A 55,501-nucleotide genomic window follows, 5' to 3' on the forward strand; every position below is an offset into this window, starting at 1 on the left:
ACCGTTTCCACCACCCCCCCCGGGGGGAAACCCCTGCAACACAACTGCGGGTCGTGGGTTCCCCCACCGCCTGGGGGGGCGCCGGGGCCTCGTGGCCCCGGGCCGCCCCCGTCGTCGTAGAACAGGCCGGGTCTCTACTCCCCCAGAAGCCTGCGCACCCTCTCCTGGCCCACCGCGAGCAGCAGGGTGGGCAGGCGCGGGCCGGTGTCGCGGCCTACCAGCAGGTGGTAGAGGAGCGCGAAGAAGGTGCGCTGGGAGGCCTTGATCTCGGGCGGGAGTTCCTTGGGGGTCGCGTCGGCGGGGAAGCCGGCCTGGACCTTGGGGACGCCGTAGACGAGGTGGGTGAGGCCGTCCAGGGACCAGTGGTCGGCGAGGCCTTCGCTCAGGAGTCGCAGGGACTGCTGGGCGGCCTCGTCGAGGGACTTGAGGAGTTCGGCGTCGGGTTCGGCGCGCACGATGGTCCGCTGGTCGGCGGGGACGTGCGTGTTGATCCAGGCCTCGGCCTTGTCGAGCCGGGGGCGGACCTCGTCGAGGGTGGACAGGGGGTTGGCCGGGTCGAGTTCGCTGAGGATGCGCAGCGTCTGGTCCTCGGCTCCGGCGGTGACGTCGGCGACGGACGCGAGGGTCCGGTACGGCATCGGGCGGGGCGTGCGCGGCAGTTCACCGCCGGCGGTGCGCACCGCGCGGGAGTGCGCGGCGATGTCGGCGGGCAGGGCGGAACCGTCCTCGACCTTCCCGTCCAGCTTGTCCCACTCGTCGTAGAGGCGCTGGATCTCCTGGTCGAAGGCGATCTTGAAGGACTGGTTGGGGCGGCGGCGGGCGTAGAGCCAGCGCAGCAGCTGCGGTTCCATGATCTGGAGCGCGTCGGCCGGGGTGGGGACCCCGCCCTTGCTGCTGGACATCTTGGCCATGCCGCTGATGCCGACGAAGGCGTACATGGGCCCGATGGGCCGCTCGCCCCCGAAGATCCCGACGATCTGCCCGCCCACCTGGAAGGACGACCCGGGAGACGAGTGGTCCACACCGCTCGGCTCGAAGACGACCCCCTCGTAGGCCCAGCGCATCGGCCAGTCGACCTTCCAGACCAGCTTGCCGCGGTTGAACTCGCTCAGCAGGACGGTCTCGGTGAAGCCGTCCTCGGTGCAGACGTACGTCAGCTCGGTGGTGTCGTCGTCGTACGCCGTGACGGTGGTGAGGTCCTTGCCGCAGGCACCGCAGAAGGGCTTGTACGGGAAGTAGCCGGCGGAACCGGAGCTGCCGTCGTCCTCCTCGGCCGCGCCCGACCCTTCCTCGGCCTCCAGCTCGGCCGCGTCGACGGCCTTCTGCTGCTGCTTCTTGGCCGGGGCCTTCTTGGTGCGGTACTGCTCCAGGATCGCGTCGATGTCCCCGCGGTGCTTCATGGCGTGCAGGATCTGCTCGCGGTACACCCCGGAGGTGTACTGCGCGGTCTGGCTGATCCCGTCGAACTCCACGCCCAGCTCGGCCAGCGACTCGATCATCGCGGCCTTGAAGTGCTCGGCCCAGTTCGGGTACGCGGAGCCCTTCGGGGCCGGCACGGAGGTCAGCGGCTTGCCGATGTGCTCGGCCCAGCCGGCGTCGGTCCCCTCCACGCCGTTGGGCACCTTGCGGTAGCGGTCGTAGTCGTCCCAGGAGATGAGGTGCCGGACCTCGTGGCCCCGGCGCCGGATCTCGTCGGCGACGAGGTGCGGGGTCATGACCTCGCGGAGGTTGCCGAGGTGGATGGGGCCCGACGGCGACAGCCCGGACGCGACGACGACAGGTTTGCCGGGGGCCCGACGCTCCGACTCCTCGATGACCTCATCCGCGAAACGGGAGACCCAGTCGGTGGTCTCGGTGCTCTGAGCCACGATCGGCACGTCCTTCTTTCTGGCACGGGGCAGCCGGTACGGTCGCACGACTGACCGCACCATTGTCCCAGGCGACCCGACATCCACGAAAACGGCTTTTCCAAGGCCGTGACTCTGAAGCGGGCCCTGGGGGTGGCGGGCTTTCTTACTGCGGGCCCGGTGGGGGCCGGTCGCGCAGTTCCCCGCGCCCCTTGAAGGCGGCTGCGCCGCCATCCAAGGGCCGTGGGGGCTTGAGGCCTGGACGGCGGCGCAGCCGCCTCTCAGGGGCGCGGGGAACTGCGCGACCGGCCCCCACCGGGCCCGCACCCGAAAACTCGCTTTACCCGCCATGGGATAGTGGACAGGTCTACGCATCCCCACGAGGAGAACGGCTCCCACCCCATGGCTCCGGTCACGTCGCTCACCGACCTAGTCCACCAGCGCCTCGCGAACGCCCTCTCGGCCACCCTGCCGGAGGCGGACGCGGACCCGTTGCTGCGACGTAGCGACCGGGCGGACTTCCAGGCGAACGGCATCCTCGCCCTCGCCAAGAAGGCCAAGGCCAACCCCCGCGAACTGGCGACCCAGGTCGTGGCGAACGTGGTCGCCGGTGACGTGATCAAGGACATCGAGGTCTCCGGCCCCGGCTTCCTGAACATCACGATCAGCGACAGGGCGATCACCGAGAACCTGGCCGCGCGCTACGCCGACGACCCGGCCCGCCTGGGCGTGCCCCTCGCCGCGCACCCCGGCACGACGGTCATCGACTACGCCCAGCCGAACGTGGCGAAGGAGATGCACGTAGGCCACCTGCGCTCCGCGGTGATCGGCGACGCGCTGGTCCAACTCCTGGAGTTCACCGGCGAGTCGGTGGTCCGGCGGCACCACATCGGCGACTGGGGAACGCAGTTCGGCATGCTGATCCAGTATCTGGACGAGCACCCGGGCGAGTTGGACCACGGCGGCGCGGAGGTCACCGGCGAGGAGGCGATGTCGAACCTCGACCGGCTCTACAAGGCCGCGCGCAAACTCTTCGACTCCGACGAGGAGTTCAAGACGCGGGCCCGGCGCCGGGTGGTGGATCTCCAGGCGGGCGAGCCGAAGACGCTGGCCGCGTGGCAGAAGTTCGTGGACGAGTCGAAGATCTACTTCTTCTCCGTCTTCGAGAAGCTGGACATGGAGATCCGGGACCCGGACATCGTCGGCGAGTCGGGTTACAACGACATGCTGGACGAGACGTGCCGCCTGCTGGAGGAGTCCGGCGTCGCGGAGATCTCGGACGGCGCGCTGTGCGTGTTCTTCGACGACATCAAGGGCCCGGACGGCAACCGCGTCCCGCTGATCGTCCGCAAGTCGGACGGCGGCTACGGCTACGCGGCGACGGACCTGTCCGCGATCCGGGACCGGGTCTTCCACCTCAAGGCGACCTCGCTCCTCTACGTCGTCGACGTCCGCCAGTCCCTGCACTTCAAGATGGTCTTCGAGACCGCGCGGCGGGCCGGCTGGCTGAACGACGACGTGACGGCGTACCAGCTGGCGTTCGGCACGATCCTCGGCAAGGACGGCAAGCCGTTCAAGACGCGTGAGGGTGTGTCGGTGAAGCTGGAGGACCTCCTCGACGAGGCGGTGCAGCGCGCCACCGCGGTCGTACGGGAGAAGGCCGAGAAGGTGGGCCTGACCGAGCGGGAGATCGTCGAGAACGGCCGGTATGTGGGCATCGGCGCGGTGAAGTACGCCGACCTGTCGACGTCCGCCGTGCGGGACTACAAGTTCGACCTGGACCAGATGGTGTCGCTGAGCGGCGACACGTCGGTGTACCTCCAGTACGCGTACGCCCGTATCCAGTCGATCCTCCGCAAGGCGGGCGAGACCCGGCCGCTGGCCCACCCGGAGCTCGGACTGGCCCCGGCGGAGCGGGCGTTGGGCCTGCACCTGGACCAGTTCAGCGAGGTGGTGGCGGAGGCGGCGAAGGAGTACGCCCCGCACAAGCTGACGGCGTACCTGTACCAACTGGCGTCCGTGCTCACGACGTTCTACGACCAGTGCCACGTGCTGTCGCCGGACAACGCGCCGGAGGTCGTGGAGAACCGCCTGTTCCTGGTGGACCTGACGGCCCGCACCCTGCACCGGGGGATGGCGCTGCTGGGCATCAGGACGCCCGAGCGGCTCTGAGGTCGCCCGGGCGTCCGCTCCGCCGTACGGCTCATGGACCACGGCGGTGCTACGGCCCCGGCGGCACCGCTCGCCGCGCCGTCCACGGCGTCGTCGGCGCCGCCGCCGGCGTCGTACACCTGCCGTGTGGAGCGGGTCGGCGGTCTCTGGTACGCGGGCAACAGCCGTACCCGGCAACAGAATCTTGCCGTCGGGAACGCCGGGCCGGAGGTCGCCGAGGCGCAGTGTCTGTTGCGCAGGGCGGGTGTCTCGCCGGGAGGGATAGACGGGATCTTCGGCCCGCTGACGGAGCACGCGGTCAAGGAGTTGCAGCGGCGGTCGGGTCTCGTCGTGGACGGCATGGTCGGGCCGCACACCTGGAAGGTCCTCCGGGGATGAGCCGACTGGCCGCCGCGATGCGCGAGTTGAGAACCGCCACCGGCCTGAGCCTGGCGGGCCTGGCCGCGAAGACGCCGTACAGCAAGTCGTCCTGGGAGCGCTATCTCAACGGAAAGACGCTGCCGCCGAGGGAGGCGGTGGAGGAGCTGTGCCGCCTGGCCGGGGAACCGGAGGGCCGGTGCGTGGCCCTGTGGGAGATAGCGGAGGCGGAGACGAGCGGCCGTGCGACGCAGGCACCTCCTGTCCCCCCTGTCCCCGCGGTCACTCCGCAGCCCCCGCCGCCCCCGCCGCCTCCGGCACCGGAGCACCGGGGCGTGGCCGCCCTGGCGGTGCTCGCCTCCGTGTGCGCGGTGGCGGTGAGTGCCGTGGTCGTCGCCGTGCTGCTGCTCCCCGAACCCCACACGTCCGCCGCCCTGTCCCCGACCGCCGCGACCTCCCCCGGACCGGGCTGCCGGGGTGCGGCCTGCGAGGGCAGGAACCCTATGGCCATGTACTGCGCTCCCCGGCCGGAGACCCTCGCCACCCACCGCACGGCGACGGGGGCGTGGATGGAGCTGCGGTACAGCAAGGAGTGCGGGGCGAGTTGGGCGCGGACGTGGGACGGGCGGGTCGGGGACCGGATCGAGATGACGGCGGCGGGCCAGGTCCGCGGCGCGGCGGTCGGTAACGCCGTGGCCGCGCGGTCGTACGTCTACACGCCCATGACGGCGACCGGCCCCGGAACCGTCGTCCGGGCCTGCCTCCGGCCGGCGGCGGGGGCCGGGAAGAAGGAGTGCTTTGACGCCCGCGTGCCGTAGCTGTGTAGGGTCCTTGAATGCCGAGAGTCAAGGTCAGCGTGATCGTTCCCGTCTACAACACCGGGAAGTACGTCGACGAGTGCGCGCCGTCGCTGCTGGGGCAGAGCCTGCCGGCGGACGAGTACGAGGTCATCTACGTCGACGACGGCTCGACCGACGACACGCTCAGCCGGCTGCGGAAGATCGCCGCCGGGGCTCCGAACGTCCAGGTGCACACCCAGCCGAACTCGGGCTGGCCGGGCGCCCCGCGCAATCTCGGCATGCGGCACGCGAAGGGCGAGTACATCCAGTTCGTCGACCACGACGACACGCTCGGGCCCCAGGCCCTGGAGCGGCTGTACGAGCACGCGAAGCGCAACGACGCCGACGTCGTCCTCGGCAAGATGTCCAGCACGATGGTGCGGCCCCGGCGGCTGTTCCGGTACACGGTGGACGCCTGCACGATCGAGAACGACGAGCTGATGCAGAGCATGTCCCCGCACAAGATGTTCCGGCGGGCGTTCGTCGAGGACCACGGACTGCGTTTCCCCGAGGGCCCGTGGATCCTGGAGGACCTGGCCTTCGTCAGCGCGGCCTATCTGGCGGCGGAGCGGATCGCGATCCTCGCCGACTATCCCGTCTACTACTGGATGAAGCGGGACGACGGCGGCAACAACACCCAGCACCGTTTCAACCCCCGGCACGGCTTCTGGGCCAACACCCGCACGATCGTCCGCCAACTCAAGGACGGCACACCCCCGTCCGACGACATCGACGCCCTCCAGAACCGCCTCCTCCACCGCCTCTACCACGTGGAGATCCTCTCCCGCACCCGTGAGCCGGAGATCCTGCGCGAGGACCCGGCCGAGCAGCGGCAGCGTTTCGAGGCGGCACGGGAAGTGGCGCTTGAGGAGTTCCCGCCGGCGGTACGGGAGGGCCTGCCCGCGGTGTCCCGCCTGCGCGCCGAGCTGCTGGAGTCCGGCGACTTCGACGGCGCGGTGACCCTCGCGGAACGCGTCCGCGAGGTCAAGGCCCGCAGCGAGGTCGGCGACCTGCGCTGGGAGGACGGCCGCCTGGTCGCCGACGTCACGCTGGACCTGGTGCGCGGCGACGGCGAGCCGCTGGTCCTGGTCGAGCGGGACGGAAAGCAGTGGCTGGACCCGGAGTTGCTGGATGGCGTGCCCGGCACGGAGAACGGCTGGGAGGTCCCCGACCCCTTCCGGCTGGCGTACGCGGAGCTGGTACTGAAGGACCGGGACCGGGAGGACTGGTGGTACCCGGAAGGCGACCTGGAGCTGCGCCTACGCCCCCTCGGCGACGGCCGTTCACAGGTGATCGCCTCCGGCCGACTGCGCCTCGATCCGGAGCGGTTGGCGGGCGGCGGCCCGCTGGAGCGCGGGGTGCACGACGTGTGGGCGTACGTCCAACTGCTGGGCGTGGACCGGATGGTGAGGGTGACGGGGGCCGGTACGCCGGGCGCTCCGGCGGCGGGCCCGGCCCTCACCGGCGGCAGGCTCTCGCTCCCGTACTGGACGGGCAGCGGTCAGCTCGCGCTCGATGTGGACCAGCGGCAGCGGAAGTTCGGCCCGGACACGGCGACGGCCGCCGCGACGAACGCCGAACGGGGTGAACAGAGCCTGCCCCTCCCGTACTTGGCCGCGACGGCGGACGGCGCCCCGGCCCGGGTAAAGGTCACCGTCGGGACGCTGGCGGTGGAAGCCGAGTTGCTCCCCGGCACCCCCACGGCCCAACTCCGCGTCCCCGCCCGGCTGAAGCTCCCGTCGGGCCGCCACCCGGTGACCCTCCCGAAGACGGCGGGCCCGCTCGCGTACGTGGTCGTCCGCGACGGGGCTGTGCTGCGGTTGGAGGGCCCGGCGTACGAGGCGGGCGGCGGGCGGCGGTTCCTGGACGCGGTCGCGGACAACCGTCAAGTGCGGCGGGTGCGGGGGCGGTTAGGGCGTTAGGCAATGTCCGGCACGTCGAGGTCTGTTTCCTGCTGTGCCTCCGGTGTCGCGGCGAGCTGTTCCAGGAAATGGTCGGGGTTCTGCGGGCGGGAATCGGGGGAGCGGGACAGCATCCGGCCGAGCAGCGAGCGGAGCCCGTCGGAGACGGGCAGGGTGTCCACGGAGACGTCCGTGCGCATGATCTCGTAGAGCACCTCGGGCAGCGAGGACGAGTTCCAGGGCTGCACTCCCGACAGGCACTGGTACATCAGGATCCCCAGCGTGTAGATGTCCGTCCTGATGTCCGCGGGGTCGCCGCGCGCCTGTTCGGGTGCCATGTAGCCGGGTGTCCCGATCACCATCCCGGCGAGCGTCACATCCCAGCTGTCGTCGAGCCGCGGCCGGGCGATGCCCAGGTCGATGATCACGGCCCCTCTTTCGGGATGGAGCAGAACATTGCCCGGCTTGAGGTCGATCCGTGAGATGCCCATGCTGTCGATGAAGGCGAGCGCCTCGCCCAGCTGACGGGCGATCCTCGCGACCACTGCCACCGGCAGCGCGCCTCGCTCGCTCAACACTTCTCGCAGCGAAGGCCCTTCCACGAGCTCCATGATCAGAGCGGGCTCCGCGTCGCCGGATCCCAAGGCGTCGAGCGTGCGAACGATCTGCGGATGGTTCAGCTGGCGGCACACCTCGGCCTCCCGCTGGAACCGCGCCAGCATGCGCTCGTCGTTGCGCGCGGCGCGGTGCAGGACCTTGATGGCGACGGACCGGCCGGTGAGCAGGTCCCGTCCCCGGTAGACCGCGCCCATTCCCCCTTGGCCCAGAAGGCTGGTCATCTCGTAGCGCTCGGCCAGCACACCGACGGCGGGCGTACCGGCCCCGGCGGTGCCGAGCGGGGCGGGGGCGGGGGCAGCGGGATCGGCCGGTGACGGGTCCGTGCCGGGCCAGGTGGAATCCGGGGTGCCGGCCCACCCGGGAGGATGTGGGGCCGGGGAGCCGGGAGGAGGCGGGGCCGGGGAGCCGATCGCCGTCGGGTCGTACAGGCCGGGCCCCGGCGACGGGGAGACGATCCCCAGATCCGAGCGTTCGCTCTCGCTGCTGTGGACGAAGCCCGCCAATTGGCGCTTGTACGTGTCCGACAGTTTGTAGTACGCCAGTGCGGACTCGGCTCCGCCGTACCTCGTGGCGTTGGGCCGGCCCGGCTCGCTCACCACGTCGAGCATGCCCGCCCTCACCAGGTGGCGCAGCAGTCGCTCCACCGCGGGTGACGTCATGTGCAGCAGCGGATCGATCCCCTGCGGACCTGTCACATCGGTCGAGGTGAACGGCCTGCCTTCGCTGCGCAGCGCCCAGTCCACCACGTGATAGCCGCCAAGCCGTCTCCGGTCGCCGTCGATGGCCACGGGCATCGCTGATCCACCGGCACCGGCATCGGCACCGGCCGCCGTCTCCGACACGACCGCTTTCAGGTGTGCGTAGAAGTCGATCCGCGCCCACTCCTCCTCCCCCACGTGCAGCACAGGGCAGCCGTCCTCCCACGCCACCACGGAGTTGAACTCCTGAAGCAGACGCCGCGGAACGCCACGCGCCTTGAAACAGAGGTAACTGATGAACCGGGTGAGCCGTGCCTCGTCCAGGGGCGTCCGCGAAAGGGGGTACGTGATGTCGTCCCCGTACAGGGTGGACGGGGAGTACGGGATGGGTGGGGCGTACGGGGTGAACGGGGTGGGCGGGGCGTACGTCCCGTACGGAGCCGGAACCGGAACCGGAACCGGATCGGGGGCTGGTGGACCCCAGACTCCTTGGTCCGGCCAGGGCGCCTGTCCGTCCGGGCCGTCCCGGCCCGCCTCCACCAGTCCCCGTACGAGCCGGTCGGGCGCGTCCCAGAGGCACGGGACGTACATCCGCCAGCCGAAGACACTCTCGTAGACGCCGTTGCCGCGGTCGGAGTCCTGGATGGCACGGTCGTGCAGATCGGCGCCGGCCACCACGATGAAGTGTGCACCGCGTGCGGTGAGCACGTTCTTGATACGGCCCAGTAGCGCCTCGAAGAGGGCGATCGGTTCCTGCCTGTTGTCGGTGAGTTTGTCGACCTCGTCGAGAACGACGACCGGATGCACCCGCAGCCTGGCCGCTTCCCGGCGCCGTCGTCGCAACAGCCGCCGCGAGCCCGGGTGTTGGCCGTACGCACGCCCCTCACTGCCGTTGAGCAGATGGACGATCCGGACGAGGTCGTGCTCGACGTCCGTCTCGGAGTAGGCGAGGAACGCCGCCTCGGTGGCCTGCGACCGGGTTCTGCGTCCGCTGAAGCTCATCGTGGGCGCCAGCCGGTGCTGCGGGGAGAGGCCGAGCGACGTGGCCCGCTCCGAACTCTCCGACTGCGTCTGGGTGAACGACAGCGAGGTGCGCGAGTAGGCCAGCAGCAGCGAACGCTGCACCTCACGCGGCAGTCGCGCCAGCAGATCCCGGTCGTCCAAGGACTCGAAGATGCGCCGGACGACGGCGAACAGCAACTGATCGGTCGTCATGGAACGGCCCACGTTGAGGTGGACCACCAGCAGTTCGTCACGACCGGCCCACGCGGTCATGGTTTCGGCCAGCGCGCGCAGCACCAAGGTGGATTTCCCGACACCACGGAAACCGCTCACCAGGAAGGCGCCGCCGTGCGAGTAGGTCAGCCGCTCCTTCAACGCGTCGACCAGCGTTTCGTGCCCGAGCGCCGGGATCGCGCTGTCACCGGCCGGCAACGGCTCGTGGATGTACCGGAATTGCCGGTGCAGCGGCATGTGCAGCACGACATCGCCCCCGAACGCGCTTCTTGCCCGTGCGTTCAGCTTAGGACGCGATCGCCCACCTCGCCCTCTCCTCAGGGTTCACGGGACAGGAGTTGCGCAGCGTCACTACTGTTGACAGGGCGTGAGCCCCGCTCCCCATTTTGTACGGGTGGAGTACGGGTACGTGCGGGATCCGGAACGGGTGGATGTGGGGAGCACCACAACATGAACTCCAAGAAGAACCGCTCGACGATGCGGATGCTGGGCTCGCAGTTGAAGGCGGCCCGCATGAGGGCCGGTTTCACCCAACGCGTGCTCGCCGAGACGGCGTTGGTCGACGAGGAGACCATCGCGTCGATCGAACAGGGCAGGCGGCGACTGATGCTGCCCCTCTCAAGGTCCCTGGACGTCATCCTCGACACGAAGGGCACGCTGGAAGCGGGCGTCGACAACCTGCCCGAGATCGACCAATTCCCGCTCTACGCCGAGGAGTACATGCTGCACGAGCGCGAGGCCATCGCCCTGTCCTGGTACGACAACGCCGTCATCCCCGGTCTGCTGCAGACCGAGGCGTACGCCCGCGCGCTGCTGAGCAGTCGTATTCCGGCGTACGACGAGGAGGAGTTGGAGACGAAGTTGGCGGGTCGACTCAGCCGCCAGGAGATCATGCAGCGCAAGGTGCCGCCGACAATGAGCTTCGTGGTCTGGGAGCCCGCACTGCTCTGGCCCAACGGCGGCCGTGAGACACACCTCGACCAACTGCGCGCGCTGCGCGAATACTCCGAACTCCCGGGCCTGTCCTTCCAGATCCTGCCGCTGAATCGAACCTCGCATGCTGGCGACGCAGGCCCCTTCATCCTGCTGGAGACACCCGATCACCAGCACCTCGCCTACACCGACTCCCAGCGCGGCAGTCAGTGGGTTTCCGACCCTGATGAGGTGTCCATCCTCACCCGCAGGTATGCGATGCTGCGGACGCAGGCCCTCACGATTGAGGACTCCAGAAGCCTGTTGGACCGTCTGCTGGGAGAGTAATGAGCACTGCACTTCAGTGGTTCAAGTCGAGCTACAGCAACAGCGACGGCGGCGCGTGCCTCGAAGTCGCCTACACCTGGCGGAAGTCGACCTACAGCAGCAGTGAGGGCGGCCAGTGCGTCGAGGTCGCCGCCTGCCCCCACACCATCCACATCCGCGACTCCAAGAACCCGGAAGCCGACGGCCCCACGCTCCAACTCACCCCTACCGCCTGGGCGGCGTTCACCGCCAGCCGTTAGTCAGCAGGTCCAGGCTGTTCCCAGTTCACGACAGCTCGGCCCACGTCCCCATGGTCGCCTCCAGCGTCCAGATACGCACCTCGGCCTGCGCGCGGGACGCGTACAGGTCCCGTTCGGCGACGATGCTCATGTCGCCGGTGCCGAGTTGCTGGCGTACGGCGTGCTCGGAGAGATCCATTCCCGTACTGCCGCCGTCGCACAGGGCTGTGAGAAAGGCGCTGTCCCAGGTGCGCTCGTGCATGACCCATGGGGCTTCCCCGCGTGCGGTCTTGCGCAGCATGCTCATGAAGTTCGCGGCGCATCGGCGGCGGGCCGTGCCGTCCTTGATCTGGAAGACGTGATTGCCGGTCTCCACCACCGTCGCGGTCGGCAGAATGAAGCGCACCTTGGCCTTCAGCCGAGCGTCCATCTCCGCCAGGACCTCCGGTCGATGACCGTTCATGTGAGGCACGTCGAGGATCTCGACGAAGACCGAGGTGTCGAGGAAATCAACGACAGGGAGCTGGAGCCCGGGACGACGCTGGTTGCTCACGAACTCACAGGCTCCTCAGGAAGTCCTCGACACTGGACACTTCCGTTTCACGCGGGCGCACGGCATCGGGGAGCCGCCCCTTGGTCACCGCGTCACCCAGGTCGCCGGCCGCGAGAAGGTCGACGTAGCCGGGCAGATCCGTGAGACGGGTCAGCCGGCTCTCCCCCGACTGCGGATCCCTGCTGCACACGACGACGCCCGAATGATCCTGCGCGGTAAGGGAGTTGAGCAACGCGGGACTGTGGGTGGTGAACAGCACGTCGATGCTGCGGCGCTGCGATTCTTCCTTCATCAGGCTCAGCACGCGGGCGGCCTGCGTGGGGTACAAGCCGTTCTCGATCTCCTCGATCACCAGGTGTCGTCGGGCCGAAAGCAGCTCGTCGTCACCATCGGACACGGGAGCACTGAGCAATGCCGTACCGAAGGCCAGGAAGCGCAGCATGCCGTCGCTCAGAAGCCTTGCCGGGACGTCGTGGTCGGCGCCGTGAAATCCCGATTCCCGTAGGACGAGTTGGACGTCACCGAGCTCGGTACCGACGCTGTCGACACGACGCACCGGGTATTCGGGCATGCCGGCCACAAGTTCCGTGAGCCGTTCGAAGGCGACGGGGTCGGTCCGCCGTAGTCCCGCGACCGCCGCGCTCAGATTGTCGGCGCTGCGTCTGAGCTCCGTGTCGCGCGCGTTGACGTACTGCCGCATGAGGTGCGGGACCGGGTCGAGCAGGAAGGTCTCGCGCAGTACCGCGAGGACTGCCTGGGCCGCCCGGTGAACCAGCCCCGTCGCCCCCGAAGTCACCGGCAGCCGTACCGGTACCTGGCTGATCAGCAAACGGTCGGCAGCGAAGGAAGTGCTCTGGTCAAGGTCGCGCTTCCCATTGAAGTAGCCCACTTCGGCGAGACTGCTGCGGCGGTTGGAGGGAGCATCGCCGACCAGGAGGGGTCGGCCTGCGGCCAGCCGACGGCCTGCGTACCGTACGCCCTCGGCCGCCGTCAGTTCTTCCCGCACGATCCGTAGCCCCGGGGAGACCTCGATCTCGACGTCCAGGCCGAAGACTTCCTCTCCGGACCGCACCCGGCACCCGAGCCGGAACCCGCTCTCCCCCAGCGGAGCGCAGCCCTCGGCCCCGCCCCGGATCGGCTCCTCGCCGCCGCTCCGCGGTCCGTCCAATGCCTCCCGCAGAGGCTCGCCCAGCGCCAACCGGGACAGCACCATCAACGCGTCAAGGGCGTTGGACTTGCCGCTGCCGTTGCGCCCGATCAGCACCGTGAGATCTCGCAGGGGCAGGCGCTGGTTGGTGAAGCTCTTGAAAGAGGTGAGGTGCACCTCCTCCAGACGGGGAGTCTCCACCGGGCACCTCTCTCATTCGCTCGGACCGGACGCTGTCGTTCTCCCAGCTAATCAGCAGCTCTCTCGAAACGTCCAACGGCACCCGGCCGCTACTGCGGAAAGTCCGCGCGAACGGGCAGCTCCCGGACGCCGGACGCACTCACGCCCGCCGGACCGGCCGGCAGCAGCACGCTGGTGTCGTAGTCCGTGTACTGGTCGGAGACCAGGAGGTCGGCGTATCCGTCGCGGTCGACGTCGCGCAGGCGGACGTGGACGCCGAAGGCGGCGTCGGAGACTGCCTTGCCCGGTACGTCCCCGCTCTCCCGTGTGAACCACTCCGAGCCGGTGCCGGTCAGCCCGTGGGGGCCTCCGTGGAGGACGTGGACGCCTCCTGCCTCCTTGGCGGAGCCCACCTTCTCGAAGGGCACGCCGACCGCCAGGTCCGGGTAACCGTCATGGTCGGTGTCGCCCGCCGAGACGGAGAAACCGAACTGCTCGTCCTTGGCGGCGGCGGTGGCGACACCGGCGGTGGACTGACTCAGCCGGTACGAACTCGCGGCCCCCTTGGCCCCGCCGCGTAGCACGACGACCGATCCGGCGTGCTTGTTGTACGGGGTGTCGCTGACGGCGAGGTCGCCGTAGCCGTTCTTGTCGAAGTCGGCGATGACGCCGGTCGGGCTCCAGTCCGGTGCGGTCGTGTCGTAGGTCGTGAACGTGCCCGCCTTGACGGTGGAACCACCCCGCAGGAACCACGCGGCCTGTGTCATACGGTCGTTCTTCTCGCCCTGACCGAGCACGTACAGGTCGGTGGCCTTGTCCTTGGTCACCTTGCCGGCGACCAGGCCGGTCGGCTCGAACACATGGGTGACGCTCGGCTTCGGACGGTGTGTGGTGACCTTGCCGGTGGTGCCGGACTTCGAGAAGCCGCCCCGGTAGACGTACACCTTCTCGATGTCGCTGACCGCAAGGTCCGGCTTGCCGTCGCCGTTGAAGTCGCCGGCCGCGATGGACCAGCCGAACTCGTAGTCGGCGTGGGGTGCCCTGAGGGGGAGCCGGGTCGCACTGGACGACAGGCCGGACCTCGATCCCCACACGATGGTGACGGTGCCCTGCGCGGCCCGCGAGCCGACCTTCTCGGTCTTGTCGGCGACGGCGAGGTCGGCGTACCCGTCCCGGTTGAAGTCGGCGGTCGCCAGCGACTCGCCGAACGTGTCGACGTAACCCCCCGCGTCTCCGGACTTCCCTGGTATCCCCGGGCTGTTCTGCGTGATCGTCCTGCTCGTACTCCCGGGCCCGCTCGCCGTCCCGTACGTCACGGTGAACGATCCGCTGTCACCGACCACGTAGTCGCGGTAGCCGTCGCCGTTGAAGTCGTCGGCGTGCTTGGCGGGGGGTGCGGCGCTCGCGGCGCTCCCCGAGAGGACGACCATCCCGCCAGTCAGCGCGGCGGTCACGGCCGTCGCGAGGGCGATGCGGGAGGTTCTGCGTCTGAACATGCGTTTCTTCCTGTGTTGTTGCTCGGCGGGCCGTCGGCGGAACCCGGCCCTCGTGTGCTCCGGCGCCGACAAGCACCACATCATGTGGCTCTGGGTCCGTCGAGCGAACCTTGTCGTCAGGCCTCAGGTCCTTGATGGCCTTGGACCTACCGTTGATCAGAAGCACCCATGTGTTCGGCGTGAAGCTGCTTCAGTTGCCCGCCTTGTCGGCGTCCCTCTCAGCGGTCTGGGCGGCTTCTCCGACTGGGCCTCGCAGCGGCTCGGCGCTTCACACCTGCTCTTTGAATCGGCCGAGTCGAGCCTGTTGGTCGGCGATCCATCCTTCTTCAAGGGCGACTGGGATGCGGACGGTCACCATGGACAGGGACTCGTCCTCCACGACGACCTCTGGGCAGTCCCGCTCGCCGTCAAGCTGAATGCTGATGGTGGGACCACGGTCCGTCTCCATCCAGACGATGTCCCGCCCCCGCCGCAGCTCACCCAGTGCCTTCGCCCAGGAATCGAGCTTCGCGGGGGACAGGACCAGCAGTGTGGTCCCCTTGACGAACGTGCTGGTCACCACGATCTGCGCCTCCCAGAAGGGAGAGTCCATGGGTGAGAGGACTGTGATGACGACCTCGTTCTCGAGGTCGCTCAGCCGCACAAGATCATACGGAAACATCTTCTCTCCCTTCCCCTCGGCCTCATCCCACCAGAAACTGAGCCGCCGTTGACCAGCCATTGTCGCCAAAGGCACTGATGTCCACCCGGAACGGCACGTTCGACCCTGGCAGATAGCGTGGTATCGCCTGGAAGAACACCTCACTTTGCGTCGCGTCTATATGCGCGGCGATCGAGTCACCGAACGCGGACATGGCGCCGTTGTCCACCTTCGACTTGGTCGCGACGATGTTCGCCGCAACCTTGCCGTCCCCACCCAACACCTGCGGAAGGAGGTGCCCCCGCGTGAGGCCGGTCGAGTTCTTCACGAAGCCCGGCGGGATGATCCGGCGGCCGGCCTTGGTCCCCGTGCTGATGTCCGCGGGACCAACGATGGCTGCTACCCCCGTCCGCCGCCCGTCGGACAGCACTTCGCCATAGTCTGCGTCACCACAGTTGTGGACCAGCACCGCCGTGGCCCCCGCCAACGCATAGTACGTATGCGTCCCCGACACCGTCAGGTTGTTGACCGTCGCCGTCTGTGTCCAGGCGCGTACCCCCGTCACCTGGATATACGTCCCGGCCGACGTCTGCAGCCAGTCACCGGACCGGAGTTCGCTCGCCTTCGCCCAGCGGTGGTCCTTCGGCAGCCAGATCGGATGGCCGTCCGTCGCGGTGATCGACTTGCCGTTGGCCAGGGTCAGACGGACCAGGTGCTTGGTGCCGTGGCCCTGGATGGTGGCGGTGACCGTCCGGGCGACCAGACCACCGAGCACCGGGTCCGTCGACTTCACCCTGTCGCCGGGACGGAGGTCCTTGATGGCCTTGGTCTTGCCGTTCGCCAGCAGCACCCGCGTGTTCGGCGTGAAGCTGTTGCACTTGCCGCCCGACTCGACCGCGTCCTCGCCCGCGTCCGACGCCTTGCCCGCGTCCTTCTCCGCGGTCTTCGCCGCCGACTTCTCCGACGCCTTCGCCGCGGATTTCTCCGTGGCCTTGGCCGCCTTCTCCTCGGCCGTCTTCACGACCTTCTTCTCGACGGCCTTGGCCGCGGTCTTCACGGCCGTCTTTTCCGCCGTCTTCACCGCCGCCTGTTCAGCGCCGCGCGCCAGCACCCCGCCGCCGAAGCGCATTCCGCCGCGTGCGGCGGCCAGGGCCACGCCCCCTTCCCCGAAGGTCGCGACCGTGATGATGATCGTCGCCGCCGCCATCAGGCAGGAGCCTAGTGCCGGGTGGGTGGCGCAGCTGACGATGTCGGCCAGGCCCGAGTACTCGTACGCCACGTGCGCGACCGTCTTGGTGGCGGACCAGGCCGCGTGCTTGATCTGGGACCAGCCCCAGAACTGGCCGTTCGGGTCCTCCTTCGTCACCGGGCTGTTGTCCGCGTACGCGTAGCCGCCCAGTTGGAGGAGATCCGAGAAGTCCATCACTGGGTCCAGCGACGTGAAGCGGCCCGTCACCGGGTCGTAGTCCCGCGCGCCCAGGTGGATCAGGCCCGTGCTCGACTCGTCCGTGCCGCCGATGTACGCGCGGGAGCCCGCCCAGCCCGTCAGCGAGGTTTCGAGGTCGCCGCGCAGGTTGCCCCAGGCGTCGTAGGAGCGGGTCTGGACCGCCATTCCGGAGGCCAGTTTGATCTGGACGGTGGCCGTGCCCTGGGGGTTGGTGACCTGGGCGACCAGGGTGTGCGCGCTGGTGGCGCTGGAGGTGTAGCGGACGACGGTGGGGGCGCCGGCCTGGGCGTAACTGCGCATCGCCTTGGTGGCGGTGGAGGTCTGGGAGCCCATGACCTCGGTCTCGCCGAGGTAGAGGGTGGTCCAGCCGCCGGTGGTCCTGGAGATGCGGTTGCCGTCCGCGTCGTAGAGGTACGACGTGCTCGCGGCGAGGGTGAACTTCTGGGTGTCGGCGCTCGCCGTGCACGCGGCCAGGGTCAGGTCGGCGCTGACGGTGGCGCTCGCCACGTTCAGGCAGAGCTTGGATGCCGTGTTGTAGAAGGTGCCGTCCGTGCGGAGAACGAAGGACTGGGTCGTCGCGTCCGGTACGCAGGTCTTCAGCGTGATCGTCGAGCCACTCGCCGTGCCCGATGCCGTGGCGCACTTGCCGAGGACCGTGAGTTTGCCGCCGTTGGCGGTGAACTTCTGTCCTGCTGTGCCGTTGCAGGTGTAGATCTGGATGACGGTTCCGTCGGCCGTGTGGCCGCCGCCGTCGTCCATGCACAGGCCGCCGGGGCCGGTGATCGCGCCTGAGCCCGCGCCGAACCCGGTGACCGTCTTCAGCAGGCCCTCACCGTCGTAGACGAAGGACTGGGTGTCGCCGTTGATGGTGCGGGTCTGGGTGCGGCCGGAGTCGTCGTACGTCGACGAGTTGACCTCCGTGACGGTCTTCGTGCCGGAGTCCGCCGCCGTGACCGTCTTCTGCGTCCAGCCGGTGAGGGTGTCCGGCTGGCCGGTGTCCCCGTAGGCGTACGAAGTCGAGCCGTCCAGCGCGGTGTTGAGGGCGCCGGTGGAGGTGCGCTGGGTGCTGTGGTCGGTGAGCGTGGAGCGGTTGCCGAGGTCGTCGTAGCGGTACGACTGCCAGTACGGGAGGCTGCCGTAGGCCGCCGTGCCCGTGGCGATGGTGGAGGTGGAGGGGGCCCCGCCTACCGTGCCGGAAGCGGTCGCGGAGGTGTCGGTCGCCTTCCAGGTGGTGCCGGCGGAGTCCGTGCAGGACTTCGTCGTCGCGCCCGTCCAGGCCTCCGCCAACTGGCCGCGCGCGTCGTACGTGAAGCACTGGTTGTCCCAGGTCGTGGTGGACGACGTGGTCGAACCCGTCGCCACCAGGCTGGTGTTGCCTGCCTGGTCGTAGGCGTAGGCCGACTGGGAGACCAGGCCGTTCGCCGTCTGCGTGGCCGCGTAGGAGTGCAGCAGCAGGCCGGTGGAGTCGTCGTAGAGGGCGCTTGTCCACACCCGGTAGGGGTTCTTGCCGCTGGTGGAGCGGGTGATCTGGCCGTACGGGTTGTAGACCGCGCCGGTGGTGTACCAGTCCCAGCCGGAGGTGGAGACGGGCAGGTCCTGGGTGTTGTAGCGGGTGACGACCTTTTCGGCGGTGGTCATGCCGCCGGGGGTGGCGGGGAGTGTGGTGGTGAGCGGCTTGCCGGTGCGGGTGTAGGTGTACGACCAGTGGTACGAGCCCGAGAGGTTGTCCGTGGAACCGCTGACCGCCGGGACGGTGACCGTCTTGCCGGTCAGCTGCCCGTCCTCGGTGTAGCCGGTGGCCTCGCTGACGATGTCGCCGGTGGTGGCGCCGAGCACGGTGTGGCGGATCGACTTGGCGGGCAGGCCGATGCCCTTGGTGGCCGTGTCGTAGGTCCACTCGTCGGTCGGGAACGCGTCGGAGCCGACGGTGAGGGTGCTCTTGCGGCCGAGCGGGTCGTAGCCGTAGTGCAGGATCCTGCCGGTGGCGTCCTTGGTCTGGGTGACGTGGTCGGCGTCGTCGTACCAGGTCTGGCTGGTGCCGGAGTCCGGGTCGGTGCTGAGGCGCACGCGGTGCCGGGAGTCGTACGTCCAGGTCCAGAGGTGGCCCGACTTGTCCTTGACCTGGGTGCGGTTGCCGAGCGCGTCGTAGGTGGTCTCGGTGTAGGTGTTCGCGCTGCGGTCGGCGTTGGTGTACGTGATCGACTTGACCGCGCGGCCCAACGCGTCACCGAGGGTCTTTGTCGCGGTGGCGCCGGTGGGCGGGACGACCGTGACCGAGGCGTCGGTGTCGCTGTAGGTGTTGGTGGCGGTGGCGAAGTCCGCGTTGTGGTGGAGGGTCGTCGAGGTGAGCGGGCGGCCGAGGCCGTCGTAGGTGGCCCTCGTCGAGTTGGGGATCGGCTGCTGGCTGGTGGGGATGTACGGCGTGGTGGCCGGCAGGCCGAGGACGTAGTAGCCGTTGTCGGTGCGGACGGGAGCGCCGTGGTCGTCGTAGCGGACCGAGGTGACCAGGCGGCCGAGGCCGGTGGCGTCCGGTGCCTGGGTCTGCACGGTGCGGCCCATGCCGTCGTAGAAGGTGACGGACTGGGTGTAACTCCCGTTGTCCTTCAGGCTCTTGGTGATGACCCGGGTCGGGGTGCGGGTGCCCAGCGCGTAGCTGATCTGGGTGGAGGGCAGGTCGTCGGCGTCACCGGGCTGCCAGCCCTTGACCAGGCGGCCGAGGAGGTCGTACTCGTAGCGGGTCTTGTTGCCGTTGGGGTCGGTGGTGAGCGTGGTCAGGCCGCGGGCCGGGTCGATCGTGGTGATCGTCGCCTGCGACTTGGCGTTGGTGATGGTGGTGCCGGTGATGACGTACGGGCTGCTGCCGGGGTTGTAGGTGGTCCTGGTGACGTTCTTCCCGGCGTCGGTGACCTTGTTGGCGCGGCCGTAGACGTCGTACTCGGTGAGGGAGCCGGTGATCGTGCCGGTGCCCTCGCCGTTGAGGGACTTCTCGCTGGTGGCGTCGCCGGCGTCGTTGTAGCCGCTGGTGACGTCGGAGACGACCGCGGCGGTGGCCGCGCTCGACACGTCGTCGCAGTCGGTCGCGGTGGTCAACGCCCGCTTGGGCAGGCCGTAGAGGTTCGTCGACGCCCTGTTGTCGAAGGTGGTGAGGGTGCAGGCCTTGTCGCCGACCGTGGGCGTGGTGTCGCCGGGGCTTGCCAGGGTGACGACCGCGACCTCGCTCAGCTTCGGCAAGCCGTCGTCGTCCACGGCGGTGGTGGTGCGGGTGCCGCGCCACTTGCCGTTGTAGGCGGTCAGGTCGTCGACGCGCTTGACGTACGTCTTCTTCGCCACGAGGTCGCTGTCGCCGGTGCGCTTGCGGGTGGCGGTGTCCGTGCTCGGGCCGGGCAGCGTGATCACCCGGCTGTGCGCCGCCGCCGCGGCCTCGCTGGAGACGTAGGTGACGGTCTCGGCGGCCTGGCCCGCGTTCTCGTCGGCGTCGTCGGCGGAGAGGGTGGCGCCGGTGTCGTCCTTGAGGGCCGTGCCGGAGCCGCGCAGGTAGTACGTCGTCGTCTTCGAACGGGTGGCGGCGGGGCCGTCGGGATCGCCGACCTGCGTCGTCACGGAGGCGTAGCCGCGCCAGTCGCTGTGGGTACGCTGCGAGGGCTTGGTGAACTCGGCGTCGGTCTTGGCCCAGTAGCCGCCGCCCCCGTACGCGTACGTCGTGACGACGTCGGGTGAGGCGAGCGCGGTCTGCGTGACGACCGTGTCCTGCTCGGTGACCTTGGCCACCGTGTACTTGTTGAACCAGGCCAGCGGCGGGTTCTCAAGGCTTTCGTCGGGCGACCAGTGCACGGGGTAGCAGGCGGCCGTGTTGTCGGCGATGTCGGTGGTCGCCGGGGCGTAGGCGCAGCCGTTGTTGTAGTCGACGACCGTCTTCTTGCCGTTCTCGTCCGTGATCCCGGTGATGCGCGGGTGCCAGTACGTCAGCTCTTTGTCGGCGCTGTTGTCACGGACCCGGTTGGGCAGGGCGGTGCCGTCGAAGACGACGGCCGGCAGGGTCTGGCCCGGGGCGTCGTCCGGGTCGGTGGTGTCGGTGTCGTAGGCGCCGTGCTGGACCGAGGACAACCACAGGCCCGGCGAGGTCTGGTACCAGCCGGAGTTGAAGGCGTGGTTGAGGGTCCACTCGTCGATCGGGTACAGAGTGCTGGTGCCGTCGCGGTGGGCCCAGGTGACGACCTTCTCCAGGCGCTTGCGGGTCCAGAAGGAGGGGAACGTCGGGCACTGTTTGGCGGTATCCGACTTGCAGTTGAGGGTCGCCGGGGTGTCGTACCAGACGCGGTACTTCTCCGGGTCGCCCGACGTGAAGTTGTCGGCGTCGCACTTGCTGGCGGACGCGGCGAGGCAGCGCTCGTCGGTCTGGAACTGCACCTTGGCGGCCGGGACCGCGCCCAGGTCGTCCTTGCTCAGGCCGTACTCGATGGTCAGCGGGTAGGAACCGCGCTGGTACTTGACGTTCTTCTTGGTCGACTTGTTCTTGGCGTAGTAGTTGTCCTCCTGCTTGTAGGTGATCACCATGGCGTTGCCGTGGAGGTCGACGACCTCGTCGAGCTGCCAGGACCAGGCCTGGGTGCAGGAGGAGTCCTTGAAGGCGTCCGCGTGACACGGTTCCTTCGGGTCGTTGCCGAAGACGGGGACGGTGGAGACGGAGTCGGTGTCCGCGTGGCCGTTGCCGACCTTGTCCAGGCCGAAGTAGTACTTGGTGCCGTCGCGGGTGGTGGCGATCCAGTACTCGCCCTTGTCGTCGGTGTCGCCGCCGTCGCCGTTGTCGGCGCCCGTCATGTGCTCGACCTTGGTGCCGTCGTCGGAGCGCGGGTGCCATTCGCCGGTGGCATCGGAACGGACCAGTTCGACGGTGGTGCCGCCGAGGGTCATCACCGCGTTCTGGGTCGCCCAGCACAGGTCGCCGGTCTTCTTTTTCTTGCCCTTGTTGTTGGCGTCGTCGCCGTCCTGGTCCTGGCCGCAGCCCCGGTACGAGCGCTCGATGTGCCCGGTGTCGTAGGACCAGCCCTCGCCGATCCAGGACGCCTGCGGGTTGGCGGTGGACGTCTTGCCGTCCACCGCCTGGGAGTTGTACGAGAACGCGACGCTCGGCGTGGGGCCCGCGGAGACCGGCGGGGTGTCGATCGCGTACGTGTACGCGAAGCCGCCCGAGGACGATCCGGCGGCCCAACTGCCCGCCGAGGAAAGGGGGGTGGCCCGGAAGGAGCCGCCGGCGCCGTTGCCGGAGTCGGTCACGCCGAGGACGCCGCCGGCCCCGGAGGAGGAGGCCGCGGTGACGGCGTTCGCGGTCTTCGCGGCGGAGCCGTGGTAGACGGCCGACTGCGTACTGCCCTTGTCCAGGGCGGCCGTCGCGTCGGCGGTGGTCGTGCCGGTCGCGGTGTCGGCGTCCATCGGGGTGGACAGGTCGACGGTGGCCTCGACCTTGGTGGCGCCCAGGTCGATGGTCTCGTTGCCGTCGGCGTCCGTGGTCGTGGTGTCGGCGCGCAGGTCGGCCGAGTTGTCCAGCGGCTCGGGGGTGGCGCACTCCTCGTTGTCCGGGTCGGTGAGGAAGCACTCCGGGTAGCGGACCAGTTGGAGTCGGTCGGACCACTGGGCGCCGAAGTAGTTCTTGAAGTCGGTGTAGTCGACCTGGAGGCGGGCCGGTGCCGGGGTGGCGTCGCTGGTGGTGACCTGCATGAGCAGGCCGTTGACGCCGGCGGCGGTGGTGTCCGTCTGGCTCAGCACGTCGACGGACCAGGTGCCGACGGGCTGTTGGGCCGTGTCGTCGGACGCGGCGCCGATCTTCACCGGTACTCCGCCGCCGACCTGTACCAGTCCGTCGGTGGCGGCTGCCAGCTTCTCCGGGGTGATGTCGGCGGTGCCGTCGGGACCGGCGGCCGGGATGGCGGTGCTGCCGTCCGGGGGGTCGGTGTCGTCCTGCGCGGCGTCGATCGCGTACTGCCTGGCGTACCCGGACAGGGACTGGTCGGCGCCGTCCACCGGGTCGGTGGCCGGCACGTCCACCATCGCGGCGACGTCGTCGTCCGGCGGCGGCTCGGCGAAGGCCTGGCTCTCCAGGGCCCCGACCGACAGCGCGAGGGACAGCAGCAGGACGACACCGGGCACGGCTCTGCGGCGCCAGGCTCTGCGGCGCGGATGCGCGCTCGGACGTGAGCGACGGAACACGGAAGGACCCCCCGGTGAGCCCGGCGGGGCAGTCACCCCGGCCGTGAAGACGCGATGGAGAAAGAGAGAAGTAAGAGAAGGAAAAAGAGAAGGTGAAAACAGCCCGGATTATTGGCCGTCCTTTGCCATAAGCGCTAGATCATTTGACTTTATGTGGGCTTGATCACTGACTAGAGCATGACAAGACAGCCCAACTCCGGGCGAAATAAGGGGCGTTGAACCCGGAAGGGGACGTTCCGTCGGCTGTACCCGGCCGAAAGGGGCTTGCCCGGCGCACACCGGCGCTCCATGATCTGCACGTCCTCCCCACACCCCTGGCACCGATCACCGGGTGAGCGGGCGGAGGGTCGTCCGCATGCGGCCACGTCATGTCGCCACCGTCAGAGGGGAAACGGTTCGGTGTCCTCCGCTTCTTGGCCGAACAGGCTGAGCCCGCGTCAAACCAGCCTGCTCGCCGGGCTGTTGGCGCTGATCCTGGCCGCCGGAACCGCCTGGGTGCTGCTCCCGGACCACGACACCGGCGGCTCCACGGCGAAGAAGAGCGACGCGAAACCCCACCCCCGCACGGAGACCGAGGCACGCGCCCTGGCCAGGAGCTCCGGCAAGCGCGTCGAGATCGTCACGGCCCGCACCGCGACGACCACCACCTGGGCCAACCCCGACCACACGCTGACCACCCGCATCCATGTCTCACCGGTGCGCGCCAAGGTCGGCGGCACCTGGCGGGCCGTCGACCCGACGCTGCGCCGCACGGCCGACGGGAACTGGACCACGAAGGCGACGACGACGCCGGTGGTGTTCTCCGGGGGCAGCAAGCACAACGGGACCACGCACAAGTCGACGGCGAACAAGGCGAGTTACGTGCGTCCGGCGGCGTACCGCGCGAACGCGACCACGGACACCGCGGCCGACACCACCACCCTCGTCACCCTCACCACCGCCGGCCACACGATCGACCTCACCTGGCCCGGCACCCTCCCCGCCCCCGAGGTCGAGAGCAACGAGGCCCTGTACCGCGAGGTGCTGCCCGGCGTCGACCTCGTCGTCGCGGCGAACGACGGCGGCTTCTCCGAGGTCCTGGTCGTCAAGTCGGCCCAGGCGGCGGCGAATCCGGCGCTGAAGACCATCTCGTACGGCCTGTCCTCACCGGACCTGACGATGAAGCTGGACTCGCGCAGCGGCTCCATCCACGCCTACGACGCCGACGGCAACGACGTGGCGGCCACGCCGACCCTGCTGATGTGGGACTCGGCCGGCAAGGAGGCCGTCACCGACAACCTCGCCCACGGGGACGGCGGCTCGGACGACCCCGACCCGACGCCGACCGCCACCGTCACGGACACCGCGAGCGACGCACCGCAGCCCGCGGACTCCGACGACGCCGCCCGCGACCGCGGCACCGACGACCAGAACGCCGACACCGACTTCGGTACGGCGTCGGCCGCGCCCACCGCCACCACCGAGACCGACGGCGACGCGACCGCGAGCCCGGGCACGGCTTCCGCGGCGGCCTCGGCCGACCCCGTGGCGACCCAGCCCGCGGGCGACGAGGACGCCGTCGTCACCCCCGGAACCACCGCCATCGACGGCGAGTTCCCGGGCCTGAGCGGCCCCCAGCCCGGCACCCACTCCGCCCGCACGGACCCGAAGCTGGCCGACGACGGCACGATCACGATCACCCCGGACCAGGACCTGCTGACCGGGTCGGGCACCACGTACCCGGTCTTCATCGACCCCAGCACCAACACCGACGCGGGCAACTGGACCACCGCCTACAAGCGCGGTGACTGGGCCACCGCCACGTTCTTCAACGGGCGCGGCTTCAACAAAGGCACCAACGAGGCCCGCGCCGGCTACGAGTCGGACACCTTCGGCAGCAGCCGTTCCTTCTTCACGATGGCGTGGCCGAACGCGGTGCGCACGACCTCCATCAAGGAGGCCACGCTCAACATGAAGGAGACGTACTCCTGGTCGTGTTCCAAGCGCGACGTCGAGGTCTGGCGCACGGGTGACATCGACAAGAAGACCAGCTGGAAGACGCAGCCCGGCTGGAACGCCCGCCAGGAGACCAAGTCGTACGCCAAGGGCTACAAGAAGAGCTGCGCCGCCGGGAACACGACCTTCAACGTGAAGGAGGCCGCCCAGTACGCGGCCGACAACAGCCTGAACCACTGGACGCTGGGCATCCAGGCGAGCAACGAGGACGACCAGTACGCCTGGAAGAAGTTCCAGGCGACGAACGACAACGCGGGCCCGAACGTCGACGTCACCTTCAACACCAAGCCGAACAAGCCCACCAAGCTCAAGATGAGCCCGGGCAAGTGCACCACAGCCGCGCCCTACGTCACCATCGGCGCCAACGACCAGATCACCTTCTCCGCGTCCGTCTCGGACCCGGACGGCAAGGACGACCTGGACGTCGTGCACCTGTACCTGAAGAACGACACGACGGGCACGTACTACAACCGGGAGGAAACGGCCTCCGGCAAGACCACGGCCAGCGTCAAGTTCGACAGCAGCGGCCTCAAGGACGGCACGTACCACTGGAACATGTACGTCAAGGACGACTACCCGGCGCAGTCCGCGACGAGCTACACCTGCTACTTCAAACTCGACACGGTCGCCCCGAAGACCCCGACGGTGGGTTCCGCCGACTTCGACGAGGCGGACGACGACAACGACAGCGGCGAGGACCAGTGGTCCAAGGCCACCTTCGGCCAGTCCGGCTGCATGACGTTCTTCAACTGGCCCGGGGAGAAGGTCACTTCGTACGCCTACAGCTGGAACTCCACGGCGTACGACAGGTCGACCAAGCTCACCGACCTGAACAGCTGCACCACCAAGGCGGGCACCGTGATCACCGGTACCTCCACCACGTCGGTCGTCTCTGTCACCCCGCCGCTCGCCGGACCGGCGGTCCTCTACGTCAAGGCCGTCGACGCGGCCGGCAACGAGTCGGTGACACCGAACGCGTACAAGATCTTCGTCAGCCCCAGGGACCGCGACGAGGCGACGGCCGACCTCACCGGTGACGACAAGCCGGACCTCCTCACCGTCATCACGTCCACGGACGACGACGGCGTCACCCACTACGACCTGCGGAACTACCCCTCAGGCACCAAGGGCGATCTCTTCGTCGGCATGAACCCGTCCTATGGCGAGACCACCAAGAACACCGCGTACGCCGACGGCTGCACGACCTCCTCCGTGGATTGGAAGGACGCGCTCATCACACACGGGGGCGACTACTACCCCGGTGACGGCCTCCAGGACCTCGTGGCCCGCATGAACGACGGCACGCTCTACGTCTACCCCGGCGACGGCTTCGGCGGCTTCAACACCTGCGCCCGGATGCCGATCCTGCTGCCCACCACGGGCACGGACGCCGGCGGCGCGAACGTCACCGTCCCGGCCGCGTCCGCGTTCGACCAGATCCTGGCCGTCGGGGACGTCACGGGAGACGGGAAGCCAGACCTGTTCATGACCTCCGGCACCCAGTACTGGGCGTTCACCGGTTACACCGGCGGCTCGTTCTCCGACGCGACGCTGCTGAACACCGGCAGTGCCTGGCTTGACCGTGACCTCGTCACCGTCGCGGACATCAGCGGCGACGACATCCCGGACATGGTCTACCGCTCGGAGTCCGGCCGGATGCTGCTGCGCAAGGGCAAGCCGAACGCGGCGGGCACCGGGGTCGACCTCCTCTCCCTCGCGACCGCGGCGGCGAGCGCGGACGGCGGCGACGGCGAGTACGCGGCCAGCGGCTGGAGTTCCACGAGCGTGCCCCGCTTCTTCGCCATCCCGGACGTCACCGGCGACGCGATCCCCGACCTGTGGGCCCACATGAGCGACGGAAGCGTCCGCCTCTACGCCGGTGGCAAGGCGACGATCGGCGCCTATGCGACGGTGATCGGCAGCTGGACGGGGAAGCTGGCGTTCGGCTGACCGAGGCGGATCGACGGCGCGGTGACGCGGTGACGCGGTGACGTTCAGGATGCCGGGTTGAACAGCCTCCAGTGCCCCTCGGAGACGACCTCGACGCCACCGCCGGTCACCTTGATCGCGGTCTGGGCGTCGATGGCGTACGCGGGACCCTCCATCCCGGCGGCCCACAGTTCCGCCTCGGCCATGGTGTGCTCCGGACGACCCGGGCTGTCGAGGTGCGGGAAGAGTGAGAAGTCGACGACTCCCAGCGCGCGATCGTCACCGGCGGTCGGCGTCCAGTCGACGAAGGCCTCGCCGATGCGCGGGGTCAGCACCATGCTCCCGGCGCTGATCCCCACGTAGACCGTGTCGCGCAGCGAGGGGAAGAGGTCGGCCAGGCCGGACTCCCGCATCCAGTGGCCCAGGTACAGCGCGTCGCCGCCGTTCACCAGCAGGGCGTCCGCCTCTCTGACCCAGGAGACCCAGCGTTCCCTGTCGATGCCGGGCAGTGCGGTGAGCTCCAGGACACCCATCGACTTCCACCCCAGCCCGGTCATGGGGCCGGGCGCCTGTCCACTGATGAAACGCCATGGGCCGCCCGGATCGCCGTACGGGCCCCCGTACCCCGCCGTGGGAATGCAGAGGGCACTGGCCTCGGCGACCGGTTTGCCCAGGAGGTCGACCAGCGCCGCCAGGATGCTCGCGTTCCTGACGCCGGAGTCGGTGAGGAGAAGCTTCATCACGTCCGTTCGACTCGTCAGGGAACGAGCGTGAAACTCGCCCGGTAGACATAGCCCGGCATCGCGGGGGTCCACGCGAAGCCGTGCCCCATGGTGAGGGTGTCGGTGTATCCGTCGGGATGGTCCACGTCGTTCATGACGTAGCTGATCGTGTACGAGACCGTGGCCGGAGTCGAACCCGACCACTCGTAGCAGGTGAGGTACACCGGGTTCTCGTCGAAGTCCCTGACCGCCGTGGGGTTGTCCGTGCTGAGGTAGATGTGGCGGATGTACTGCGGGAACACGGACATGTCCTGGCAGACGACCTCCGTTGTCGGAGTAACGGCCGAGGCGGTGGCGGCCGGTAACGTCAACGGGACGCTCAGGGCAGCGGCGGCGGCAACAGCCAGCAGGACAGCGGGTCTACGCATGGTCGGCTCCCCGTGGATACGTCGAGTGGGCCACTCATTCTGACAACGACCGCTGCCCTCCACAGGCTGAAAACGCGCCGCCCTCGCACCCGAAATCGGCCCACACCACCTTGCCCAACTCCCGTTCCCCCACACCCCACTTGTCGGCCAGCGCCGATACGAGCAGCAGCCCGCGCCCGCCCTCGTCGGTGTCCTCGGGATGGGCGTCGACGCGCGGCACACCCCCACCGCTGTCGTGCACCTCGACCCGCAGCACCTGCCCGTCGTAGCGCAGGAACACCCTGAACTGCCGCCCCGCCGGCACCCCGTGCACCAACGCGTTGGTCGCCAACTCGCTGACACACAGCAGGACATCACCGCTGCGCTCGGCCCCGGCGAGTCCCCACTCCGCGAGGAACGCGTGCGCGAAGCGCCTGGCGGCGGGAACGGACCGGCGTTCACGCCGGAAGAACTTCTCACTCGGGTTCACGGGACAAGAGTTGCGCAGCGTCACTACTGTTGACAGGGCGTGAGCCCTGCTCCCGATTTTGTACGGGCGGAGTACGGGTGCGTGCGGGATCCGGAACGGGTGGATGTGGGGAGCACCACAGCATGAACTCCAAGAAGAACCGCTCGACGATGCGGATGCTGGGCTCGCAGTTGAAGGCGGCCCGCATGAGGGCCGGTTTCACCCAACGCGTCCTCGCGGAAACAGCGTTGGTCGACGAGGAGACCATCGCGTCGATCGAACAGGGCAGGCGGCGACTGATGCTGCCCCTGTCCAGGTCGCTGGACGTCATCCTGGACACGAAGGGGACGCTGGAGGCGGGCGTCGACAACCTGCCCGAGATCGACCAATTCCCGCTGTTCGCCGAGGAGTACATGCTCCACGAGCGGGAGGCAATCGCCCTGTCCTGGTACGACAACGCGGTGATCCCTGGTCTTCTCCAGACCACTGAGTACGCCCGCGCGGTCCTGGCGGAACGAATTCCTGCATACGACGAGGACGAGATCGCGGCCAAGTTGGCGGGGCGTGTCGAGCGGCAGGAGATCCTTCAGCGCAAGGTTCCCCCGACGATGAGCTTCGTCGTGTGGGAGCCGGTGTTGCACATCGGCATCGGGACACCGGAAGTGCGCCGGGACCAGCTCCGCTTCCTGCGCGAGTGCGCTGAACTCCCAGGCCTCTCACTCCAGTTCCTGCCGATGAACGCCTCCTCGCATGCCGGGTTGAACGGCCCCTTCACACTCCTGGAAACACCGGACCACCAGCACCTGGCGTACACCGAAGGCCAGCGCGGCAGCCAGTGGGTTTCTGACCCAGATGAGGTGTCCATCCTGGCGCGCAAATATGCGATGCTGCGGTCACAGGCCCTGCGGCCTCAGGAGTCCAGGGTCCTGCTCGACCGTCTGCTAGGAGATCAATGAGCACCGCACTTGAGTGGTTCAAGTCGAGCTACAGCGGCGACGAGGGCGGCCAGTGCCTCGAAGTCGCCTACACCTGGCGGAAGTCGACTTACAGCGGCAGCGAAGGCGGGCAGTGCCTCGAAGTCGCCACCTGCCCCCACACCATCCACATCCGCGACTCCAAGAACCCGGAAGCCACCGGCCCCACCCTCCAACTCACCCCCACCGCCTGGGCCGCGTTCACCGCCAGCCGGTGAGTGTCAGTGGTCGCCTCTAGAGTTTCTGGCATGGCGACCCTTCCCAACCCGCTGCCGAAACTGGCGGCCGACCCGAGCGGCAGTTCGTTCGGGCTTGAACTCCCTCCCGGGAGACTGATCGACGTGACCGCCGAAGGCCCGTCGGACGAACCGCTGTTGTGGTGCGCGGACGCGCCCGCGAGGCCCGGTGACTACGACGCGCTGCGGCCCGCCCGCCGGGCCGCGGGACTGCTCCCGCTGCTCGTGGACATGGACGGCGGCCAAGGCGGGCCGGAGACCTGGGAGTTGAGCCCCGACGAGATGTCGTATCCCGGGGATCACGACGCCGACGAGGTGCTGGAGGAGTTCTGGGAGGAGTACACCGAGGAGGGCGACGAGTGGCCCGGTCTCGCCGAGCCGCTCACCCTGGCCGCCGATCCCGATGAGCGGGCCGCGGAGGTCGCCGACTCCCTGGCCGACGGCAGGCCGGGGTTCAAGGCACCGCACCTCGCCCTGGTACCGGCCCGCCGCAGCGCGGACATCCCGGCGGCCATCGGCTGGATGGGCCCGGCCAACCAGGAGGACGACACGGCCCGGCTCTGCGCGGTGCTCCGTTCCTGGGAGGACCGCTTCGGCGTACGGCTCGTGGCCCTCGGCCACGACTGGCTGACCGTGTCCGTGGCGGCCCCGCCCGCCGACCTCGACGAGGCCGGGGAAGTGGCCGCCGAGCACTTCGCGTTCTGCCCGGACGACATAGGTGACCTGGAGACCTACGCCCAGAAGCTGATCGGCCAACCCACCTGGCACTTCTGGTGGGACTGACCTGACCCCGGCCGACCGGTCGGCTCAGCTCAGCAGTGTCATCCCCTCCGGCGCCTCGACCCCGAACTCCACCTCCAGCACCAGCCGCGCCTCCTCCTCGTCCGCCAACTCCCGCTCGTGCACCTCGCCGTCGGCCCGTGTCTCGGTCAACCGGCGTCCGTGGAGCAGGAGATGGCGTTCGGGGGTGACGCGCTGGACGAAGAGGCGCTGGGTGAAGGGGGAGCGCGGGTTCGTGGCGATGTGCCAGTTGATCACCTCGAAGTCGACGTGCTCGTAGGGCTCCAGGGTGAAGGCGTACTGCGCTTTCCAGGAGCCCCCGTCCTTGTCCCCGGCGTACGCCTCCAGCACCCACAGCTCCAACGGCCCGCGATACGGCGCCCGGACGAGCCGGTGCCGGCGCCCCGCGTCCTCGAACTCCGTGCCGGTCTTCAGCGGCACCGGCTCCAGCAGCGCCCCGATCGCCCCGAAACCGACGTCGGCCAGATACGGCTGCGGGTCACCCGGCACCTCGACGAGGAGCGCCATGTGGGTGCGGGGGCGGGTCTCGACGCGGTCCGCGCCCACGACGACCCGTGCCGCCAGCAGCGTCACCCCGAAGCCCAGTGTCCGCAGCGCGGTCGCGAGCAGCGTGTTCTGCTCGTAGCAGTAGCCGCCGCGCCGGCTGTGCACCAACTTGGCCATCAGGTCCGGGAGTTCGAGGGAGGGGGCCGTGCGGCGCAGGGCGTCCAGGTTCTCGAAGGGGATGCCCCGCATGTGCGCGAGGTGCACGCCCCGCAGCGTCGCCAGGCCGGGCCGCCGCTCCCCCTCCCAGCCGATGTGCGCGAGGTAGTCGTCGAGGTCGAGGGCGAAGTCGTCGCTGTCGGGCATGCTCCCAGCCTACGGACCGCGCCCCGGGGTTTCCGGGATCACTGCTGCGTCGCCGGTTCCAGCGCCTCCACCGCCGCTGCCGCCGCCGTGGAGTCGGGGCCGTAGAAGATGTCGATGTCGACCTCCTCGCCGCCCATGGTCAGGGTGTCCCACGCGCCGCTGAGGACGAGCATGCGGAGGGTTCGGGACTCCAGGGTGTGGAGGCGTTCCAGGATCGCCTCGTCGTCCGGCATTCCGGGGAGGCGGGGGGCGAGCCGGTCGCGGATGGCGCCCATGCGGGCCAGCAGGGTCGCGGTGTCCGCCTCGCGGTCGGGCTCCTCCGTGATGCCGTCGATGCCGTGGTCGATGATGTCCTTGATCGCCCAGGTGACGCCCTGGTCGTCGGTGGTGACCATGGCCTTCCAGGCGCGGCTCTTGTGCCGGTACTGGAGCATCGACATGGCGGCCTCGTGCCGTAGGAAGTCGGCGTCCCGGAAGGGGCGGCCGTTCCAGGCGCTGTTGAGGGAGCGGGCCAGTGAGATCGCCGATGCCAGGCCGCTGTTGAGGCCCCGGCCCGGCCAGAAGTGGATGGCGTTGGCCGCGTCGCCCAGGAGGAAGCCGTAGGTGCCGGGGGTGTTGACGGTCGGGGGCAGCAACTCGGCGGAGAAGCGCGGGCGTTGCACCATGTCCAGCCGGAAACTGGTCACCGCCGACAGGTCCTGGGCCTGCACGTCGAACAGCCGCAGTCCCTCGTGCACGCGCTTCCAGAGCGGGGAGCCCTTGATGAGCGCGGGCAGGAACAGCGTGCCGTGGGTGGCGCACTGGAAGTCGCCGTGCTCGTCGCGGTTCATCAGACAGGGCCGGGAGGCGATGCACTCCTCGAAGACGCGGCGGACCGGGTCGATGCCGATGACCTCCGTCAACTCGGCGTCGGTCAGCCGCATGTTGAGGAAGCCCTCGCCGCGCAACGAGTTGAGCAGGAACCGGTTCTGAGCGACCGTCAGCAGGATCGCCATGGGGTCGGGCAGTTCCGACTTGACGCGCAGGCCGAGGACGACGTCCCGCAGATGGACGCCGTCGAGGGAGTAGATCGACTCGTCGGCCTTGCCGAAGCGGGCGGCGAAGTGCTCCCGGGTGCGCGAGCGTCCGCCGTCGCAGATGGCGAGGACGTGCTGCGAGGCGAGTTCGTCCCGCTGTTCCGCCGCGTCGAACCTGGCGGGGACGAGCCGGATCCGGTGCCGCTTCTCGTTGGCCAGCTCCAGCAGCTTGTCCTCGATGTAGGCGATCCGCATGTTGCGCGGATGGTGGTCGCCGATCGAGTCCGGGCCCGAGGGCCACATCTCGGTGTAGTGCTCGGGGTCGAAGAGCCGGTCCTGCACGTACTGCGGCCAGGCGAGGTACTGCCGGCTCTGCACGGTCACCACCTGCTGGCGCCGCACATTGCCCTCGTCCTGGGTCTTCCAGACGACGGTGCGGCCGGCCCTGCGCCACCGGCCCTCGTAGACGGTGACCCTCACCTGGGCGCCCAGGAAGTGCTCCAGCAGCAGAGCCGTGGTCAGCCCGACAGGACCCCCGCCCACGACGGTGACCCGCAGCACGGTCCCGTCCTCGCCCTCCTCCGGGTGGGTCACGGAGCGGGGCAGGTTGAGCGCCATCAGGGTCTGCATGGCGTCGGCGACCTCGAAGCGGAACTCCTGGTCCCCGATGGTGATTTCATCACCGGCCTGGAGCAGCCGGGACTCCACCTCCTCCCCGTTGACCTGGGTGCCGTTGCTGCTGCCGCAGTCGCTCAGGACGTATCCCCGGTCCTGGTCGAAGACGATCTCCGCGTGGAAGCGGGAGACGCTCGGGCTGGCGATGACGACCGTGTTCCCCGCGTTGCGTCCGAAGGTGACGCGGGTGTCGACGATCGGGACGCGCTCTCCCGCCAGCGGACCCGCACGTCCGACGAGCACCGGTGCCATGGCATTCCCTCCCGGGGATCAACTCCGCGCGCATCCAATGGCGTTCACCGGCTCAGGGAACTCCGGGCCGCCATAAGCGCACTACCCCGGGAACGAATCCCCCAGTCGGGCCACCCGCTCCCGCAGCCCCTCCCCCAGCCTCCTGAGCCCCTCCCGGATCTCCCCGGGCGTCTGCGTCACGAAGCACAGCCGCATCGTCGACCGGTCGGGCTCCCCCGCGTAGAAGGGCGCCCCCGGCACATAGGCCACGTCCTGCCGCACCACCCGCGGCAGCAGTTCCGTCGTGTCGTACGACTCCGGAAGCCGCGCCCACAGGAACATGCCGCCCTCGGGCCGTTCCCAACTGGACCCCTCCGGGAGCGCGTTGGCAAGCCCCCCGAGCATGGCGTCCCGCCGCTCCCGGTAGACGGCGGCCACCCGCGCCACATGCGCGTCCAGGTCGTTGTCCGCCAAGTACCGTGCCGCGGCGAGCTGGTTGACGGTCGGGGTGTGCAGGTCGGCGGCCTGTTTGGCGACGACACAGGCCCGCAGCAGCTCGGCGGGCGCGCGCAGCCACCCGAGCCGCAACCCGGGGGCCATCACCTTGGAGAACGAACCGAGCAGGACCGTACGGTCCGCCGCGCCCTCGTGGGCCGCGATCCACGGCAACCGCTCGCCCTCGAAGCGGAGTTCGCCGTACGGGTCGTCCTCCACGATCCACAGCCCGCGCCGCGCGGCGACGGCGGCGACCGCGGCCCTGCGGTCGGCGGGCAGGGTGCGGCCGGTGGGGTTCTGGAAGGTCGGCACGGTGTAGAACAGCTTGGGCCGCTCCCGGACGACCAGTTCGTCCAGCGCCTCGGGATCGACCCCGGCCGCGTCCTCCGGCACGGCGACGACCCGCGCGCCGGCGAAGGCGAAGACCTGAAGTGCCGCCAGATAACAGGGACTTTCGACGAGGACGACGTCCCCCGGCTCCAGCAGCGCGGTCGCGAGCAGCGAGAGCGCCTGCTGCGATCCGGTGGTGACGAGAAGGTCGTCGGCGCCGGTGGCCAGCCCGCGGTCGGAGATCCGCGCGGCGAGCGCGGTCCGGAGCACCGGCTCGCCCTCGGTCGTCGCGTACTGGAGCGCCCGCGCGGGCGTCTCGGTGAGGACCGCCTGGTACGCGGCGGCGATACCGGTCGCGTCGAAGAGTTCGGGTGCCGGGAGCCCGCCCGCGAAGTTGATCACCTCGGGGCGGGCGGTGACGGCGAGGATGTCCCGCACCGGCGAACCACCGATCGCACGGGCACGCGCGGCGAGCGGCGGCAGGACGGCCGGGGCGGGGACTGCGGGGGCTGGGGCGGGCTCGATGACGGTCATGACGCCACCCTAGGAAAGTAGGTGCCGCACACAAACACCTATCCGCGATCCGGACGAGCCCCCCTGCCCCCTCGCCCTCGCCCTCGCCCTCGCCCAGTGCCTCAGGCCTTCTTGCCCGTGGCCCCGTAGACGTTGATGTCGTCGTCCGTCACATCGTTGATGTCCCGGTAGGTGATCTTCTCGATGTCGTCGAGGCTCTCGAAGTACGCCTGGTCCACCACCGGCGGAGCGGGCGCCGGGCCCGGGTGCCACTGGTGGGCCGGGACCACACCGGGCTCGTCCAGGGTGAGGCCCGGGGTCCCGGTGAAGAACCGCTCGACCTCGTCCTTGCTGCGGAACACGAAGGTGAACCCGCGCTCCGTGTACGTCCGCTGCACGGCGCGGGTCGGGATCGGGTGCATCTCGTCGGTGAGGTGGCTGAGCACGACGTGACTGCCGGCGGGCAGGACGTCGACCAGCTCGCGCACCAGCGGGTACGCCTCGTCGTCCTCGACGAAGTGCAGGATCGCCACCAGCAGCAGGGCGATCGGCTCGTTGAAGTCGAGCGTCTTGGCGGCCTGTTCGAGGATGTCGGCCGGGCGGCGCAGGTCGGCGTCGATGTAGTCGGTACGGCCCTCGGGGCTGCTGGTGAGCAGGGCGCGGGCGTGCGCGAGGACCACCGGGTCGTTGTCGACGTAGACGATCCGCGACTCGGGGTCGATGCCCTGGGCGATCTGGTGCACGTTCTCCGCGGTGGGCAGCCCGGTGCCGATGTCGAGGAACTGGCGTACCCCGTGCTCCTGCGACAGCCGGGTGACCGCGCGGCGCATGAAGTCCCGGTTGTGCCGTACGTCGAGGTAGCCGCGCGGGTTGGCGGCGAGCGCGGCGGCGGCGGCCTCGCGGTCGACGGGGTAGTTGTCCTTGCCGCCGAGGAAGACGTCGTAGACGCGGGCCGGGTGCGCCTTGGTGGAGTCGATCCTCCTTCTCAGCTCGGCGGGGTCTTGGCTGAGGGCGTCACCGGACATGGGCGTCTCCCGGAAGAGTGGGTCGTACGAAGGACAACCGGAGCAGTGTGTATGAAGTGCAGTGGTCAACAACCTAACTCCCACCGGGACTTGATGGTGCCCAAGTCCGGGGGACGGGCGGCCGAGTGCTTCCCGGCGTCCCGCGACGTGCCCGGGAGGACCGGCATCCCCGCAGGTCAGCGCGGACGGGACGGCTCCGGCGTCCCGAATCCGGCGGCAGCCGTAGCGCCGGCCCCGCGTGACCGCCCAAACTGCACCCGATGACGCGTCGCTTCGCTTACGGAGGACCCCATGCCAGCCCGCGCCACCCCCGTCCGCACCCGTCTCCGCGTCCGAGTCCTGGCCACCGCGGCGGCCGTGCTCGCCGCGGCGCTGCTGCTCTCGGGATGCAAGGACGGCATGGGCGTACGCGACGAGGGCCCGTCGGGCGTGACCCCCACCTCGGCGGGGTCCACGCCCTGACGGGCCCTCGTGGAGCGGGTGATCAGGCCTGCGCCGGAACCGCGTCGGCTTCCTTCGGGTTCGGGCCGTACTGGTTGGCACCGGGCTGGCTGTCCGAGCAGGTGAAGACCAGCATGATGATGCCGCCGACGAGCGGGACGAACGAGATGAAGAACCAGCCGCCCGAGCGGCCCGTGTCGTGCAGCCGGCGGACGGTGACGCCCAGGCCGGGCAGCAGGATCCCGAGGTAGAAGATGACGGCGAGGAACGGGAACTTGATCGCCGCGCCGATGGCGAGCAGAACGACCGCGATGATCGCCGTGAACAGCGCGAACATCCAGTACTCCTTGCGACGGGCGCGCCCGCTGAATACCGCGTACTTCTTCAGTGCCTCGATGAAATAGCTCATGGTGTCCCCCAGGGATCGACGTCCAGACCATCCGGAACGGATCAGGCCAGGCGCAGAAGGTAAGGACGCTGATGCGGACGCGTCAAATCCACATAAGTGCCGGACACCAGGGGGTCTTTCAGGACAGATCAACCGATGACGACCGGCGAATTCGGGCCAGACCCCCGTCACACCCCGAACCGAGACCGCCCCGACGCCGGAACGATCTCGAAGCGTTGCCGACCGCCCTCAACCCACCGACGCGACCCGGCGTCTCAGTCGCGCAGCTTCTGCGCGGCCTCCACCGCCCAGTACGTGAGGATGTTCTGCGCCCCGGCCCGCTTGATCCCGGTGAGCGCCTCGAAGATCGCCTTGTCCCGGTCGATCCAGCCCTTCTCCGCGGCGGCCTCGATCATCGAGTACTCGCCGGAGATCTGATAGGCGGCGACGGGAACGTCCACGGCCTCGGCGACCTTGGCCAGGATGTCGAGGTAGGGTCCGGCCGGCTTGACCATCACCATGTCGGCGCCCTCCTCCAGGTCGAGCGCCAACTCCCGCATGGATTCCCGTGCGTTGGCGGGGTCCTGCTGATACGTCTTGCGGTCCCCCTTGAGCGAGGAACCGACGGCCTCACGGAAGGGCCCGAAGAACGCGGACGCGTATTTGACGGTGTACGCGAGGATCGCCACGTCCTCCCGCCCGATCTGGTCGAGCGCGTCCCGGACGACCCCGATCTGCCCGTCCATCATCCCGCTGGGCCCGACGACGTGGGCCCCCGCGTCGGCCTGCACCTGGGCCATCTCGGCGTACCGCTCCAGGGTGGCGTCGTTGTCGACACGCCCCTGATCGTCAAGCACACCGCAGTGCCCGTGATCGGTGGTCTCGTCGAGACACAGATCGGACATGACGAGCAGCTCGTCCCCGACCTCGGCCCGCACATCGCGCAACGCGACCTGCAGAATCCCGTCCGGGTCGGTCCCCGCCGTCCCGAGGGCGTCCTTCTTGCTCTCCTCCGGCACCCCGAACAGCATGATCCCGGAGATCCCCGCCGCCACCGCCTCGGCAGCCGCCTTCTTCAGGCTGTCCCGCGTGTGCTGCACGACCCCGGGCATCGCGGAGATCGGCACCGGCTCGGCGATCCCCTCCCGCACGAACGCCGGGAGGATGAAGTCGGCCGGGTGCAACCGGGTCTCGGCGACCATGCGCCGCATGACAGGAGTGGTCCGCAGCCGCCGGGGCCGCGAGCCGGGGAAGGATCCGTACGTCGTCATGACATCTACGCTACGCCCGGGGCGGGGGCCCATTTGCCGACGGTGAGTCGGTGCGCATTTGGGCGCACTTTCGCGCACTTTTCAGCCCAGGTCGGCACCATCCAGCCCGTTGGGGGTCCCCCCTCTGGGGGAGTTTGAGGACGAGGCCCCGTCAGGGCCGAAGCGGGGTGTGGGGGCGCAGCCCCCACGGACCCACGCCCCCACTCACCGCAACGTCACTCCACAACGTCAGGTGGTCCGCCGCCGCCGAGCCCCCGGCCGCCGCTCACTGGGCCGAGTAACCGGATCCCCGGCCTCCTGAGCCGCCGCGCGCCTACGCAACCCGAAGTTCGCCAACGCCTCGGCCAACTTGTGCACAGAAGGCTCCGGAGCCATCACATCCACCCGCAGCCCATGCTCCTCGGCCGTCTTCGCCGTGGCGGGACCAATACACGCGATGACCGTCACGTTGTGCGGCTTCCCTGCGATCCCCACCAGGTTCCGCACGGTGGACGACGACGTGAAGAGAACGGCGTCGAAGCCACCCCCCTTGATCGCCTCCCGCGTATCGGCAGGCGGCGGCGAGGCCCGCACGGTCCGGTAGGCGGTCACGTCGTCGACCTCCCACCCGAGCTCGATCAGCCCGGCGACAAGAGTCTCCGTGGCGATGTCGGCACGCGGCAGGAACACCCGGTCGATCGGGTCGAAAACGGGGTCGTAGGGCGGCCAGTCCTCCAGCAACCCGGCCGCGGACTGCTCCCCGCTGGGCACGAGGTCCGGCTTCACACCGAACGCGACCAACGCCTTGGCCGTCTGCTCACCCACCGCGGCGACCTTGATCCCCGCGAACGCCCGCGCGTCGAGCCCGTACTCCTCGAACTTCTCCCGCACGGCCTTGACCGCGTTCACCGAGGTGAAGGCGATCCACTCGTACCGGCCGGTCACCAGTCCCTTGACCGCCCGCTCCATCTGCTGGGGCGTCCGCGGCGGCTCGACGGCGATCGTCGGCACCTCGTGCGGCACGGCCCCGTACGACCGCAGCTGGTCGGAGAGCGACGCCGCCTGCTCCTTCGTGCGCGGGACGAGGACCTTCCAGCCGAACAGCGGCTTGGACTCGAACCACGACAACTGGTCGCGCTGGGCGGCGGCGGAACGCTCACCGACCACGGCTATCACCGGCCGGCCGCCCTCCGGGGAGGGCAGCACCTTCGCCTGCTTCAGCGTCTGCGCGATCGTCCCGAGCGTCGCGGACCAGGTCCGCTGACGAGTGGTCGTACCAGCCACTGTGACGGTCATGGGCGTATCGGGCTTACGACCCGCGGCCACCAGCTCACCGGCGGCCGACGCCACGGAGTCCAGCGACGTGGAGACCACGACCGTGCCGTCCGACGCGCCGACCTCCGTCCAGCAGCGGTCCGACGCGGTACGGGCGTCCACGAACCGGACGTCCGCGCCCTGCGCGTCCCGCAGCGGGACACCGGCGTACGCGGGCACGCCGACGGCCGCGGCGACACCGGGGACGACCTCGAAAGGCACACCCGCGGCGACGCAGGCGAGCATTTCCTCGGCGGCGTACGTATCAAGTCCGGGGTCCCCGGACACCGCACGTACGACCCGCCTGCCGCCCCGCGCGGCCTCCATGACAAGATGTGCCGCATCCCGCACAGCGGGTAGGCCAACGGTTGTTGACGCACCGTCAACAACCGTTAGTTGAGGCGTGCCTGTGCCCGGGAACGAGTCCGAAGAAGGACCCGGATCCGGATGCACGACGGCTACGCCGGGTCGGGCGTGCGGACGTACGACGTCGAGCACCTCGTGCTCGGCGACGAGGACGTCCGCGTTCGCCAGCGCCTCTACGGCGCGCAGTGTGAGCAGTCCCGGATCTCCGGGTCCGGCACCCAGGAAGGTGACGTGCCCGTGTTCCGGACCGGCGGCGGGAAGAGTGGTGGGGCTCACTTGGCTTGCTCCCCCATCAGACCGGCCGCGCCCTGGGCAAGCATCTCGGCGGCGAGTTCGCGACCGAGCGCCAGTGCTTGGTCATGCGTCTCGGGCACGGGACCGGTGGTGGACAGCTGCACCGTACGCGTGCCGTCGGTCGTGCCGACTATGCCGCGCAGGCGCATTTCCTTGACAATCTGCCCGTCGGCCAGAAGGTCGGCCAGCGCGCCCACAGGGGCGGAGCAGCCGGCCTCCAGGGCGGCGAGCAGGGACCTTTCGGCGGTCACGGCGATCCGTGTGAACGGGTCGTCGAGTTCACCGAGTGCCGCGATCAAGTCCGCGTTGTCCGCGGCACACTCGATCGCCAGGGCCCCCTGGCCGGGGGCGGGCAGAACCGTGTCGACCGACAGGAAGTCGGTCACTTCGTCGATCCGGCCGATCCGGCTCAGTCCGGCGGCGGCGAGGACTACGGCGTCCAGCTCACCGTCCCGCACGAAGCCGATCCGGGTGTCGATGTTCCCGCGGATCGGGACCGTCTCGATGTCGAGGCCGTGGCTGCGCGCGTACGCGTTCAGCTGGGCCGTGCGGCGCGGGGAGCCCGTACCGATGCGCGCCCCGCGGGGCAGGTCGGTGAACTTCAGGGCGTCCCGGGCGACGATCACGTCCCTGGGGTCCTCGCGCTCCGGAACGGCGGCGAGCGCCAGTTCCGGGTGGAGCGTCGTCGGCAGGTCCTTCAGCGAATGAACCGCGAAGTCGACCTCACCGCCGAGCAGCGCGTCGCGCAGCGCGGTCACGAAGACTCCCGTACCGCCGATCTGCGCGAGGTGTTCGCGGGAGGTGTCGCCGTAGGTGGTGATCTCGACGAGCTCGACGGGCCGTCCGGTCACCTGGCTCACGGCGTCCGCCACCAACCCGGACTGGGCCAGGGCGAGTCTGCTCCGCCTGGTCCCGAGCCTCAGTGCCTTCTTACTCATACTGGCCCTCGGTTCTTGCTGTTCTCAGAGTCTTCTTCAGCCCGCGAGACGGAGGCCACCGTCTCCTGGTCGAGGTCGAACAGGGTGCGCAGCGCGTCCGCGTACCCGGCGCCGCCGGGCTCGGCCGCGAGCTGCTTGACCCGTACGGTCGGCGCGTGCAGCAGCTTGTCGACGACCCGTCGTACGGTCTGCGTGATCTCGGCGCGATGCTTGTCGTCGAGGCCGGGCAGCCGTCCGTCGAGCCGGGCGATCTCGCCCGCGACGACCTCGGCGGCCATGGCGCGCAGGGCGACCACGGTCGGCGTGATGTGCGCGGCCCGCTGGGCTGCCCCGAAGGCCGCGACCTCGTCGGAGACGATACGCCGGACCGCGTCCACGTCCGCCGCCATCGGAGCGTCCGCCGAGGCGTCCGCGAGCCATTCGATGTCGACCAGCCGCACCCCGGCCAGCCGGTGCACGGCGGCGTCGATGTCGCGCGGCATCGCGAGGTCGAGGAGGGACAACGCGGGCGCGGGGCGCGGGATGTGGGCGACGGGCTCGGGCCTGCGGCGCTCGGGGATCCGTCCGACGGTCGCGGCCATGGTGGCGAGTGCGCCGATGAGTTCCGCCTCGGCCTCGGGCGTACGCCGGGCCGCCTCGCGCCGGTCGAGGGCGCTGCCGCCGGCCCAGGCCGCGTGCTGCTCCAGCGTCGCCGCGTCCATCCCGGCCACCGCGGCCTCCCCCATCACGGAGAAGCCGGTCGCCCCCTGCACCGCGGACAGGTCCAGCGGACAGCCGTCCTCGGCCCCGACGGAGGTCGGCGGAAGCGTTTCGCGTACGTCGTCCTGCACCGCCGTACGACCGGCCGTCGCGTCCTGGGACACCCGGCCCTCGACCGCTTCCGCGACCGTCTCGGCCGTCAGGACCAGCCCCGTCGCGCCCGTGCAGGACACGACGACATCGGCACGTGTCAGCTCGAACGGCACCGCATCCATCGGTACCGCGCGGGCCGACACGTCCGTTTCGGGGCTCTCGGTGATGATCTGGGCGAGGCGCTCGGCGCGGTCGGCGGTGCGGTTGGCGACGACGATCTCGGCGACCCCGGCGCGGGCGAGGGTCGCGGCGGCCAGCGACGACATGGAGCCGGCGCCGATGACCAGGGCGCGTTTCCCCTTCGCCCAGGCTTCAACTGCCGTGCCGGAAGAGAGCTGTTGAAGGCCGAAGGTGACCAGGGACTGCCCTGCGCGGTCGATGCCGGTCTCGGAGTGGGCGCGCTTGCCAACTCTGAGGGCCTGCTGGAACAGCTCGTTCAACAGCCGCCCGGCGGAGTGCAGTTCCTGCGCCCTGGCCAGCGAGTCCTTGATCTGGCCGAGGATCTGGCCCTCGCCGACCACCATCGAGTCGAGGCCGCAGGCCACCGAGAAGAGGTGGTGGACGGCCCGGTCCTCGTAGTGCACGTAGAGATAAGGAGTGAGTTCGTCCAGGCCGACGCCGCTGTGCTGGGCGAGCAGCGTGGACAACTCGGCGACACCCGCGTGGAACTTGTCCACGTCGGCGTAGAGCTCGATGCGGTTGCAGGTGGCCAACACCGCGGCCTCGGCGGCCGGTTCGGCGGCGACCGTGTCCTGGAGGAGCTTGATCCGGTCGTCCGCGTTCAGCGTGGCCCGCTCCAGGACACTGACCGGCGCGCTGCGGTGGCTCAGCCCGACGACGAGGAGACTCATGCCGGCATCACGGCGGGGACGTCCCCGTCAGGGCCCTGCTCGGCGGAGTCGCCCCGGTGCACGGCGGCGGGGTGCGCGCCGTCGGCTGCGGCGGCCTCCTCGCCGGCCTTGCGCTGCTCGTGGAAGGCGAGGATCTGCAGCTCGATGGAGAGGTCGACCTTGCGGACGTCGACGCCGTCCGGGACGGTCAGCACGGTCGGCGCGAAGTTCAGGATGGAGGTGACCCCGGCGGCCACGAGGCGGTCACAGACCGGCTGGGCGGCACCGGCGGGGGTGGCGATGACGCCGATGGAGACGCCGTTGTCGCTGATGATCTTTTCCAGCTCGTCCGAGTGCTGCACCGGGATGCCCGCGACGGGCTTTCCGGCCATCGCCGGATCGGCGTCGATGAGGGCGGCGACCCGGAAGCCGCGGGAGGCGAACCCGCCGTAGTTGGCGAGCGCGGCGCCGAGGTTGCCGATACCGACGATGACGACCGGCCAGTCCTGGGTCAGGCCCAGTTCGCGGGAGATCTGGTAGACGAGGTACTCGACGTCGTAGCCCACACCGCGGGTGCCGTAGGAGCCGAGGTAGGAGAAGTCCTTGCGCAGCTTCGCGGAGTTGACCCCCGCGGCGGCGGCCAGCTCCTCGGAGGAGACCGTGGGTACCGAGCGCTCCGAGAGTCCGGTCAGCGCGCGGAGGTACAGCGGGAGACGGGCGACGGTGGCCTCGGGAATCCCTCGGCTACGGCTCGCCGGTCGGTGAGTTCGGCCAGTTGCCACGGTGCTCCTGCGGGTAGAGCGGGGCTGTGGGCGGTCACACGTACCCAGACCGCCCCGTCGGAAGCAGGCTATGTCTTTGTGAACGCGTGCACAAAGATGGTGTCCGATTTGCCCGGCCAACGTGACCGGGGTCACGCACACGCGTCCCAGGCGCATTCCAGGGGGCAAAACCGCCACACTCCTCGTAATTCCCGCCCCCGAGACCAAACCGCCGTCGATCCTAAGCGACGTTCGGGTGCGCGTTGAACTACTTGGTCAGTTCCCTGCGCAGGCGCCCCTCGTCGACCCGCCAGAACGTGTGCTGTTTCCCATCCACGAGGACGACCGGGATCTGCTCCCAGTACTCGTCGTGGAGGCGCTGGTCCTCGGTGATGTCCTTCTGTTCCCAGGGGACTCCGAGATCGGCGCACACCTTCTCGACGACGAGCTGCGCGTCCTCGCACAGATGGCAGCCGGGCTTGGTGATGAGAGTGACGAGATGACTCATGCGCACCATTCTCACGCCGTCCGGGTACTTCTTTAACGGCCCGGTCGCGGAGAGTTCACAGCCTCCGTACCTCTCGGCTCCGGAACCACCGAACAAACTGGCTATGCTCACGACATGGCCGCTCTCGGATGGCTCACTCCCCGTAGGCGCTCCGCCACGGCGCGAAGTGTGTTGGCAGGCGAGGCCTCTGCGGAGGCAGCGCGCAAGTCGTCGCAGGACGTCCAGGAGATACAGGACGCCCGCACGGAGGAAGCACGGGAACCTGAGTTCCCGGTGCTCGGCGACGACAGAGCCGCGGCCTTCTTCGACCTCGACAACACCGTCATGCAGGGCGCGTCGATCTTCCACTTCGGCCGGGGCCTGCACAAACGGAAGTTCTTCGAGACCCGCGACCTCCTCAAGTTCGCCTGGCAGCAGGCGTGGTTCAGGCTCGCCGGCTCCGAGGACCCCGAGCACATGCAGGAGGCGCGCGACTCCGCGCTGTCCATCGTCAAGGGCCACCGCGTCGCCGAACTCCAGTCGATCGGCGAGGAGATCTACGACGAGTACATGGCCGAGCGCATCTGGCCGGGCACCCGCGCCCTCGCCGAGGCACACCTCGCCGCGGGCCAGAAGGTGTGGCTCGTCACGGCGGCCCCGGTGGAGATCGCCAACGTGATCGCCCGCCGCCTCGGCCTCACCGGCGCGCTCGGCACGGTCGCCGAGTCCGTCGACGGCGTCTACACCGGCAAGCTGGTCGGCGAACCCCTGCACGGCCCCGCGAAGGCGGAGGCGGTGAAGGCGCTGGCCGCGGCGGAGGGCCTGGACCTGTCCCGCTGCGCCGCGTACAGCGACTCGCACAACGACATCCCGATGCTCTCGCTGGTCGGCCACCCCTACGCCATCAACCCGGACTCCAAGCTGCGCAAGCACGCGCGCGAGCTGGACTGGCGGCTGCGCGACTACCGCACGGCCCGCAAGGCGGCCAAGGTCGGCATCCCGGCGGCGGCCGGCGTGGGCGCGGTGGCGGGCGGCACTGCCGCGGCGATCGCGTTGCACCGCCGACGCCGCTGACCCGGCGAACACGGCCAATCCACGAGTCGTACCCGCGTAACCGCCTGTCCAGTCACGTTGGCTGCACACGGCCACAACACGCCCCGGTCCCTGACTGAATTCGGACCGTTCTGATCAACAACCGGTCACTCTGCGGTACTTGATCGGGCGTCAACTGGTTACAGAAGCGACGTAATCGATGATTTGAGCAACTGGGTGTAGCAGGGCCTGCACGAAGCGTTATTCTCCTCAGACGCAATCCGGTACCCCTCCGTCGCTACGACGGGTGAATGTTCCGGTACTGCACGTGATGGAAGCTCTGCCTCTGGGAGTCCCGTGTACCCACACGTCGGGGTTGACGCCTCGGGCCTGGCTACGCTGCGCGCAACGGTCCAAGACCTGTTGCGCGGCTTCGTCCCCACCGCGTACGCCGTCCCCGCCGCCTTCGCCACCACCGCACCCGTCGGTCCGTGCTACGCACTGGCCGACGGCGGCGCGGCGGTCGGCAGACGAGGGCGCTCGGCCGGCGCCGCCACCGCACGCCGTCCGGCCGCTGACAGCGACAGCGCCCGGATGATGGACCTCGTGGAGCGTGCCCAGGCCGGCGAAGCCGATGCCTTCGGCCGCCTCTACGACCAGTACAGCGACACTGTGTACCGGTACATCTACTACCGAGTGGGAGGCAAAGCCACCGCCGAGGACCTCACCAGCGAGACCTTTCTGCGCGCCCTGCGCCGCATCGGCACGTTCACCTATCAGGGTCGGGACTTCGGCGCCTGGCTGGTGACGATCGCCCGCAACCTCGTGGCGGACCACTTCAAGTCGAGCCGCTTCCGGCTGGAAGTGACCACCGGCGAGATGCTCGACGCCAACGAGGTCGAGCGCTCCCCCGAGGACTCCGTCCTGGAGTCCCTGTCGAACGCCGCACTGCTCGACGCCGTACGCCGGCTCAACCCGCAGCAGCAGGAGTGCGTCACGCTCCGCTTCCTCCAGGGCCTCTCCGTCGCGGAGACCGCCCGGGTGATGGGCAAGAACGAGGGTGCGATCAAGACCCTCCAGTACCGGGCCGTGCGCACTCTCGCCCGGCTCCTCCCGGACGACGCCCGCTGACGGCATACGCTCGGTAGCGCCCAACTCGCGCTCAGTGAAAGTCTGTTGAGTTCGCGGTCGGATCATCCGTCGTCCGTAACCCAAGTGCCGCGCCACTCGTTGTGCGGGATACAGGCTCCCTGTGGTCACACCCTGGCCCTCTCCGATCACTCGATCGTGTGGACGCGGTCAGGCTGTGCAACCCTCAGGACCCCCTGGGGAGTCGACCGTCATGACGAGAGGAGGTGCCGCCAGTGATCGCGAACGTATCGGCGCACCGGCGGGCGAACGCCTTCGCCCAGGCCCTGGAAGAGGAGCAGTCCGACCGGGGTACGGCGGCCGAGCAGTCCGAAGGACCGGCCCCGGCCCCGACTGCTGCGGAACAGACCGAGCAGGGCCGCATGCTGGCCTTCGCCACCGGTCTCGGCGAGCTGCCCAAACCCGTACTGGACCCCGAGGTCAAGGTCGTCCAACGGGCCCAGCTGGTCGCCGCGTTCGAGGCCATGCTGCAAGGCGAGGCACCAGAACCTTCGGTACCGGAGCAGCGTTCGCACCGGTCCCGGGGCGCGCACCGGGCCACCGGTCTGGGCAAGCTGCGACCCCGGACCCGGCTCACCAAGGGCCTCGCGGCCGGCGGCCTGAGCGTCGGGGTCGCGGCCGGGGCCTTCGGCGGAGTGGCCGCGGCGAGTTCGGGCGCCCTGCCCGGCGACTCGCTCTACGGCCTGAAGCGCGGCATCGAGGACTTCAAGCTCAACTACCTGTCCGACGGCGACGACCAGCGCGGTGTGGCCTACCTCGACCAGGCGTCCAACCGCCTGAGCGAGGCACGCCGGCTGATCGAGCGGGACCGCGGCGGCCACCTCGACCACGAGCAGCTCGGCGAGATCCGCCGCACGCTGTCCGGGATGACGCACGACGCGTCCGAGGGCCACCGCCTGCTGCACGAGGCGTACGAGCAGGACCCGAACTCACTGGGCCCCATCCAGGCCCTCTCCGCGTTCTCCCGCTCGCACCGCGAGGCCTGGGGCGCCCTGCGCGACCGCCTCCCCGTCCAGCTCGGCGACGTCAGCGACCAGGTCTCCTCGGTCTTCGACGCCATAGACGACGAGGTCGCCCCGCTCCAGTCGCTGCTCCCCCAGCCTCCGGCGAAGACCAGCGGCGGTGGAACAGGCAAACACCGCGCTCCTGATACGACGTCCACGGCCGGCACCCACCGCTCCACGGCACCGAGCACGACCGGCGGCTCCGCGGAGACCAACCACTCCAGCGCCCCCAGCGAGTCCGCCACCACCGGCGACGGCCTCCTCGGCGGCAACACGGGCGGCCTCCTGGACCCCCCGAAGTCCTCCGGCACGGCGTCCCCGTCCACGACCAAGCCCTCGATCACGGAACCGGACGTCACGCTCCCGCCGCTGCTCCCGGGCCTGCTGCCGGGCCTGGGCATCGACAGCCAGGACACCAACTAGGCACTCACGACCTGTGCGGCTACGGGAACTCCCCCGTAGCCGCACAGGCATATGTCAGGTTTCTCAGACGGCGCCCGCGAAGAACCCGTCGGCCTCAGAAGAACACCGACCGACGCTGCACCAGCAGCTTGTACAGCGTGTGCTGGATCTGTTCCCTCACCTGGTCCGTGAGGTTGAACATCAGCATCGGATCCTCGGCCGCCTCCGGCGGGTAGCCGTCCGTGGGGATCGGTTCGCCGAACTGGATGGTCCACTTCGTGGGGAGCGGGATCGCGCCCAACGGTCCCAGCCACGGGAAGGTCGGGGTGATCGGGAAGTACGGGAAGCCCAGGACGCGGGCCAGGGTCTTCGAGTTGCCGATCATCGGGTAGATCTCCTCCGCGCCCACGATCGAGCACGGGATGATCGGCGTGCCCTGGCGCAGCGCCGTGGAGACGAAGCCGCCCCGGCCGAAGCGCTGGAGCTTGTAGCGCTCGCTGAACGGCTTGCCGATGCCCTTGAAGCCCTCCGGCATCACACCGACCAACTCGCCCCGCCCCAGCAGCCGCTCGGCGTCCTCCGCGCAGGCGAGCGTGTGACCGGCCTTGCGGGCGAGTTCGTTGACCACCGGCAGCATGAAGACCAGGTCCGCCGCGAGGAGCCGGAGATGGCGGGCCGCGGGGTGGTTGTCGTGGACGGCGATCTGCATCATCACGCCGTCCAGCGGCAGCGTCCCGGAGTGGTTGGCGACGATCAGCGCGCCGCCCTCCGCCGGGATGTTCTCGATGCCCTTGACCTCGACCCGGAAGTACTTGTCGTACAGCGGGCGCAGCGCCGGCATCAGGACCTCGTCGGTGAGCTCCTCGTCGTAACCGAAGTCGTCGACGTCGTAGTCCCCGGTCAGCCGACGGCGCAGGAACGACAGGCCGTGGGCGATACGGCGCTCCAGGCCACTCTGCCCGTCCTGGCCGGCCTCGTCGTCCCGGGCCTTCTCCGGCTCCTGCTCCTCACGCGTCACAGGAACATCATCCTGCGCGAAGTGCCGGCCGGGCAGGGGCTGGACCTCACGGACCAGCGCGGGCTCGCCGTTCTTGCGCCGACTCCCCATGCTCCGGCGTCGCTGCGGTCGCTGCACGTTGTTCGTGCGGGACCGGTCGTCGTCGAACGGAATGACCTTGGCATCCGCCATCGTTGATGCGCTCCTCAGTTGGCGCTCGGCGTCGGGGGGTGGCCACTGCCCGGCCGGGACAGCGCGGCGATCCGGTCGACGGCCCCCGCGAGGACCTCCGGCGGCAGCAGCCCCGGGCCCTGGCCGCGCGCGAAGTCCGCGAAGGTCTCGGCGGTCGTGTACTTCGGCTTGTACCCCAGCGTCTCGCGCATCTGGACCGTCGACACGACCCGGCCGTGGGTGAGCAACCGGATCTGTTCGGGGGAGAAGTCCGTCATCCCCAGCGTACGCACCAGGGAACCGGCCCAGGTGACCGCGGGAAGCAGCAGCGGCACCGTCGGGCGGCCCAGGCGCCGCGAGCACTGGGAGAGCAACAGGACGCCGTCCCCGGCGATGTTGAAGGTGCCGCTGTTGAGCGTGCCCCGCTCCGGGTCGTGCGAGGCGATCCGCAGGACGTCGATCACATCGTCCTCGTGCACGAACTGCAGCCGCGGGTCGTAGCCAAACACGGTCGGCAGGACCGGCAGCGAGAAGTACGACGCGAGCGGCGAATCCGCCGTAGGACCAAGGATGTTGGCGAACCGCAGCACGCACACCGCGACATCGGGCCGCCGGCGCGCGAAGCCTCGTACGTACCCCTCGACCTCGACGGTGTCCTTCGCGAAGCCGCCGCTCGGCAGGGACTTCGGCGGGGTGCCCTCGGTGAAGACGGCCGGGTCGCGCGGGGCGGAGCCGTAGACGTTCGTACTGGACTTCACCACCAGCCGCTTCACGACCGGCGACTTCTGGCAGGCACCCAGCAGCTGCATGGTGCCGATGACGTTGGTCTCCTTGACCGTGGTCCGGCTGCCGCTGCCCAGCGCGGTGCCCGTCACGTCCATGTGGACGACGGTGTCGGCGCCCGACTCGGCGAGCACGCGCGCGATGGTGGGCTGCCGGATGTCGGCCTGGATGAACTCAGCGCCCCCGAGATGGTGCCCGGGCGCGACCGCGTCCACGGCGATCACCCGGTCCACCTCTGGATCACGCTGGATCCGTCGGACGAAACGGCCCCCCAACTGACGGGCCACTCCGGTCACGAGCACGACCTTCCCCAAGATCAGCGCCTTCCTTTTGTGTTACCCGTGTGCGGCCAACCTAGCGGTTCGGTGTTGCGCTGTGATGACCGCCAGACCTACGAACGTCCGGAACATAACTGTGGCCCCCCACCGAATTCGGTGGGGGGCCACAGGAGACGCTCTCGCTGCGTCGCGTCGCCTACTTCTTGTTACGACGCTGAACGCGCGTGCGCTTCAGCAGCTTGCGGTGCTTCTTCTTAGCCATCCGCTTGCGCCGCTTCTTGATAACAGAGCCCACGACTACCCTCGCTCACTTCTCATCACTCGGTGCTGGGCATCATGGGCCCATACGACCTACAAGGGGCCAGCCTACCCGTCCGAGCGCTGAGGTCGTAATCGAGGTATCGCCTCAGGCTGTCTCCACCCCCACATAACTCTCGCGAAGGTACTCGTGTACCGCTTGCTCGGGGACGCGGAAGGACCGCCCCACCCGGATAGCGGGCAGATGACCGCTGTGCACCAACCGGTACACGGTCATCTTCGACACTCGCATCACCGAGGCGACCTCCGCCACGGTAAGGAACTGAACCTCGTTCAGAGGCCTCTCGCCAGCTGCAGCCATGACACACCTGAACCTTCCGCACTCGACGGTCACCGGCTTCCCCTTCCGGTGACTCTTCGTCGTTGCGTGCTCACTCCCCAATGTAGGGGCGTGTGATGCGAGTGGGGAAGAGGTGCACCCATCGGCGGCCATCGGCGGCCATCGGCGGCCTACTGTGACAGACACGCTCGATTGAGTACGTAGCGGGTAAGCGGCCGGTAGTAATCGGACCGCACGGCGTCATCAAGTGGAACTGCCACGGACACCGACCCCTCGGCCTCCCCCACGAAGAGCGCGGGGTCATCGGTATCCGCGAGACCAATGGCCTCAAACCCCAGCTGACCTGCTCCGCAGACCCATCCGTGGTCCCCGATCACCAGCTCCGGAAGCACCCCGCCGGCCTCCGCCGCCGCACCCAGCACGGTACGAACCGGGAGCGGTGAGTGCGTGTGTGCGCCGGGCTCACAACCGGGGCGTTCGGGACCCGGATCGCGGACGAGCGCGACACCTCGTACGTAGGCAAGGTTGTAGGTGCGTAGACCGAACCGGGTCGTTATGTCGACACGGCGACCATGCGCAGGGGTGAGAACAGCACATCCCGCCGCCGACAGCGCGTCCGCCAACGCGGCGTAGAACCCGAGCAGTCGATGCGGATGCCCGGTACCGAGAAGCACGGGCCCGCCGCGCTGCGCCACCGCACCCAACCGGTCGGCGAAGGCGTCCAGAGCGGTCAACGTCCGCTCCGGATCGATCACATCATGCCCGGAAGTGTGCGCCGGGTCGGCCGAAACCCCACACTTGTCCGCCATCAACTCGATCAAGTCCCGCTGCCCCCACGTCCATTCGGGATCGAGTCCGATCAGCACCCGGGGGTCACGAGCGGCGAACGCCCGATAACTCCGCAGACTCTCCTCCCGAGAGGTCGCCACGGGTCCGGCCAGCCGAGCGGCCAGCAGATGAGCGCGGAGCGCGCCGGTGGTCAACACGGGAGCGATGGTGACGGACAGGGCGAGGGGGCACGGGGGAATGCGGGAAACTCCGCGCGGTTGGCGTAACACCGGTGACAGACGTACATACATGCCGGATGGTCACGTCGCTCGACTGTGCGACGCTTCTCGACCCCGGCCGGCACTCCTCGGCTCTCGCCCGTGCGGCTCTCCTCAGCCCGGCCGGCATTTCCCGGCTCTCGCCCGTGCGGCGCTCCTCGGCCCCGGCCGACACTCCTCGGCTCTCGCCCGTGCGGCTCTCCTCAGCCCGGCCGGCATTTCCCGGCTCTCGCCCGTGCGGCGCTCCTCGGCCCCGGCCGGCACTCCTCGGCTCTCGCCCGTGCGGCTCTTCTCGGCCCCGGCCGGCACATCTCCAACGCCGGCCGGCACCTCTCCAACCCTGGCCGGCACAATCCAGCCCGTCCGGCGTTTGAGGACGAGGCCCCTTCAGGGCCGAAGCGGGGGTCTGGGGGCGCAGCCCCCAGGGACGTCCCCCCCCCCCCCCCCCCCCCCCGGCCCCCCCCCCCCCCCGGGGCGTAACCCCACAACCCCCCCAACGGGGACACCCCCCCCCCCGCCGCCCCTACCCGTCCCATCCCCAGGGGCTGCCGCCCCTTCGGCCCCGCGGGGGGGGGGGGGGGGGGGGGGGCCGGGCCCCCCCCCCCCCCCCCCCCCCCCCCCCCCCCCCCCCGCCGGCCCCCCCCCCCCCCCCCCCCCCCCCGGGACGTCCACCCCCACCCACCCGCACGACTGCCCGCTCCACCGCCGGAGGCTTACGCCAACAACCCCCGCAACGGGAACACCGCCCGCCGAGTCGCCAGAACCGCCTGGTCAAGACGATCAGCGGGGTCATACCCCGACTCCCAGTCGGCGTAGGCCACCGGCCACCGCCCATCAGTCATCCGCTGCGGCCCCAACTGCCGCGTCCGCGCGAACACTTCCTGCCGCCACCCCTCAGGAATCACCGCCTCCGGCGCGATCTCCCGCCCCGCGGCGATCGCGACAAGATGCGTCCACGACCGCGGCACCACCTCCACCACCGCGTAACCGCCCCCGCCGAGCGCCACCCACTTCCCGTCGGCGTACTCGTGCGCCAGCTCATGACACGCGACCTGCACGGCCCGCTGCGCGTCCAACGACACCGCGAGATGCGCGAGCGGATCCTCGAAGTGCGTATCGGCCCCGTGCTGCGTCACCAGCACCTGCGGCCGAAACTCCGCGATCAACTCCGGTACGACAGCGTGAAAGGCCCGCAACCACCCCGCGTCCCCGGTCCCGGCGGGCAGCGCCACGTTCACCGCCGCCCCTTCCCCCCTCCCCGCCCCGATCTCCTCCGGCCACCCGGTCTGCGGGAACAACGTCCGGGGATGCTCATGCAGGGAGATCGTCAACACCCGGGGGTCCTCCCAGAACGCCGCCTGGACCCCGTCCCCGTGATGCACGTCCACATCGACGTACGCGACCCGCTCGGCCCCCAGCTCCAGCAGCCGGGCGATAGCGAGCGAGGCATCGTTGTAGATACAGAACCCCGAGGCAGCCCCCGGCATCGCGTGATGCAGCCCACCCGCGAAGTTCACGGCATGCGACACATCCCCGGCCCACACGGCTTCCGCCGCCCCCACCGACTGCCCGGCAATGAGCGCCGACACCTCGTGCATCCCGGCGAAGGCGGGATCATCCATCGTCCCGAGCCCGTACGCCCCGTCCGCCGACTCCGGATCGGCCGAGGCCGCCTTCACCGCCTCGACGTAGTCCTCCCGGTGGACGAGCCGCAGCGTCGAGTCACCGGCGGGCTTCGCCGCCACCACATCGACATCCTTGTCGAGCCCGAAGGCGTCGACGAGTCGCCGGGTCAGGGCGAGCCGGACCGGATCCATCGGATGGTCCGGACCGAAGTCATAGCCCGTTACTGCCTCGTCCCACATCAGCTGTGCGCGCCCGCTCATGCCCGTCACCGTATCGGTCCGCCGACGGCGCGAACGAGCGGGCGTACACCAACGTCACCAGCACCAACACCATCGGCACGAGCATCGCCCCGCGGTAACTCCAGGCGTCGCCCAGCGCCCCCACCAACGGCGAACCGATCAAGAACCCCACGTAGTTGAAGACATTGAGCCGGGCGATGGCCGTATCGGAGGCCCCCGGGAACAACCGCCCGGCAGCCGCGAAGGTCTGCGGCACCAGCACACACAGCCCGAGCCCCAGCAGCGTGAACCCGAGCATCCCCACCCAGGCTCCGGGCGCCACGGCCACCACCGCGAACCCCAGCGCGGCCACCACCGCCCCCAGCCGTACGACGGCCACGGCCCCGAACCGCCGCACCCCGAGGTCCCCGATCCCCCGCCCGACCAGGCACATCACCATGTAGACGTTGTACGGAACGGTCGCGACCTGCTCCGAACTGCCCAGCACGTCCTTCAGATACTTCGCGCTCCAGTTGGAGACGGTCGAGTCCCCGATATACGCGAAGGTCATCACCAGACACAGCGGCAGCAGCAACTTGAAAACAAGCGGCCCCCCTTCCGCGCCCTCCGCCTCGCCACCCGACGCATCCCCGTCGACGTACCACCGACTCCCCACGAACGCGGCCGGCAGCAGCACCGCCACCACCGGCAGATACGACACCCACAGCGCGAGATGCCAGTGCGCCCCCGCCCACGCCAGCGAGGCCCCCACGATCCCGCCCAGGCTGTACGCGGCATGGAAGCTGAGCATGATGCTCCGCCCGTACGACCGCTGCAGACTCACCCCGAGCATGTTCATCGAGGCGTCCAGCGCACCCACCCCGAGCCCGAACGCGCCGAGGGAGACCGCCAGTTCGGCCATGCTGTCGCCCGATCCGACCCCGAGCAGCGCCAGGAGCACGACGGGCTGGGACCAGCGCAGCAGCACGCTGGGCCGTATTCGCTTCACCAACTGCTCGGTCGTCACGCTCCCGACGCCGGCGAGGATCGGCACGGCGGCCAGGAAGACGGGCAGCAGCCCGTCCGAGACCCCGTACCTGTCCTGGATCGCGGGAATGCGTGTCACGAGCAGCGCGAAGGTGGCGCCCTGAGCGAAGAAGCTGAACGCCAAAGAGGCCCTACCGCGCCGCAGCACATCTGTCATGGCGGCGAGCGTAAGGGCCCCGGCGTACTCGTGGGTAGATCCAGCCAAAGATGAATTCGGCTCATCTTTACCGAGCGGCGGCCGGCGAGGGAAGAACCGCAGGTGCGGGGGCGTCCCCGCCCTTCAGCTCGGCGGCGATCATGTCCGCCATCGGCCCGGCGGCGAGACCACCACTGACGACGGCCGTCACGCCCATCGTCCCGATCATGACGACCGTGCCCAGCCACACCATGGTGTCCACGGGCAGCGTGTACGCCCCGACGACCCGGGCGACACACTCGCCGAGCAGCGCGACACCCCACACGAGCGAGAAGCGCCGCTCGGCCCTCTGAAAGGCCGCCGACCCGATCGACAGCCGCTCGAAGGCGGCCTCCCGCTCCGCGTCCCCCTTCACGAGGAAGGGCTTCATCCCGGCGGTCATCATCGGCCTGCCCATCGCCACCGACACCAGCACCCCGATCCCGACGGCACTGCTGACCCCGCTGTCCTTGGCCAGCATCAGCCGCGGATCACCGGCGACGAGACTGAGAGACAACCCGACGACATTCACGAAGAGGATCAGCGCGGCAAAGGCATTGATCGTCCGCTCGGCGACAACCCCCCACACGATCCGCACCGCCGGCACGACACTGCTCCACCCGAGCGCCGCCAGCGTGCTCATCCCGAACCCGCTCTTCAGCAGGTAGTACGACCCGATCGGCACCGCCACATCCATGAGGAGCGGCGCGAAGTTCTGCTTCTGCTTCTTGTTCCGGGACCCCGTGTTCGTCGTCATGCGTTCAGCCTGCCGCCGGAGTCCCACCGCCGGTAGAACCGATCGTCCGGACCTCACCATGACAAATGTCAGACGAGCAGCTCAGCCAACTCCCGCATATCACCAAAGAGTTGGCTGGCCCCGGACAGCCGCTCAGCAGGCGTCATCGCAGTGAACCCATACACATCCATCCCAGCCGCCACAGCAGCCCGCACCCCCAACGGACTGTCTTCTACGACCACACACTGCTCCGGTACGACACCCATCCGCTCGGCCGCGTACAGGAAGAGATCCGGCGCCGGCTTCCCCCGCCCCACGTCCTCGGAGCTGAAGACCCACTCCTCCTCGAACCACTGGTCCAGCCCCGTCGTCCGATGCCCCACCCGAATCCGCTCATGACTCCCGGACGACGCCACGCAGTACGACACCCCGTCCGCGACCAGCCTCTCCAGCACGTCGACGGCCCCGGCCACCGGCTTCAACTCCCGCTCGAACGCGGCGAACACACGTCCGTGGAAGACATCGTCGAAGTCGTCCGGCAACCGCTGCCCGGTGCGCTCCTCGACCAGGTCGTGGACACGGTGCATCGCGGAGCCCATGTAGTCGCGGAGTGACTCCTCGTAGGAGGTCGGATGCCCCAGCTCTGTGAGATAGCCGGCCAGGAGCTTGTTCGAGATCGGCTCACTGTCGACGAGGACACCGTCGTTGTCGAAGATCACGAGGTCATAGCGCATACTGCTGAGCCTAAACGCAGAAAACCCCTGTACCGAATAAACGGTACAGGGGTTTTCGCAATATTTGTTCGGCGGCGTCCTACTCTCCCACAGGGTCCCCCCTG

General features: G+C 69.4%; 44 protein-coding genes. 14 read left to right on the top strand and 30 right to left on the bottom strand.

Annotation, left to right across the window (positions count from 1 at the left end):
* Window positions 1-134: 134 nt before the first annotated feature.
* On the bottom strand, window positions 135-1,877 hold the full coding sequence (gene lysS / locus ACIQBL_RS46445) for a lysine--tRNA ligase (RefSeq protein WP_401954695.1): 1,743 nt from the start codon (window positions 1,875-1,877) through the stop codon (window positions 135-137).
* Between the two features lie 372 nt (window positions 1,878-2,249).
* Between lysS and argS the strand changes: the two genes are divergently transcribed.
* Genes argS through ACIQBL_RS46465 form a run of 4 tightly spaced genes read left to right on the top strand, consistent with a single transcriptional unit; the run spans window position 2,250 to window position 7,137 of the window.
* Entirely contained in the window at window positions 2,250-4,019 is a 1,770-nt protein-coding gene (argS, locus tag ACIQBL_RS46450) for an arginine--tRNA ligase (protein WP_401954819.1), read from the top strand.
* Window positions 4,020-4,052: 33 nt separating this feature from the next.
* A complete protein-coding gene (locus ACIQBL_RS46455; RefSeq protein ID WP_401954698.1) occupies window positions 4,053-4,397 on the top strand; it encodes a peptidoglycan-binding protein in 345 nt (114 codons plus the stop codon).
* Window positions 4,394-5,194, top strand: coding sequence for a helix-turn-helix domain-containing protein (locus tag ACIQBL_RS46460; RefSeq protein ID WP_401954701.1), 801 nt, complete (start codon window positions 4,394-4,396; stop codon window positions 5,192-5,194). Before ACIQBL_RS46455 ends, ACIQBL_RS46460 begins: the two co-directional genes overlap by 4 nt.
* Window positions 5,195-5,211: 17 nt before the next feature.
* Window positions 5,212-7,137, top strand: a complete 1,926-nt coding sequence (locus ACIQBL_RS46465) for a glycosyltransferase family 2 protein (RefSeq protein WP_401954704.1) — start codon at window positions 5,212-5,214, stop codon at window positions 7,135-7,137.
* Here ACIQBL_RS46465 and ACIQBL_RS46470 read toward each other — a convergent pair.
* Complete coding sequence (locus tag ACIQBL_RS46470; RefSeq protein ID WP_401954707.1) at window positions 7,134-9,905, bottom strand: protein kinase; 2,772 nt, start codon at window positions 9,903-9,905, stop codon at window positions 7,134-7,136. The two genes, ACIQBL_RS46465 and ACIQBL_RS46470, sit on opposite strands and share 4 nt — an antisense overlap.
* A gap of 213 nt (window positions 9,906-10,118) precedes the next feature.
* Here ACIQBL_RS46470 and ACIQBL_RS46475 point away from each other — a divergent pair, with 213 nt between their 5' ends.
* On the top strand, window positions 10,119-10,928 hold the full coding sequence (locus ACIQBL_RS46475) for a Scr1 family TA system antitoxin-like transcriptional regulator (RefSeq protein ID WP_401954710.1): 810 nt from the start codon (window positions 10,119-10,121) through the stop codon (window positions 10,926-10,928).
* A complete protein-coding gene (locus ACIQBL_RS46480) occupies window positions 10,928-11,167 on the top strand; it encodes a DUF397 domain-containing protein (protein WP_401954713.1) in 240 nt (79 codons plus the stop codon). The genes ACIQBL_RS46475 and ACIQBL_RS46480 overlap by 1 nt, the downstream gene beginning before the upstream one ends.
* Window positions 11,168-11,192: 25 nt before the next feature.
* On the opposite strand, the gene ACIQBL_RS46485 is transcribed toward ACIQBL_RS46480, so the two are convergent.
* The 5 genes from ACIQBL_RS46485 to ACIQBL_RS46505 all read right to left on the bottom strand — a co-directional run bounded on the left by ACIQBL_RS46485 (window position 11,193) and on the right by ACIQBL_RS46505 (window position 22,813).
* The gene (locus ACIQBL_RS46485; protein ID WP_401954716.1) at window positions 11,193-11,699 is read right to left on the bottom strand and encodes a hypothetical protein; all 507 of its coding nucleotides are present in this window, start codon (window positions 11,697-11,699) and stop codon (window positions 11,193-11,195) included.
* 4 nt (window positions 11,700-11,703) lie between these two features.
* Complete coding sequence (locus tag ACIQBL_RS46490) at window positions 11,704-13,047, bottom strand: AAA family ATPase (RefSeq protein WP_401954718.1); 1,344 nt, start codon at window positions 13,045-13,047, stop codon at window positions 11,704-11,706.
* Window positions 13,048-13,136: 89 nt separating this feature from the next.
* Window positions 13,137-14,522 (bottom strand): FG-GAP and VCBS repeat-containing protein, encoded by a 1,386-nt coding sequence (locus ACIQBL_RS46495; protein WP_401954720.1) that lies wholly within the window; start codon window positions 14,520-14,522, stop codon window positions 13,137-13,139.
* A 268-nt stretch (window positions 14,523-14,790) separates the two neighbouring features.
* Complete coding sequence (locus ACIQBL_RS46500; protein WP_401954723.1) at window positions 14,791-15,183, bottom strand: DUF5959 family protein; 393 nt, start codon at window positions 15,181-15,183, stop codon at window positions 14,791-14,793.
* A 22-nt stretch (window positions 15,184-15,205) separates the two neighbouring features.
* Window positions 15,206-22,813 carry a ricin-type beta-trefoil lectin domain protein gene (locus ACIQBL_RS46505; protein WP_401954726.1) on the bottom strand — a complete coding sequence of 2,536 codons (7,608 nt, stop codon included), beginning with the start codon at window positions 22,811-22,813 and terminating at the stop codon, window positions 15,206-15,208.
* Between the two features lie 399 nt (window positions 22,814-23,212).
* On the opposite strand from ACIQBL_RS46505, the gene ACIQBL_RS46510 reads away from it, so the two are divergent.
* The gene (locus tag ACIQBL_RS46510; protein WP_401954728.1) at window positions 23,213-26,758 is read left to right on the top strand and encodes an FG-GAP repeat domain-containing protein; all 3,546 of its coding nucleotides are present in this window, start codon (window positions 23,213-23,215) and stop codon (window positions 26,756-26,758) included.
* 44 nt (window positions 26,759-26,802) lie between these two features.
* Here ACIQBL_RS46510 and ACIQBL_RS46515 read toward each other — a convergent pair whose 3' ends face one another.
* Genes ACIQBL_RS46515 through ACIQBL_RS46525 form a run of 3 tightly spaced genes read right to left on the bottom strand, consistent with a single transcriptional unit; the run spans window position 26,803 to window position 28,356 of the window.
* Entirely contained in the window at window positions 26,803-27,477 is a 675-nt protein-coding gene (locus ACIQBL_RS46515; RefSeq protein ID WP_401954821.1) for a Type 1 glutamine amidotransferase-like domain-containing protein, read from the bottom strand.
* 17 nt (window positions 27,478-27,494) lie between these two features.
* Window positions 27,495-27,887, bottom strand: coding sequence for a hypothetical protein (locus ACIQBL_RS46520; RefSeq protein ID WP_401954730.1), 393 nt, complete (start codon window positions 27,885-27,887; stop codon window positions 27,495-27,497).
* A 34-nt stretch (window positions 27,888-27,921) separates the two neighbouring features.
* Window positions 27,922-28,356, bottom strand: a complete 435-nt coding sequence (locus ACIQBL_RS46525; RefSeq protein WP_401954733.1) for an ATP-binding protein — start codon at window positions 28,354-28,356, stop codon at window positions 27,922-27,924.
* Window positions 28,357-28,478: 122 nt separating this feature from the next.
* Between ACIQBL_RS46525 and ACIQBL_RS46530 the strand changes: the two genes are divergently transcribed.
* The 3 genes from ACIQBL_RS46530 to ACIQBL_RS46540 are packed head-to-tail and all read left to right on the top strand — an operon-like array spanning window position 28,479 to window position 30,328.
* Complete coding sequence (locus ACIQBL_RS46530) at window positions 28,479-29,291, top strand: Scr1 family TA system antitoxin-like transcriptional regulator (protein WP_401954736.1); 813 nt, start codon at window positions 28,479-28,481, stop codon at window positions 29,289-29,291.
* Window positions 29,288-29,527: a DUF397 domain-containing protein gene (locus ACIQBL_RS46535; RefSeq protein ID WP_401954739.1), complete on the top strand. Its 240-nt coding sequence runs from the start codon at window positions 29,288-29,290 to the stop codon at window positions 29,525-29,527. Before ACIQBL_RS46530 ends, ACIQBL_RS46535 begins: the two co-directional genes overlap by 4 nt.
* Window positions 29,528-29,557: 30 nt before the next feature.
* Complete coding sequence (locus tag ACIQBL_RS46540; protein WP_401954742.1) at window positions 29,558-30,328, top strand: DUF4253 domain-containing protein; 771 nt, start codon at window positions 29,558-29,560, stop codon at window positions 30,326-30,328.
* Between the two features lie 24 nt (window positions 30,329-30,352).
* Here ACIQBL_RS46540 and ACIQBL_RS46545 read toward each other — a convergent pair whose 3' ends face one another.
* The 4 genes from ACIQBL_RS46545 to ACIQBL_RS46560 form a co-directional block, all read right to left on the bottom strand.
* The gene (locus ACIQBL_RS46545; protein ID WP_401954745.1) at window positions 30,353-31,195 is read right to left on the bottom strand and encodes an arylamine N-acetyltransferase; all 843 of its coding nucleotides are present in this window, start codon (window positions 31,193-31,195) and stop codon (window positions 30,353-30,355) included.
* 38 nt (window positions 31,196-31,233) lie between these two features.
* Window positions 31,234-33,138 carry an FHA domain-containing protein gene (locus tag ACIQBL_RS46550; RefSeq protein ID WP_401954747.1) on the bottom strand — a complete coding sequence of 635 codons (1,905 nt, stop codon included), beginning with the start codon at window positions 33,136-33,138 and terminating at the stop codon, window positions 31,234-31,236.
* Window positions 33,139-33,219: 81 nt separating this feature from the next.
* Window positions 33,220-34,476: a PLP-dependent aminotransferase family protein gene (locus ACIQBL_RS46555; protein ID WP_401954750.1), complete on the bottom strand. Its 1,257-nt coding sequence runs from the start codon at window positions 34,474-34,476 to the stop codon at window positions 33,220-33,222.
* A 101-nt stretch (window positions 34,477-34,577) separates the two neighbouring features.
* Window positions 34,578-35,480 (bottom strand): SAM-dependent methyltransferase, encoded by a 903-nt coding sequence (locus tag ACIQBL_RS46560; RefSeq protein ID WP_401954753.1) that lies wholly within the window; start codon window positions 35,478-35,480, stop codon window positions 34,578-34,580.
* Between the two features lie 291 nt (window positions 35,481-35,771).
* On the opposite strand from ACIQBL_RS46560, the gene ACIQBL_RS46565 reads away from it, so the two are divergent.
* A complete protein-coding gene (locus ACIQBL_RS46565) occupies window positions 35,772-35,942 on the top strand; it encodes a hypothetical protein (RefSeq protein WP_401954755.1) in 171 nt (56 codons plus the stop codon).
* Window positions 35,943-35,964: 22 nt separating this feature from the next.
* Here the strand turns inward: ACIQBL_RS46565 and ACIQBL_RS46570 are convergent, their stop codons facing one another.
* The 7 genes from ACIQBL_RS46570 to ACIQBL_RS46600 all read right to left on the bottom strand — a co-directional run bounded on the left by ACIQBL_RS46570 (window position 35,965) and on the right by ACIQBL_RS46600 (window position 43,422).
* Window positions 35,965-36,330: a DUF805 domain-containing protein gene (locus ACIQBL_RS46570; protein WP_401954758.1), complete on the bottom strand. Its 366-nt coding sequence runs from the start codon at window positions 36,328-36,330 to the stop codon at window positions 35,965-35,967.
* 254 nt (window positions 36,331-36,584) lie between these two features.
* Window positions 36,585-37,580 (bottom strand): porphobilinogen synthase, encoded by a 996-nt coding sequence (gene hemB / locus ACIQBL_RS46575; protein ID WP_401954761.1) that lies wholly within the window; start codon window positions 37,578-37,580, stop codon window positions 36,585-36,587.
* Window positions 37,581-37,808: 228 nt separating this feature from the next.
* A complete protein-coding gene (locus ACIQBL_RS46580; protein WP_401954763.1) occupies window positions 37,809-39,515 on the bottom strand; it encodes a uroporphyrinogen-III synthase in 1,707 nt (568 codons plus the stop codon).
* The gene (hemC, locus tag ACIQBL_RS46585) at window positions 39,512-40,471 is read right to left on the bottom strand and encodes a hydroxymethylbilane synthase (RefSeq protein WP_401954766.1); all 960 of its coding nucleotides are present in this window, start codon (window positions 40,469-40,471) and stop codon (window positions 39,512-39,514) included. The genes ACIQBL_RS46580 and hemC overlap by 4 nt, the downstream gene beginning before the upstream one ends.
* Window positions 40,468-42,174 carry a glutamyl-tRNA reductase gene (locus ACIQBL_RS46590; protein ID WP_401954769.1) on the bottom strand — a complete coding sequence of 569 codons (1,707 nt, stop codon included), beginning with the start codon at window positions 42,172-42,174 and terminating at the stop codon, window positions 40,468-40,470. Before ACIQBL_RS46590 ends, hemC begins: the two co-directional genes overlap by 4 nt.
* Window positions 42,171-42,935, bottom strand: a complete 765-nt coding sequence (locus tag ACIQBL_RS46595; protein WP_401954772.1) for a redox-sensing transcriptional repressor Rex — start codon at window positions 42,933-42,935, stop codon at window positions 42,171-42,173. The genes ACIQBL_RS46590 and ACIQBL_RS46595 overlap by 4 nt, the downstream gene beginning before the upstream one ends.
* Before the next feature lie 247 nt (window positions 42,936-43,182).
* Window positions 43,183-43,422 (bottom strand): glutaredoxin family protein, encoded by a 240-nt coding sequence (locus ACIQBL_RS46600; RefSeq protein ID WP_401954775.1) that lies wholly within the window; start codon window positions 43,420-43,422, stop codon window positions 43,183-43,185.
* A gap of 114 nt (window positions 43,423-43,536) precedes the next feature.
* On the opposite strand from ACIQBL_RS46600, the gene ACIQBL_RS46605 reads away from it, so the two are divergent.
* The 3 genes from ACIQBL_RS46605 (at window position 43,537) to ACIQBL_RS46615 (ending at window position 47,009) form a co-directional block, all read left to right on the top strand.
* Complete coding sequence (locus tag ACIQBL_RS46605) at window positions 43,537-44,475, top strand: HAD family hydrolase (RefSeq protein ID WP_401954778.1); 939 nt, start codon at window positions 43,537-43,539, stop codon at window positions 44,473-44,475.
* Between the two features lie 315 nt (window positions 44,476-44,790).
* Window positions 44,791-45,564 (top strand): ECF subfamily RNA polymerase sigma factor, BldN family, encoded by a 774-nt coding sequence (locus ACIQBL_RS46610; RefSeq protein WP_026151088.1) that lies wholly within the window; start codon window positions 44,791-44,793, stop codon window positions 45,562-45,564.
* Between the two features lie 233 nt (window positions 45,565-45,797).
* Window positions 45,798-47,009 (top strand): DUF5667 domain-containing protein, encoded by a 1,212-nt coding sequence (locus tag ACIQBL_RS46615; protein WP_401954782.1) that lies wholly within the window; start codon window positions 45,798-45,800, stop codon window positions 47,007-47,009.
* A gap of 94 nt (window positions 47,010-47,103) precedes the next feature.
* Here ACIQBL_RS46615 and ACIQBL_RS46620 read toward each other — a convergent pair whose 3' ends face one another.
* The 9 genes from ACIQBL_RS46620 to ACIQBL_RS46660 form a co-directional block, all read right to left on the bottom strand.
* The gene (locus ACIQBL_RS46620; protein ID WP_401954785.1) at window positions 47,104-48,177 is read right to left on the bottom strand and encodes a lysophospholipid acyltransferase family protein; all 1,074 of its coding nucleotides are present in this window, start codon (window positions 48,175-48,177) and stop codon (window positions 47,104-47,106) included.
* Between the two features lie 14 nt (window positions 48,178-48,191).
* A complete protein-coding gene (locus ACIQBL_RS46625; RefSeq protein WP_401954788.1) occupies window positions 48,192-49,253 on the bottom strand; it encodes an NAD-dependent epimerase/dehydratase family protein in 1,062 nt (353 codons plus the stop codon).
* 160 nt (window positions 49,254-49,413) lie between these two features.
* Complete coding sequence (locus ACIQBL_RS46630) at window positions 49,414-49,512, bottom strand: 30S ribosomal protein bS22 (RefSeq protein WP_003948845.1); 99 nt, start codon at window positions 49,510-49,512, stop codon at window positions 49,414-49,416.
* A 111-nt stretch (window positions 49,513-49,623) separates the two neighbouring features.
* A complete protein-coding gene (locus tag ACIQBL_RS46635; protein ID WP_004984898.1) occupies window positions 49,624-49,836 on the bottom strand; it encodes a helix-turn-helix domain-containing protein in 213 nt (70 codons plus the stop codon).
* A 149-nt stretch (window positions 49,837-49,985) separates the two neighbouring features.
* Window positions 49,986-50,801 (bottom strand): phosphatase, encoded by an 816-nt coding sequence (locus ACIQBL_RS46640; protein ID WP_401954791.1) that lies wholly within the window; start codon window positions 50,799-50,801, stop codon window positions 49,986-49,988.
* 773 nt (window positions 50,802-51,574) lie between these two features.
* Entirely contained in the window at window positions 51,575-52,747 is a 1,173-nt protein-coding gene (locus tag ACIQBL_RS46645; protein WP_401954794.1) for an acetoin utilization protein AcuC, read from the bottom strand.
* Window positions 52,698-53,909: an MFS transporter gene (locus tag ACIQBL_RS46650; RefSeq protein ID WP_401954797.1), complete on the bottom strand. Its 1,212-nt coding sequence runs from the start codon at window positions 53,907-53,909 to the stop codon at window positions 52,698-52,700. The genes ACIQBL_RS46645 and ACIQBL_RS46650 overlap by 50 nt, the downstream gene beginning before the upstream one ends.
* Before the next feature lie 67 nt (window positions 53,910-53,976).
* Entirely contained in the window at window positions 53,977-54,684 is a 708-nt protein-coding gene (locus ACIQBL_RS46655) for a VC0807 family protein (RefSeq protein ID WP_401954799.1), read from the bottom strand.
* 68 nt (window positions 54,685-54,752) lie between these two features.
* Window positions 54,753-55,397, bottom strand: a complete 645-nt coding sequence (locus ACIQBL_RS46660) for an HAD family hydrolase (protein ID WP_401954802.1) — start codon at window positions 55,395-55,397, stop codon at window positions 54,753-54,755.
* Window positions 55,398-55,501 lie beyond the last annotated feature (104 nt).

Source organism: Streptomyces sp. NPDC088350, from assembly GCF_044753545.1.
Classification (GTDB): domain Bacteria; phylum Actinomycetota; class Actinomycetes; order Streptomycetales; family Streptomycetaceae; genus Streptomyces.

Coding starts and splice junctions, on each gene's coding strand:
- ACIQBL_RS46550 (WP_401954747.1), bottom strand. CDS start 33,138: ATGGCACCGGTGCTCGTCGGACGTGCGGGTCCGCTGGCGGGAGAGCGC.
- ACIQBL_RS46560 (WP_401954753.1), bottom strand. CDS start 35,480: ATGTCCGGTGACGCCCTCAGCCAAGACCCCGCCGAGCTGAGAAGGAGG.
- hemC (WP_401954766.1), bottom strand. CDS start 40,471: ATGAGTAAGAAGGCACTGAGGCTCGGGACCAGGCGGAGCAGACTCGCC.
- ACIQBL_RS46645 (WP_401954794.1), bottom strand. CDS start 52,747: ATGAGCGGGCGCGCACAGCTGATGTGGGACGAGGCAGTAACGGGCTAT.
- ACIQBL_RS46500 (WP_401954723.1), bottom strand. CDS start 15,183: ATGTTTCCGTATGATCTTGTGCGGCTGAGCGACCTCGAGAACGAGGTC.
- ACIQBL_RS46555 (WP_401954750.1), bottom strand. CDS start 34,476: ATGACCGTCATCGAGCCCGCCCCAGCCCCCGCAGTCCCCGCCCCGGCC.
- ACIQBL_RS46600 (WP_401954775.1), bottom strand. CDS start 43,422: ATGAGTCATCTCGTCACTCTCATCACCAAGCCCGGCTGCCATCTGTGC.
- hemB (WP_401954761.1), bottom strand. CDS start 37,580: ATGACGACGTACGGATCCTTCCCCGGCTCGCGGCCCCGGCGGCTGCGG.
- ACIQBL_RS46455 (WP_401954698.1), top strand. CDS start 4,053: ATGGACCACGGCGGTGCTACGGCCCCGGCGGCACCGCTCGCCGCGCCG.
- ACIQBL_RS46590 (WP_401954769.1), bottom strand. CDS start 42,174: ATGAGTCTCCTCGTCGTCGGGCTGAGCCACCGCAGCGCGCCGGTCAGT.
- ACIQBL_RS46515 (WP_401954821.1), bottom strand. CDS start 27,477: ATGAAGCTTCTCCTCACCGACTCCGGCGTCAGGAACGCGAGCATCCTG.
- ACIQBL_RS46530 (WP_401954736.1), top strand. CDS start 28,479: ATGAACTCCAAGAAGAACCGCTCGACGATGCGGATGCTGGGCTCGCAG.
- argS (WP_401954819.1), top strand. CDS start 2,250: ATGGCTCCGGTCACGTCGCTCACCGACCTAGTCCACCAGCGCCTCGCG.
- ACIQBL_RS46565 (WP_401954755.1), top strand. CDS start 35,772: ATGCCAGCCCGCGCCACCCCCGTCCGCACCCGTCTCCGCGTCCGAGTC.
- ACIQBL_RS46470 (WP_401954707.1), bottom strand. CDS start 9,905: ATGCCGCTGCACCGGCAATTCCGGTACATCCACGAGCCGTTGCCGGCC.
- ACIQBL_RS46465 (WP_401954704.1), top strand. CDS start 5,212: ATGCCGAGAGTCAAGGTCAGCGTGATCGTTCCCGTCTACAACACCGGG.
- ACIQBL_RS46620 (WP_401954785.1), bottom strand. CDS start 48,177: ATGGCGGATGCCAAGGTCATTCCGTTCGACGACGACCGGTCCCGCACG.
- ACIQBL_RS46460 (WP_401954701.1), top strand. CDS start 4,394: ATGAGCCGACTGGCCGCCGCGATGCGCGAGTTGAGAACCGCCACCGGC.
- ACIQBL_RS46570 (WP_401954758.1), bottom strand. CDS start 36,330: ATGAGCTATTTCATCGAGGCACTGAAGAAGTACGCGGTATTCAGCGGG.
- ACIQBL_RS46660 (WP_401954802.1), bottom strand. CDS start 55,397: ATGCGCTATGACCTCGTGATCTTCGACAACGACGGTGTCCTCGTCGAC.
- ACIQBL_RS46495 (WP_401954720.1), bottom strand. CDS start 14,522: ATGTTCAGACGCAGAACCTCCCGCATCGCCCTCGCGACGGCCGTGACC.
- ACIQBL_RS46635 (WP_004984898.1), bottom strand. CDS start 49,836: ATGGCTGCAGCTGGCGAGAGGCCTCTGAACGAGGTTCAGTTCCTTACC.
- ACIQBL_RS46520 (WP_401954730.1), bottom strand. CDS start 27,887: ATGCGTAGACCCGCTGTCCTGCTGGCTGTTGCCGCCGCCGCTGCCCTG.
- ACIQBL_RS46475 (WP_401954710.1), top strand. CDS start 10,119: ATGAACTCCAAGAAGAACCGCTCGACGATGCGGATGCTGGGCTCGCAG.
- ACIQBL_RS46540 (WP_401954742.1), top strand. CDS start 29,558: ATGGCGACCCTTCCCAACCCGCTGCCGAAACTGGCGGCCGACCCGAGC.
- ACIQBL_RS46535 (WP_401954739.1), top strand. CDS start 29,288: ATGAGCACCGCACTTGAGTGGTTCAAGTCGAGCTACAGCGGCGACGAG.
- ACIQBL_RS46655 (WP_401954799.1), bottom strand. CDS start 54,684: ATGACGACGAACACGGGGTCCCGGAACAAGAAGCAGAAGCAGAACTTC.
- ACIQBL_RS46650 (WP_401954797.1), bottom strand. CDS start 53,909: ATGACAGATGTGCTGCGGCGCGGTAGGGCCTCTTTGGCGTTCAGCTTC.
- ACIQBL_RS46605 (WP_401954778.1), top strand. CDS start 43,537: ATGGCCGCTCTCGGATGGCTCACTCCCCGTAGGCGCTCCGCCACGGCG.
- ACIQBL_RS46545 (WP_401954745.1), bottom strand. CDS start 31,195: ATGCCCGACAGCGACGACTTCGCCCTCGACCTCGACGACTACCTCGCG.
- ACIQBL_RS46480 (WP_401954713.1), top strand. CDS start 10,928: ATGAGCACTGCACTTCAGTGGTTCAAGTCGAGCTACAGCAACAGCGAC.